This is a genomic window from Hungatella sp. SL.1.14 (assembly GCF_024460495.1).
Taxonomy (GTDB): Bacteria; Bacillota; Clostridia; order Lachnospirales; family Lachnospiraceae; genus Hungatella; species Hungatella hathewayi.
Genome location: NZ_JANFYJ010000001.1, coordinates 401,230 through 458,532 on the forward strand (window position 1 = coordinate 401,230; position 57,303 = coordinate 458,532).

Below are 57,303 nucleotides of genomic sequence, written 5' to 3' on the forward strand. Positions count from 1 at the left end.
GAGCTATTATTTATCGGGCAAAAAGCTTGTGAATGTGATTCCAGGTCTAGCCGTCCATATCCATACTATCACAGTTTGGGAGGCTTTTCTTGTATGATATGGTAGAAATTGATTCCGCAAAACGACCTGGTATTTTAATGGATTATTTAATCACAGATTCTTTTGTCTATCACTTAGGAGTTTTTCATTATACTTATTTAGAATCTCATAGATGAAGAAGTTCCTTAATATTATCACCTAAAGCCATATCAGCGATTTCCTTTGATGGGCTGACAAACTCAACCAATTCCCGGTAAAGATATGGATCTCCATATGGCGCATCGGAACTAAACAGGCATCTTTGAGGCAGTTCAATCAATGCCATTCTGGTAGCTATCGATGCAAATGCTGCAGATAAATCTAAGTACGCATTCTTATGTGCTTTTGCGAACTTTATAACCTCAATCCAATTTGTCCCGCCTAAATGTCCAAAGATAACAGGAACTTGAGGATATCGTTCGCACAAATCCATCAACAGTTTTATCCCTTCCAATGTGACAGGGGAGAATGTATGCACCCACACAGGACAGATTTCAGTGGCTTCAATGGCCTGAAATACGGTATCTAATTGTAAAATCTGCTGCTCATTTCCCGGTGTGAATTCTCCAATGCCCAGCAATGAATTGGAGATGATATAGTCCGTTATCCAGTCCTGTGTTTCATTGAAAGACATTCCTAACGGTACCGACCCGAATCCCCCAAAACGGTCCGGATGCTTTCTGATAATGGAAATAAGCTCGGATATATTTTTCTGTTGCCGAATGATATTTGCTTCTATACTGTTGGATCCGGATAAAACTTTATAAAGCTCATCCATTTCTGTTTCAAGCGCATTCAGTGAAGAGGCTTTTTCCGGATGCGGCGCCGTGCAGAATAGGATTGTTTTATCAATTCCGGCTGCGTCCATCATCTGTAGCTGCATTTCTGTGGGGAGCATCATATGCTCATGACTATCAATAATCATATCTCAATCATTCCTTTCCAGCAGATTTTCTGCTATAATCAGAGTATCATTCCCACTAAAAAAGCACAAGAACGCACTATTTTGATATGTAGTATCATTTTTGATACTTAAACCAGAGGAGGTCTTACAATGGCAAAAACAATGGAAGTTCCAGAACGATGTCCCATGGATGTGGGCTTAAATATATTAAGTGGAAAATGGACACTCCGGATCTTGTGGCACCTTTCCAAAGGGCCAGTCCGTTTCAATGAGCTGCAAAGATTATTAGGTACAATTACCACGAAAACATTAAGCCAGCAGCTCCGACAATTAGAAGAACAGCAAATCATCCTGCGTACTGTGTATCCGGAAACGCCTCCAAAGGTTGAATATTCATTAACGGACGTAGGAAAAACAATCCAGCCAGTCTTAAAGAAGCTATGTGAATGGGGAATAAGTTATCAAAAAGCGATTTCAGCTATACCATGATTGCCCTTCCACGTTTCTTATCCCACTGGTAAAAATCAAATTTTGTGTCTTCCATCTTTATGGAAATGTTTTCACGCTTATAAGCGGCGGAACAAGGAAAACCATTCTGTCTAACCTCTGCCATCGCCTAATTTGTTTTGTTACTATCGTTTTTTTCATGAAGCTTTCTTATCCTTTCAATGGTGGTTGTGATAAGTGTAGATGTATTTGTCTGGAATCACATCAAAAATCTAATTTTTATAAAACACAAGTCTATTTTCTAAATCTATCTGCTCTTTTTCTCAAAACGGAACGTATAACGCTCATAAATATAATCCAGGGCAGTAATATCACCGAACACAAAACAACGATAACGCCCACAACCCAGTTTGTTTCGGAAACAGACTCTTTAAAATTTTTAGAGGAAAACGAATACTCCGAAGGATCTTCCGGATGATAATAAACCGTTTTCGTGGTGCCAATCCATTCCTGGGATTCCTCTATATCCCTTTGATAGCTCTGATAGTCCTGAAATTCCCGGTGATTCCGGTCCGATGCATGGTAGGTGATACCATCTACCTCATAGGAATAATTGTAGATGATGTAATATTGGTCCTTATCATTCGGCCTGCCTTCCACGGAACGGTCAATCTGACTTCTCGTGATCTCATTTCCGACACTTTCACATGTTGCTGTCGTCTCTTTGTACTCTACTCTCCCAAAATCAAAAGCCTTTCCTCCTTTGAACAACAGGAATAAATAGAGCGCAATGATGATAAGCGCAATCGGCCAAATCAGGGAAAAAACAGATTTTCCTTTTTTCATACAGTTCATCTCCTCATCTACTTTATTTTCAAGAATGTCATTTCTGTAAAAACCCCATTTTCATCAGCATGGAAGCCATCAGGGGGGCATGTTCACGTATTCGCTGCCGTCTGAACCGCCGGGGCTGGCCTCTCCTGGTCATACTATCACATTTCGATGTACTTTTCTTGTATGATATGGTACAAATCAGTTTCTTAAGTTCCCCGATAAGCTGCCCGGCATGAATCGCACAAAGCCCATTCACTCCGCCCTTCACGAATCCGGTTTCAATTCCAGATGATAGACCGGACTTTTTATCCAATTGTCATCTGACCGCTATCTCCGCCATGCCATTGTTAAACCTTCATCCTTTTCGACCATTTTCGGACAGCAAACGGCATACATAAAACGCCAATCATCACAGGAACCGTAATCAGCAAATAGGGAGACCAGATGAGTTTGCCAAACACACAAAATGTATTGGTCCTGAAAATATCGGCGGAGCTTCCCACGAGTGGCAATAAATCGAGTGCTTTCTGCGCCCCAAACGGAAGGTAGCCTGCAATCATCATCGGGCCATAAACGGCCGCCAGACTTAGCAGCAGGGAAAGTACATTGCTTCTCACCGCAGCTGATAAAAACATCACAACCCCCGCGTACCCGATTGCTCCAAGAAGTGCAAATGCGTATTCATAAATTTCCGCCTGCAGCATATTGACAGGGGCAATGGCAATCAGCTTAATTGTTTGAATCGGCATATCCCATCCGGAAGTTCCCATGTAGAATATCTGTGTTACCAGATTCCCCGCTGCAAGAAGTGCAAACAGTTCCACGGTAAATGCGACGCCGGTAAAAACTTTGGCAAGAGCGAGCCTTTGCCAGCCATTTGGAGTTGTTAATACCAATGCGCTTGTGCGATCAGACCATTCTCCTGAAAACAGGGACGACAAAACAATTGCAAGAAACAGCGCCATCACCATCCCGATATCAGCAAGCATGCTTCCAAGAAGCACGGACCAGCCTTCCGTCCATTCATAACGCAGAGGTTTTCCCACTTCCTGTTCCATCTGTAAGAGATACTCTCTTTCTGTGCCTGTCTGACCGTTCACTTCCAGGAACTCGCTGATTGCACGCTGCCGCCTTTCATAAAAATCTGCCAGTTTATCAGGATTCACATAGCTCATCATGATTTTATAGCTGTTTGGATCCTTAAGCTCCGGATACAGCATCCCCAGCCAACTGTTGACAATGTGCCAGTCTGTATGTTCCAGTTCCTTCTCCATGCCGGCGGCTTCCATCCTCTGGTAATCCCGCACTAACTCCTGCAGTGTTTCATCGGTCAGTTCCCCTCCAAAGGAACGTGCATATTCCTGGCTGCCTTTTACCACCGCGTATCCATCAAAATTGTTGCCGAAAGCGCTTGTATGATCCCCAGAGCTTCCAAAGCTGAACCATTGGAAGGAAAGTATTCCGCCAAAAACCACGACATAAACAAAACACAGCAGTACGCTGATTTTCGTCAGTCTTTTCCGCCACAATTTCTTATGCTCCAACAAAAATAAATTCATATTACCGATCCCCCTCCTCCGTCTGAAAATAATACAGGTAAATATCTTCTAATGCTGCTTCGCATGGTACGGCATTGTCGCCAGGCCGATCGTCGGAAACAATACGCAGCACGATTCTGTTTTCTTCATGCCGTAAATTAGCCACGGTTGCTTTTTCCTGCCATCTCCTGGCCTCTTCCTGGGAAACAGAAAGTTCCCACACTTTACCGTCAGCTCTGCGGATCAGTTCCGGAACGGTTCCCTGCATTACAAATCTTCCTTTCTTTATCAGCAGCACTTCATCTGCAATTGCTTCGATGTCTGACACGATATGGGTCGAAAGGATTACGATTTTATCTTCTGCATAATCGGAAAGCAGATTGCGGAATCGGACGCGCTCCTTCGGGTCCAGCCCGGCCGTCGGCTCATCCAAAATCACAATTTTCGGGTTATTGAGTAATGCCTGTGCAATCCCAACCCGCTGCTTCATGCCGCCTGAAAAAGTTTTGATTTTCTTTCCTGCCTCCTGGCTCAAGCCGACCACCTCCAAAAGCTCCGCCGCACGCCTCTTAGCCATGCGCTTTGGTATCCCCTTGAGCGCCGCAATATACATCAAAAATTCCATCGCGGTGTAACCCGGATAATATCCGAAATCCTGCGGCAGATAACCTATGATATTCCGGTAATCAGCACCCATGGAAACCACTTCTGTTTCATTAAACAGCACCTCCCCGGAGGTCGGTTCTAAAACAGCGCACAGCATGCGGAGTAAGGTAGTCTTGCCTGCGCCGTTCGCTCCCAAAAGGCCATATACCCCAGGCTTTAACACTGTGCTGACACAATCAACCGCTATTTTCCTGCCATACTGTTTTGTTAAACGGTCAAGCGATAATTCCATACATCTTCCCTTCCTTTCTTATAGCTGCAATATAGCGGATTTCCTGGAGAAAGAATGCAGAAAAAACCACAAACATGATAAGCCACAAACCGGTTGCCGTCGCCTCGTATAACCATGGCAGTGCATTGGCCGACAAGCCCCAGAAAACACAGGAACCGAGCATGATAAATACACAAACCGGTAAGCCCTCTTTCTTTCGCATGCGGATGACGCGCAGCAGGCCAACCATACACACCAGATAGGGAACCAGGCAGTATAGAATCATTTGTCCGATTCCTTTGCAGGAATTCTGCTGATAAGTCTCCATAAATAAAAGTATCGTGATGCATACTAGGTTGGCTGCCCCGGACAGGATCAGCTTCGTCAGCATGATCTGAGCGCCGGATGCTCTCGTTACTGCTTCCATCTCACTCATTCCATAATATTGGCTTTTAAAGATTACCGGCATGATAGCCAAAACAAATAACGGGATAAAAAGGGGAATATATTTTGGAATATCCGACAGATTGGAAATTGCCAGGCATACAAGGAGTAACGTTATTGCCTGCAGTCCCAGTATCGGAATCCCCTCAAATCGAAATACGTCTGACAGATAGCCAAAAAACCCCGTCCTTGCTTCTGCCGTAAATTTCTGCTTACGCATAACCTCGATACAGGAATTGATTGTTTCTTCTAATCTTTCCGGCTGTACTTCCTGCCTTAAAGCATGCTGCAAATGAGCTTTCAAAACTTTATCTTCCATCTTGCTGCTCCTTTCTCATCGCTTTTAATGCGTTCCGAACCCGGCTTTGCGCGGTTCTCATATTACATCCCATAACCTTTGCAATTTCCTCAAAACTGAGCTGTTCTCCAAAACGCAGAATCACGGTTTCCCTTTGTTCCAACGATAACGCATTTAAAAGATATTTTATCTCTTCCCGATCCTCAACCCGGAGAATTTCCTCACATTCATTCAAGATTGTTTCATCGTCTTCTAAGGAATAGGCCTGGAGCTTTCGGCTCTCATCAATACACAAATGGTTCGCAATGGTATATAAGTAGGCCTTGAATTTTTTCTTTCCTTTATACCTATAAATGTTTTTAAACAGCTTAAGGAATGTTTCCTGTGTGAGATCTTCCGCCCTCTCCAGGTTGGAGCAATGCCACTTACAATAACGCAAAATAGATGTATAATAGCGTTTTATCAGTTCTTCCGCCGCATTTTCATCTCCATCCTGTATCTGTTCCACTAATTCGTCGTCGCTTAGCACGCTTCCAACTCCTTCCCCTGTCGGCCTATATATATAATAACGAACGATGTCCTTCCAATGATTAAAAACTTCTTGATTTTCTTTCATTTTACCCGATACTTCGTCAGGTTGGTACAAGCATATTTATGATAATTCGAAAATATTGTTATATCTAAAACTTTGTTCTTTGTGAACGTACATTTTGAAAGTGGAAATAAGATATTTCCTCTATAAAGCAAAACGCCAGCGAATCATTGCTGGCGTTTTTAATGTCTGGGATATTCCTGTTGTTCATAAAAAGCAGTTATTTTCCCCGCCGATTACAGCTTCTCTATAAACTGGAGAGCGTATGGTTACTGGGCTTCTTGTAGAATGAACCTATATGTAAAACGATAAAATGGTGACCGATTGGGGTCCAGATGACCAAAAAACTATAAAGTAACATAAAGTTATGACACGAAATGAACTGATTGAATTTAATGTCGATATAAGGGAGATACAAGAAGTCATCGAGAGAACGAGCGACGAGATATCCAACAAAATTGACTGGACAAATGTATGGAGTAAAAAATATCCAATACTTATCCAATATCAAAGCGAAGTTGAAGTATCTTATTATGCTTCAGAGCTGTGTAAATTACTAAGCGACTTGGAAAAGAATTACGGATATGACGATCTGGACTCTTTTCTTGTTCTCAAAGATATTCTGGCAGTTGTCTGGAAATACAGGAAGAAAAAGAAGCGTTGAATTTTCACTTTCGGATTGGTTTAGCTAGGCTTTATTCTATTAAGGTATCCTACGCTATAGTTGTTTTCAAAAGTGACAAGCAGTATTTCGCGGTACACCCGAAATACTGCTTGCTACTTTTTACCTCCGCAAAAACATCAAGAGCTGCTTGCACTGCCTTGTCAGGCACTCCACATGTGAAGCATTCATGCGCCTTTGCAGGCACTTATAGAAAAAATTAGCTATTGCTGCTAAATCTTATCTTTTTAGCAGTCTATCAGCGAAATCGGACTGAAGCAGCTGGAACTATTTCCCCATTCATTGCTTAAGACGCAGTCCAACTGTCGGAAAATTTTCGCCTTTTCGCCAAAAGGCGAAAAAAAGCAAAAAAACAAGGTTCCTCCAAAAATGAAGAACCTTGATTTTATGCCGCTTTCAGGGCCGTTTTGTGGTACTTACCGAGATTAGTCAACGCTGACGATTTCTCTCTTGTTATAAGAACCGCAAGCCTTGCAAACTCTGTGAGGCATCATAAGTTCGCCGCACTTGCTGCACTTAACTAAGTTCGGAGCACTCATCTTCCAGTTTGCTCTACGTTTATCTCTTCTAGCTTTAGAAGATTTGTTCTTTGGACAGATAGACATGGTTACACCTCCTTAAACTGTTTAAAAATATCCTGGATGACTGCCATTCTGGGGTCCATGGACCTTTTGTCGCAGTCGCAAGTCTCATGATTGAGATTTGTTCCACATCTATTACAAATCCCCTTACAGCTTTCACTGCAGAGAACCTTCATAGGCAGATTCAGTATGAGTTCATCACAAACCAACTGGTCTACATCCAGATTATAACCTTTTAAATACGGTTGTTCATCGAGCTCTTCTACACGCTCCTCCTCAGATTCATTCAAATCCAGGGTACGGACTATATCAAATTCCAACGGTACCTCCACCGGATCGAGGCAGCGGTCACACGGAATTCTCAGAGTAAGCATAGCCTTCCCTTCCGCTTCCAGTTTCCTGTTGCCCAGATTCATAATTCGCAGAACCACCGGTTCCTTGGAGACAATCTCATAATCGCCGCCAGGACCATGATAGATGTCCATTTCAATATCAGGTGTATAAGTTTTCTCTTTCCCTTCCAGGGTAAACAACTCTGACAAATTAATAAGCATATTAATCTCCATTAATACGCACCTATGCTATTATACACAGGCGCGCATCATTTGTCAACAAAATATTTCCAATATTACACAACCAGTTATTTCACAAGAGCTAAGGTTTCTCTGGCGATGGACAGCTCCTCGTTGGTCGGGATTACACATACTTTAACCTTGGATTCCGGAGTGGAAATGGTCACTCTCTTGCCTCTTGCCTTGTTGATCTCCGGATCAATCTCAATTCCGAGATATCCTAAATATTCGCATACAGCGCCTCTGATCGGTTTGTCATTCTCACCAACGCCGGCCGTGAAGACAATAGCGTCAACGCCGTTCATTGCGGCTACGTAAGCACCGATATATTTGGCCACACGGTAGATGAATGCCTGAATTGCAACATCCGCTTTGTGGTTGCCTTCCCCCTGAGCCTTCTGAACGTCTCTGAAATCGCTGGATACGCCGCCGGACATTCCGAGAATACCGGATTTCTTATTCAGGATATTCAGCACTTCGTTGACATCCTTGCCTTCTTTATTACAGATAAACTGTACTACCGCAGGATCGATATCACCGCTTCTGGTACCCATGATGAGACCTTCCAACGGTGTTAATCCCATGCTGGTGTCAACACACTTGCCGCCGATGGAAGCGGATACGCTGGCGCCGTTTCCCAGGTGGCAGACGATAACTTTTGCCTTCTCAGGATCTAACTCACAGTACTTGATCGCTTCTTTGGATACGTAGCTGTGGCTTGTCCCGTGGAAGCCGTAACGGCGGATGCTGTATTTCTCATAATACTCATAAGGAATCGCATATAAGCTTGCCTTCTCCGGCATCTTCATACCGAATGCAGTATCAAATACGGCTACGTTCGGTGTTCCCGGCATCGCTTCCTCACATGCTTCAATTCCCATTAAGTTTGCCGGATTGTGAAGCGGTCCTAAGTCGAAGCAGTCGCGGATTACTTTCTTTACGTCCTCATCAACGACGATGGAGTCACTGTAGACCGTTCCTGCGTGCAGAACGCGGTGTCCCACTGCTGAGATTTCGCTGGTATCCTTGATCACGCCGTATTCCGGATCTACCAGAGCATCCATGACCATCTTGATCGCTACCGTGTGATTCGGCATCTCTTTCTTAACTTCCAGTTCTTCTTTTCCTGCTGCCTTGTGGGATAAATTGGAACCCTCAATACCGATTCGTTCACACAATCCTTTTGCTAAAACCTCTTCGTTCTCCATATCAATTAACTGATATTTTAAGGAAGAACTTCCACAGTTGATAACTAAAATCTTCATTTTACAGTATTTCTCCTTTTATTATTTTACAATTTCGCCGTACTGTTCTCTGCCACAGGCAGCGGCATTGGATTCATCCGTGTCGATATGCATCGCCAGCGCATAGCTGTCGCTTACGCGAACCACTACATCGCCGAATACAAGGCTTCTTCCGTCTGTATCAACCTTAACGAAAACGATCTCACCGTTCTTTACGCCCAGCGCCTCCGCGTCTGCGCTGGTAGCATGGATATGACGCTTTGCAGCGATTACGCCCTCTGTGATCTCAATCTCTCCGCATGGTCCGACGATCTTACATGCTCCGCTTCCCGCCACGTCTCCGGATTCTCTGATCGGTGCAGCTACGCCAATCGCACGCGCATCTGTTAAGGAAAGCTCTACCTGAGTCGCTTTTCTGACCGGTCCCAGTATGGATACTCCTGCTAATTCCTTTTTGGAGCCTACAATGGTAACTCTCTCTTCACATGCATACTGTCCCGGCTGGGATAAATCTTTCTTTCTTGTGAGTTCATATCCCTTACCAAATAAAATCTCAAGATGCTCCTGAGTTAAATGCACATGACGCGCTGAAGTTTCTACCAAGAATTTCATACCTGTATTCTCTCCTGTTCTTTTTAATAATATGAATGAATATTACAATTCTGATTCTATTCTATGTGCTTTGATTAAAATTTTCAAGTGCTGTCTCGAAATAATTTGCATTTTTTATGAAACAATAGCATAATAGAGTGGAAAACTGCAAAAAAAGGACGTTATTTATGACCAAAAATGAAAATGCTTACATTGTCGGCATCATAGCAGAATACAATCCGCTCCACAAAGGACATGCCTGGCATATAAAAAAAGCAAAAGAACTGGCCGGCGCCGATTACTGTATTGCCGTCATGAGCGGCGATTTTGTCCAGAGGGGCGCCCCGGCGATCTATGACAAATACACAAGAACAGCCATGGCCTTAGAGGCCGGCGCCGATTTAGTCCTGGAGATGCCGGCCATCTTCGCCACCAGCAGCGCGGAAGACTTCGCGGCCTGTGGGATCGCACTTCTGGACCGCCTGGGCGTTGTCGGTTCCGTCTGTTTCGGAAGTGAATGCGGTGATATGGAAGAAATTTCCCGTGCTGCTTCTATTCTGGCCTCAGAACCGGAACTTTATACGGCTGCGCTGAAGGAACATCTGAAAATGGGCTTCACCTGGCCCCAGGCACGGGCTCATGCGCTCTCCTTAACCGGTGATTTTGATGAAGCACTTCTCAATTCGCCCAACAATATACTGGGAATCGAATACGCCAAGGCTGTCGTAAGACGAAAAAGCCCCATCCGTCCCATCACCGTCCGGCGTCAGGGAAGCGGATACCACGATACCGGATTTACCGGCGGCTTCTGTTCCGCCTCTGCGATACGCAAAGCGATGGAGGCATGGGAATCAAACGGCTGCCATGGATTTCCGGATTCTGTTCTCCAGGGAATGCCGTCCTTTGCCGGGGATTTTCTGGAAACGGCTTTCCCGGTCTTTTCCAACGATTTCTCAACGTTATTAAATGCCGGGTTGTTACGTATGACGGCGGCATCGGTTCCCTTTGACCAGTATCTCGATGTCTCATCAGATCTGGCCGCCAGAATCAGGAAGGACCTTCTCTCCTTCACTACTTTTGAAGACAGGATAAGCGCGTTAAAGACGCGGCAGTACACCTATACGAGAATCAGCCGTGCCCTTCTTCATCTTCTGCTGGGCATCACGGATCAGGAGATCATGGCCGCCCGCGCCGCAGATTATGCGCCTTACGCCCGTGTGCTTGGCTTTAACCGCAGGGCATCGGCTGTCCTTTCAGATATCAAAAAAAGAGGGACGATCCCTCTCATCACAAAAACGGCCGACGCCGGCAGTCTCCTGGAAGGAACGGCGTGGGAGATGTTTCAGAAGGATCTGTTCTGTTCTCACCTCTACCAGGCCGTCGTTTCCGGAAAATATCATACTCGTCTGAAAAATGAATATACACATTCGGTCGTCATGAAGTCATGACGGCCGGATAAAACTCTCTATCTTATCTTTATAGAGCAGAAATCTGGATTTCGGAACCACGATTCCCTGACGCCACATCTTCATCAGCTCATCAAACACGACAAACTTCGCATCCACCACTTCCTCCGCCTGAAGCTTTAAATCTTCCAGGTTCACCTTCTGACGGGTAATGTACGTATCCACAAACCGCTCCTTTAAACAAATGGAGTGGATCAGGTGAAGCTCTTCTTTTGACGCGTGGATTCCAACCTCCTCTGAGAGCTCACGGAGCGCCCCTTCCACGCTGTTTTCCCCCGTCAGCACAGATCCTCCGGTGCACTCCCACAAAAGGCCGTACGGCTTATCCGGGTGCCTTCTGGTGAGCAGGATCTCCGATCTCTGGTTCACGGTCCAGACATCGGCTATGATATGGTACTCCCCTGGTCCCAGCGGCACGCCCCGCTCATGTTTCTTACCGGTCAGTTTCCTGTTTTCGTCGTAAACATCCCACAATTCCATAGGTTTTTCCTCCATGTCTGACTCATGTCAGTGGGAATATGCCCACTTTCCTGATAATACTAGAAATTAGCGCCGTTCCAGCCCCAGTGTTCCACTTCCTCGTATTTGATATAAATCTTATCCTGAGGAATCCCCAGCACCTCCTCATAGATCTGACACAGTCTGGCCGTAAGCTTATCGTAAGCTTCATCCGTAGTACCGCCGAAAATCTTCACCTCCACATAAGCCAGTTTCGTATCGTTCTTCCCCTTAAAATAAAGAGAATAATTGTCCTCAAAGCCAACCATCAGCCAGCTTTCTGATTTCCCCGGAATCAGGGATATTGCCTGTCCCAGCTTACCCTTCAGCGTTTCCTTTTCGCCGTCCGTAAGCGGCACATTTACCCTGGAATTAATAAATGGCATAATTTTACTCCTTCCTGTAATTTTCTCTATCATACCACAGTCAAAGAGAAAATGCCATTCAGATTTCCGTAATTCCAGCCCTGTTTTTGTTCAAATGCCCTAATCTTAAATGCCCTGATCTTCCAGCAGCAGCCTGGCCAGCGTCTGCTCTGTCCCCAGGAACTGCAGGATATCCTCGATCTCCTTCCGGTTATCTTTGGGGCCTCCCTGTTTCACTGCACGGATCAGTATATTCTTCGGAGTGTGCTCCATATCGATAAACTCCAGGATCTGAGTCCGATACCCCCTGTTTTCCAGGATCTCCGCCCGGAGGGCATCGGTGTATAAGGCCGCCATACGTTCCTTGATCAGTCCGTACTGGAACACCGGACGCAGCAGTTCGTTATCCATCTGCTTATTGAGTTCATGCTGACAGCAGGGGACGGAGAGAATCACGGAAGCATCCCATTTGACCGCTTTTTCCAGGGCGTAATCCGTAGCTGTGTCACAGGCATGGAGCGTCACGACCATGTCCACATGATCCACGCCGTCGTAGGAGGCAATATCGCCGTGATAAAACTTCAGCTTGTCAAAGCCGTACGCCTCGCTGAGACGGTTGCAGCGATCAATCACGTCCTGCTTTAAATCCAGACCGATAATGCGCACCTCATAGCCCCTCAGCTCATGAAGATAATAATACATGGCAAAGGTCAGATAAGATTTTCCGCATCCGAAATCAATAATAACATTTTCCCTGCTCTTATCCAGTCTCGGAAGAATGTCTTCGATGAATTCCAGGAACCGGTTGATCTGCCGGAATTTATCGTAGCGGGAACGGATTACCTTCCCATCCGCGGTCATGACGCCTAAATCCTCCAGGAACGCAACCGGTTTTCCTTCCTCCAGGATGTAGCGTTTCTGCCTGTTATGGGATGCCACATTGGGAGCAGCCACTATTTTCTGCTGATTTTTCTTAACTTTGACCGTGACGGTCCCTTTCTTTCCCACCATCACACGGGCCTGTCCTTTGACAGATTCCGCCTCCGCCTGCTTAAAACCGCCCTCAAGCAGTCCGAGTAAGTAAGGCACCCCTTCCTCTTTCGTCAGATTTCTGTGAAACGCCTGCTTTTCCGTCAGTTCTTCCGCCTGAAAAACCATTCCGCCCTTCAGCATAACCGGGCGCACCCGGACCTTCAGCACTTTGCCCGGTCCTGCTCCCTCCTTAAGGACCGGATTGCTCAAAATTATCCTGATCAGCCCTTCATCCAGAAAGTCCTCAAAAAGTATTTTAATTTCTTCTCTTTTTTCCCGATCCATACCGCTCTGCTCCATTCAAATTCCCCTGTCCTTTAGTTCTCCGCAGATACCCAGCTGCTCCTTAAAAGCTCCGGATACGGCTCCAAATGTGCGTAATCGTTAAACCGTTCTACTGTAAAGCATTGATTGTCCGGCTGATATACCACCTCTGTGATGCTGCAGTTTTCCAGTGTCTTACCCAGGATCCTGTATCTGGCCGGCTCCATTCCTAAAAATGCGGAGAGCATGCTTCTGATTACGCCTCCGTGGGTGACCACTGCGATCTTCTGGTAACCGCTCTCAGCCATCTCAAGGAATACCGGCATCGCCCGCCGGATGACATCTCCCGCGCACTCTCCTCCAGGATACGGCAAATCGGTCTCCATCGTTTCCTGCTCCTTCTTAAATGCGGCGAATTTCACGGCGATGTCCTCGTCGCACATTCCTTCCATCTCTCCAAAGGATATCTCGCGCAGTTCCTCCTTAATGATATGTTCCGCATTCCAGAAGCGGTTCGCCGTCTCCGCAGTCTGAACCGCTCTAAGTAAATGGCTGGAATAAACAGCCTCAATCTTCTCTCCCGCCAGGCGCTTCCCCAGAAGCTCTGCCTGCCGGAAGCCTTCCTCGGCCAAATCTACATTTACATTGCACAGCTGGCTGCACTGGCGCCCATGGCGAATCAGATACAGTTTCATCCGGTCTTCCTCCCGTTCATTCTCTTCTCTGTCAAATACGGCCCAGATGGTAACTCGTTCATCTGGGCCTGCGTTCATTCTCTTTGTTGTTCTGATCTTAATTTTTAAAGCTGTGGATCGGAGCCGGGATTCTTCCGCCGCGGGTCACAAACTTCTCACAGGAATAAGGATTGACCGGCATAACAGGAGCATAGCCCAGCAGTCCGCCGAATTCCACCGTGTCTCCAATCGTCTTTCCGATAACCGGAATGAGTCTGACGGCAGTCGTCTTCTGGTTAATCATGCCGATAGCCGCCTCATCCGCGATAATGCCTGCAATCGTCGTCGCTGGCGTATCACCGGGGATCGCAATCATGTCCAGTCCCACAGAGCAGACACAGGTCATCGCCTCCAGTTTTTCCAGAGTCAGGGCTCCCATGGACACTGCATCTATCATTCCCTGATCCTCGCTTACCGGAATAAACGCGCCGCTTAAGCCGCCTACATAGGAGGAAGCCATAACTCCGCCCTTCTTCACCTGATCGTTGAGCATGGCAAGAGCCGCTGTCGTTCCCGGCGCGCCTACGCGCTCTAAGCCGATCTCTTCCAGGATCTCAGCAACGCTGTCGCCGATAGCCGGAGTCGGGGCCAGAGACAGGTCGATGATGCCAAACGGAATATTCAGGCGTTTGGAAGCTTCCTGGGCAACCAGCTGTCCGACTCTCGTGATCTTAAACGCCGTTTTCTTGATCGTCTCACAGAGGACCTCAAAATCCTTTCCTCTCGCCGTTTCGATGGCGGTCTTTACAACGCCTGGTCCGCTGACGCCTACGTTGATGATTGACTCCGCCTCCGTCACTCCGTGGAATGCGCCCGCCATAAAAGGATTGTCGTCAGGTGCGTTGCAGAATACAACCAGCTTGGCGCAGCCCAGGGAATCGGACTCCTTCGTGGCCTCAGCCGTCGCCAGCACGATCTCCCCCATCAGCTTTACGGCATCCATGTTGATGCCTGTCTTTGTGGATCCCACGTTGACAGAACTGCATACGCGTTCTGTAACGGCAAGCGCCTGCGGAATGGAACGGATCAGTCTTTCATCCGCGTCGGTCATACCCTTGCTCACCAGCGCGGAATACCCCCCGATAAAGTTTACGCCAACCTCGTGAGCGGCCCGGTCGAGCGTCTGTGCAATCGTCACGTAATCCTCCGGGCTCTTGCAGGCGGCCGCGCCTACCATCGCAATCGGGGTAACGGAAATTCGCTTATTCACAATCGGAATGCCGAAATCGCGCTCGATCTCTCTGCCGACTGCGACGAGATTCTTAGCCGTGTTGGTGATCTTGTTATAGATTTTCTCATTGACCGCGTCTAAATTGCTGTCGCTGCAGTCTAAAAGGCTGATGCCAAGGGTAATCGTTCTGACATCCAGCTTCTCCTGCTCAATCATTTTATTCGTTTCATTTACTTCAAACATATTCAACATATCGGGGAACCATCCTTTTTCTTATGCTTATCTTGTCATCTGGTTAAATACGGTGCATTTTTGTAAAAATATCCTCGCGCTGGCATTTTACCTTAACACCGATCTCGTCTCCGATCTGTTCCAGTTCATCGGCAAGCTCTCCAAAAGGCTTTGTTGCGTCGTTTGTGTCGACAATCATCATCATATTAAAGAAATCCTGCACGATGGTCTGTGAAATATCCAGGATGTTTACCCGGTTGTTCGCCAGATAAGTGCAAATCTTTGCAATGATCCCTACGGTGTCTTTTCCAACTACTGTGATAATGGTTTTCTTCATGCTGCTTTTTCTCCTCGTCTTATATAGTGATAATTTCCGACATCCTGTCTCTTCCCGCAACTGCGATCGAAAAATCGGACGCCTTAAATGGATTATCTCCGTCTGTAATCTCCAGCTTTACGGTCTCATAAGCCAGTTCTTCATAATTATTTTCCTTGCTCAGATGGCCAAGCAGAATCCGTTTTAAATTATCGTGCAGGATGCAGCACAAAAGCCGTCCGGCATTCTCATTGGACAGATGGCCGTGATCCCCTAAAATACGCCGTTTTAAATAGTAGGGGTAAGGCCCTGCCTGAAGCATATTGACATCATGGTTTGATTCCAGCAAAAGCGCATCAAGCCCCTGGAGATGATCGATTATGTACTGGTCATAATGTCCCATATCCGTCGCCACCGCCACAGACTTGTGGTCATGCTGAATCCGGTATGCCACCGGGTTCGCCGCATCGTGATCAATGGAAAATGGCTTTACCTCCAGATCTCCTATAAAAAAGTCTACATCCGGACTGATCGGATGGTACAGCTCTCTGGGATATTCTCCCAGGTACTTCTGTTTTGACACCTCGTCAAGCGTCTCCTTTGTCCCGTAGAGAGGAACGCCATACTTTCTCGCCAGAACGCCCAGTCCCTTTGTATGATCAGAATGCTCGTGTGTGATGACGATTCCGTCGAGTTCACTGCCCTTTAACCCGATTTCATTTAATCCCTGCTCAATCCTCTTATTGCTGATACCGGCATCCACCAGAATATGGGAATGATCCGAACCAACATAGATGCAGTTTCCACTGCTTCCGCTCGCTATACTTACCAGTCTCATGTTTCCCGTCCTTTATCTTTCAATATGGCTTCCAGCCCGGCTTTCACATCTTCCACGGTACCGTTGTTATCGATCACCCGGTCCGCCAGCTCCCGGAATTCTTCATCCGAAAGCTGATTCTTCATGATGCTTAAGGAACGCTCTCTGCTGTAACCCCTGTTTTCATTCAGGCGTCTGATGCGATTCTCTTCCGATGTATAAACATACCACATTTCATCGTAGATGTCATCCTGTTCCCTGCCCATAATTGCAGATTCTACCACAATTAAGTCCGCTTGTGAAGAAGAAATTTTATCTTTGATCGTTTTCCATACCATCGGATGAATGATTCCGTTCATCGTCTCCAGTGCGTTCCGGTCATGAAAAATGAGCGCGGATAACAGCGGCCGGTCAATGGTTCCATCCGGATTTAAAAAGCTGGTGCCCAGGGCGCGGACTACCTCCCGGTAGCCCCCCTGCCCTGGTTCCATCAGCTCATGCGCCACCTGATCTGCAACGATGATTTCTGCCCCGTACTCAGTTTTCAGAATATCGAGAATCCGGCTCTTCCCGGCGCCGACTCCGCCTGTCAGTCCTATTACTCTCACGTTTCGTCCCCTTCTCTGTCTCGTGCTGTCTTTCAATTATTTGGCATCAAACCAGGAATCCCCGACATTGGCTTCCACTTCCAGGGACACGGATAAATCCGCGGCATGCTTCATCTCATCCACCAGAAGCGCCTTTACTGCCTCCACCTCATCCTTTCGCGTCTCGATCAGAAGTTCATCATGAACCTGCAAAACAATGCGTGACTTAAGGCCTTTCGCCTTCAGCGCCCGGTCTACGCGTATCATTGCAATCTTCATGATGTCGGCCGCTGTTCCCTGGATCGGGGAGTTCATGGCCACGCGCTCGCCGAAGGAACGCTGCATGAAATTGGCTGATTTCAGTTCCGGCACAGGACGTCTTCTGCCAAACATGCTCACCGCATAACCGGTCTCCTTGGCATCCGCCACAAGTCTGTCCAGAAATTCCTTCACACCCGGATACGTCTCAAAATATTTATTGATATATTCCGTCGCCTCTTTTCTGGAGATGCTTAAGCCCTCGCTCAAGCCAAAGGAACTGATTCCGTACACGATTCCGAAGTTAACCGCCTTGGCGTTTCTTCGCTGCAGCGGCGTCACCTCGTCAAGCGGTGTATGGAAGACCTCGGAAGCCGTGATGGCATGAATATCTTCCGCGTGGCGGTAAGCTCCGATCAGGCGCTCATCTCCTGACATATGCGCCAGGACGCGAAGCTCGATCTGGGAATAGTCGGCATCGATGAAGACGTACCCATCCTCCGGAACGAAAATCTTGCGAATCTCACGTCCCAGTTCCATACGAACCGGTATATTCTGAAGATTCGGCTCCGTACTGCTGATTCTTCCCGTAGCCGTGATGGTCTGGTTAAAAGTCCCGTGTATTCTCTCATCCGGCCCGATATAGACGGCCAGGCCTTCTGCATAGGTGGAATTCAGCTTGGTGAGCTGACGGTAATCCAGAATCATCTGCACTACCGGATAATCGGGAGCCAGTTTGTCCAGCACGTCGGCCGCCGTAGAATACCCGGACTTCGTCTTTTTCCCGTTGGGAAGTTTCATATGGTCAAACAGGACTTCGCCCAGCTGTTTGGGAGAATTGATATTAAACGTTTCCCCCGTCTCCTCATAAATCTTCTGTTCCAGTACGGCAATCTGTACCTTCAGGCGGTCTCCGTACTCTTTCAGCCTCACTCGCTCCGCCTTGATTCCCACCTGCTCCATGTGGAAAAGGCTGTAGATCAGCGGCATCTCAATATCGGTAAAGAGGCTGTACATCTCAGTCCTCTTCAGTTCCTCCGTCAGACGGTCCGCACTCATAAATGCGATATACCCCATATAGCAGACGCACGTAAATGCCTTCTTCTCATCGGTCTCCAGAGCCATTTTTACCGACTGCTTACCGATTAAGCCGGCTCTGGACGGTACTGTCAGTCCGAGATAATCGCGGGCCAGATCATCGTAATCGTACGTATCCTTAAGCGGATTTAAGAGATAGCCTGCCACACCCGCGTCAAACAGCGGGCTGTCTGATTCTGCTTTTAAAAATGGAAGCAGAGGCTTCAGTTTCAGCACCGATACCCGTTCGCACGTTCTGCACAAATCTCTCGCCTTTTCCACCAGATATTCCGCGCGCATAAATCCCTGGGGGACGAAACAGTACGTGGCTTCCTCCCCTGTACAGAGCGCCATGGCGGTAAGCTCGTGATCCTCGATCACCAGCTCCAGTCCGATCTTAGCCCCTTTCCTGCAGGAGGCAAAGACGGCTTCCGCTTCCCCAAAATCAGTTACCATCCGAAAATGCGCCTCAGCCGACGGACTTTCCACTGGCGTATCCGAAAAACGGGAAAGGAGCGATTTGAATTCCAGACGCTTCATATACTGGTAGGCAGCCGGTGTATATAAGCTGTCCGTTTTTGCATCATCATAAGAAAACTCAATTCCACAGTTTGTATTAATCGCTGCCAGTTCCTTACTCAACTGCGCGAGGCTGTAATTCTCTTCCAGAGACTTCTTCGCCCTCGGCGGTTTAATCTCCTCAATATGGGCGTAAGCATTCTCAATACTGCCGTACGCCTCTATAATGGCAGCGGCCGTCTTCTCGCCAATAGACGGCACTCCCGGAATGTTATCGGAAGAATCTCCCATCAGTGCCTTCATATCGATAAATTCCTTCGGAGTTACATGGTACTCATTCTTCACATCCTCCGGATAGTAGTCCTTAATCTCCGTTCCGCCCCTGCTGGTTTTAGGAATCCGTATCTTAATGTGCTCATCAGCCAGCTGCAGAAGATCCCGGTCGCCCGATACCACGACGACCTCCACGCCCTTTGCCTGGCTCTCCTTCGCCACGGTGCCCAGAATATCATCGGCCTCGAAGCCGGCCATCGTAAGGATCGGAACCTCCATGGCTCCGAGAACTTCTTTCATCAAATCTACCTGCTCATGAAGTTCCTCCGGCATGGGCTTTCGCGTTCCCTTATACTGTTCAAACATCTGATGGCGGAACGTCGGTTCCTTTAAATCAAATGCCACCGCCACGTGGTCTGCCTGCTCTTCTTCCAGTATCTTAAACATGATGTTTAAAAAACCGTATACGGCGTTCGTATGAAGTCCCTCTGAATTAGTCAGCTCCGGCACTCCGTAGAATGCCCGGCTCATGATGCTGTGTCCGTCTATTAATACTAATTTCTCTTTGTCCATGTTCTCTCCTGTCAGATCAGTCCCGCCTGCAGCCAGATTCTGCACTGCAGAAGAACCGTAATAATTAATGCCATAACACTGAGTGTGGATACCGCATAGCGCATGATCTTTACCATACGAACCGCTTCCAGTCTTTCCCTGGACTGTTCGATCGCTGTCTCGAGCGCTCCCTTGATATTATAATTGCCCGTCTCGGAGTCTAACTGCCGGATTCCCACATCCACGGTAAAATATATCTCCAGTTCTTCCCTGCATTCCGGGCAATGTTCAATATGCTCCAGGAATTCAAAGAGTTCTTCATCAGTCAGTTCATTCTTAATATAAGGCATTACAAGGCTTTCCGCTTCTTTGCATGTCACCTCCGGACACCTCCTTCCACAAATCTCTATCTATCATACAATATATTTCCTCTCTTTTCAATTTAATAATCATAAAAAACACTTGCCAAATGGAAAATCCTGTGATAAAATAATCAACGCTGTGATTGTTACGCCGGCTTGTCGGAATGGCAGACGAGGTGGACTCAAAATCCATTGGTGGCAACACCGTGCGGGTTCAAGTCCCGCAGCCGGCATTACACCCTTGGCAGGGAACTGGGCTGGAAACCTGATATCGAATCGGGTTTTCAGTCCTTTTCTTTTTTTTAAAATTGAATCAGCGCTATAACTGAATCCAATAGCGCTGCTCAATATGGCCGTCTTCTTCAATCTCATTTTCTAATACTCCTCCATTTTTAATGATTGATTTCGCCGAACCAATGTTATTTTTATCGCAGCACATCAATACTCTGGTGATGCCAAGCTTTTTACACTCTTCTAATGCCAAAGCAATCATTGCCGTCGCATAACCTTTTCTTCTTTCACCGGGTCTGATTCCATCGCCTATGTGACCACCCGTTTTAAGTAGTTTATCATTTAAATAGTGGCGAATACTGACAGCGCCAACAAAAATGTTTCTGTCTCTGTCAAGACAAAATAAAGTTGTATCAGGAACCCAATCGTTGTTAAGCTCTTCTGTTGCGTTAATACTTTTCACATAATCATCAAAATCATGAAAATCATTTGCCCATATTCTCCATGGGGATATATTGGTGTGATTTTCTATAATATCGTTCTTCCATTCTTCAAGCATGTCAAATAGCTGATCCTTATATTCATGAGTTAATTTAACAAGTTCAATATTCATTTTTCTCTCCCCATTTTAATTCTATTATTCCGTTATAGTTGAATAACAAATGAAAACACCTGCGCTCCATACTTTTTAATGTTTTTCGCGACAACTGTATTATACCACTGAGTTATGATTTTTTCTTTCTTTTCTTTACTTTTGCGGAAGGACATAGCGAATGATCATAAAAATATCAGATCATATTTTTCCTGAAACAGCTGTTGGAATGCAGCAAAAGGGCTTTTTATTTTGAAAGGGGTGTTTGCTCCGATGATACATGGAATATTATCCTGATATTCTGAGGAGGGGCAGCCTGGACAGGGATAACATACAGATCATGACAGCTCAGAATTTAGTGGAGGATTGGAACATGGGTAAGGACAGATTTGAGAAAGTATATACACAGGGAACGCTCAATGTAACGGAAATTTGGGTAGATAAAGAGACCGGTGTGAATTATGTGTTTCACTGCGGCGGCAATGCAGGGGGATTAACCCCTCTGCTCGACCGGGAGGGAAACATCGTGATATCTCCAATCGTCAGTCACTGACATAAGCAGCCAAAAGCACGTTCAAAAAGCCAGTCAGGATTCTATTGCTGACGTCATGAAAAAGGAATCTATCCATACGGCAGATTCCTTTTTCATTTTACTGCGGTACAGTTCCATCACTCTTTCCTGAAGCTTAAGCCTAACGGCTTAGCCACACGATCCTTTATACGCTCTACCTTTCCCAGAATTAACCATTGCTTCGTACAGTCTGAGCTTGCCCGTTCGCCGTCATCTGGCCACAGAGCACGCCATTTTGCAAAACATTTTGTTTCCAGCCTGCTGAAAACAAGATAGATCATCTGCAATTCTTCTTCGGTAAATTCTAAATTATAAATATGCTTCTTCATCACGGTATACTTTCCCCTCCATTGTCCTTTATCTTCTCCCGTCCTGCTTCTTGTATAAAAAGTATACAGCTTTTATGGATTCAGGTCAACTATACGAATATTTAATCAACCATATAAACATACCATATGTAGTAAACTACTGAAAAAGGAGAATTGATATGGTTGACTTTGGAAACACCTTAAAAACTCTACGTTTACAGGAAAATATGACCCAAGCCCAATTGTCCCAGAAATTAGGACTCACTAAATCAGTGATCAGTGCCTACGAAACAGGGCTGCGTCTTCCCTCCTATGATGTATTAATTCACATTGCACAAATTTTCAAAGTATCCACGGATTATCTCTTGGGTGTGGAACACAAAGACAGTCTCGATTTATCCGGACTGACTCAACCCGAAAAATCTGCACTCTTATTGCTGATCAAAGCAATGAAAAATAAATAAGAGCAGGAACGATATATAGACCAGTGACAGACTGCCGGTAATAAACAGGCTGCATGTTTCCGGATCGGGAATATAAAGCCTGTCTGACTGCCGTGAAATTCAAGGCACTAATTTTCTCAGGAATCTATCTACACAAAATCGTAAGCAATTCTGCAATACATTTTTCCTCCATTATGGTATACTATCTCTATCGAATTCAAATGATAAAGGAGGCTTTTTATGAAGCGATATACTGTTATTCTCACTCTTTCACTCCTCTGTGCCCTTTCCCTTGCCGGCTGCGGAAAAAAGAATCAGGACAAGACCGATTTGACAAGCACCCACACGACCGCGGCGACGGAAACCATGTCTCCCACTACGACAGCCGCCGAGACTAAAGAGACGGAAGGCTCAGACAAAGAGACGGCAAAGGCGGCGGATGGCGAATCCGAAAAGGATGCTTCTAAGAAGGCGGACAATTCTGCCAGTGTCTCTACGTCCATTCATACCTACACCACCGGTAATATTTCCATCGAATATCCGGTTGTCTCCAATTTGAGCAAGGCCGCTGTGCAGGAAACAGTCAACAAACTGTTAAATGAACATGCTTTGGAATTTATCAAGGCATATGGCGTGGACGAAAGCAAGGATTCTCTCACCGTAAAATGCCGGGTCGTATCTGCGGACCGGAGACGCCTGACTGCTGTTTACACAGGCTCCTACATGCCGGACGGCGGTGCCCATCCAGTCAGTCTCTTCTATACGAATACCATCGACACCGCGCTCGGAGAAGACATGGGACTCACGGACTATGCGGATCCTTACACACTGGCCGGATATGTGCTGTCTGCTGACTGCCAGTTTGCTGACGCGGATGCCACACTGGAAAAAGAACTGATGAAGATTAAGAACGACACGGATATCGAGACGTATACCGAAATGTTCCGCCGTGCGGATTTCCCATGGAAAGAGCCGAAAACCACCTCCAAGGGCTCCAACGAAGCCGTAAAATTCCCGGAAGTTTTCAGCTACGAGGATCAGGGTACCATCTATGTTTCCATACCAGTACCTCATGTTCTCGGTGATTTTGCGCTGATAAAGTACACACCTGACACAAAATAGTGAAAATAGTTGCTATTTAACCCCATATTTGATAAAATAGTACGGAAAAATACAAAGATATGAAATGGGGTAGCAAAATGAGTGAAAAAACGCAACTGACAACACGAGACTATCTGCTCAGCATCCAACACCTGTTTGCCATGTTTGGCGCAACGGTTCTGGTTCCTTTGCTGACCGGTCTTAATCCATCGCTCGCACTGTTTTCCGCAGGTGTGGGTACCTTAATATTCCACTGCTGTACTAAGTTTAAGGTTCCTGTTTTTCTCGGTTCTTCCTTCGCATTTCTGGCTGCGTTAAGCGCCATCATTCGACCGGAAGGTGCCGTGGTTGCAGAAAACATTCCTTTAGCACAGGGTGGAATTATTTTTGCCGGTCTGATCTATCTGCTGTTTGCGCTGATTGCTTTTTTAATCGGGGCGGACAAGATCAAAAAGGTATTTCCTCCGGTTGTTACAGGACCCGTAATTGTGGTCATCGGTATTAACCTGGCCAGTACCGCGATCGGTGATGCGACCGGCGGATTAAACCTGGCGGACGGCCTTACCTCCGAGATCGCTTTAAACCTGGGCATCGCCCTGTTTACGCTCTTTGTGGTAATTCTCTGTTCCATTTTCGCACACGGTTTTTTCAAACTGGTCCCGATCTTAATCGGAATCGCCGCAGGATACATTCTGTGTATTATTCTGGGCGCAGTCGGAGTCTTCCATATGGATTATTCCGCCATTACGTCCGCAGCATGGATTAATATCCCGTTTGTGACAAAGGATATGAATGGAGTTCCCTTTATGTCTCTTCCGAAATTCGAGCTGGGCGCTATTCTCTCCATTGCACCGATCGCCTGCGTCACCTTTATGGAACACATCGGCGATGTCACTACGAACGGTACGGTAGTCGGAAAAGATTTCTTAAAAGATCCGGGTCTCCACAGAACCCTGATGGGCGACGGACTCGCAACCTTATTTGCCGGATTCGTCGGCGGACCTGCCAACACCACCTATTCTGAGAATACCGGTGTTTTAGCTACGACGAAAAATTACAATCCCCGTCTCCTGCGTGTGACCGCCATCTTCGCGATCATACTCGGCCTTTTCGGAAAGGTTGGCGCAATTCTTCAGACCATTCCCGGCCCGGTTAAAGGCGGTGTGGAAGTTATGCTGTTCGGTATGATCGCCGCAGTCGGAATCCGTTCTCTGGCGGAATCAGATCTTGATTTCACTCACAGCCGCAACTTAACCATCGTCGGACTGATTCTCGTCTTTGGCCTCGGTTTTGCGCAGCTGGGCGGACTCAATATCCACGCAGGCTCCATTACACTTAACATCTCCGGCCTTTTCATCGCCGTAGTCATCGGAGTCCTTATGAATATCATACTGCCGCAGACAGCTGATACTGTAAAAAACTAAAGAAAGGATTACTATACCATGGAATTTCCAATTGAAAATGTAACTGTCTTCAGCCACCCGTTAATCCAGCACAAAATTTCTATCCTGAGGGATAAGAGAACCGGAACCAATGAGTTCCGCGCACTGATCGAAGAGATCGCCATGCTTATGGGCTATGAAGCCTTAAGAGATCTCCCTTTAAAGGAGGTCGAGGTCGAAACTCCGATTGAAACATGCATGACTCCCATGATTGCAGGAAAGAAGCTCGCCGTTGTTCCGATCCTTCGTGCCGGACTCGGTATGGTCAATGGAATCCTTGCACTTGTTCCGTCTGCCAAGGTCGGACATATCGGTCTCTATCGTGACGAAGTCACCCATGAGCCTCATGAGTATTACTGCAAGCTTCCGAACCCCATCGAACAGAGAACCATTGTAGTAACAGATCCCATGCTGGCTACCGGCGGTTCCGCTGTTGCGGCCGTGGATTTCATCAAAGAGCACGGCGGAAAGAACATTAAGTTTATGGCGATTATCGCTGCTCCGGAAGGTCTGGAACGGCTTCATAAGGCACATCCGGACATTCAGATCTATGTCGGCCATCTCGATCGTCAGTTAAATGAGAACGCCTACATCTGCCCGGGTCTTGGCGATGCCGGAGACAGAATTTTCGGTACGAAATAAACCGGTGCTGATATAGCAAAAAGATGTGCTCTGCGGATCGTGAAATCTGCGGAGCACATCTTTTTTATTGTAATCTTTTTTGTCAGCTTTATGCGATCAGCCAATTCCTTTGTATACAATACTCATAATAAACACCAGAACGGCAAGCCCCACATAAACATATTTCGCCGCAAAGCAAAACACCTTTCCAACCGGCTTTTTCCGGCCGGTATTCAGTTCCTCTCCAATCCTGTTTATCCCCAGGACCCAGTAGATCATGATCGCGCAGAGCACCGCTCCAAACGGCACAACATAAATCGTTATCATATCCATCCAGGAGCCCATATACGGCTCATATTCTATGAAAAGTCCAACCAGGAACACGAGACTTCCCACCATAAAGACTGCTTTCTTCCGGCTGAAATGCAGATGAGTCTGAACTGCCTCCGCGCACACCTCGAACATGTTGACAAGGGAGGTGATTCCGGCAAACAAAACAGAAAGAAAGAACAGCACAGCCACCCATCTCCCCGCCGGTATCTGTGCGAAAACCTTCGGAAGTGTGATAAACATGAGAGGCGGACCGCTGGCCGGATCCATCTGAAATGCAAACACTGCGGGAATGATGGCAAAGCCCGCAAGCAGAGCCGCCACCGTATCAAGGAGTGCGGTCGTCATGGCTGCCTTCGGAATGTCTTCCTTTTTGTCTAAATAGCTGCCGTAAATAATCATACCCGAGCCTGTAATCGACAGGGAAAAGAATGCCTGTCCCATAGCCATCACCCACGTCTCCGGCTTTAACAGCAGCTCCCAGCGCGGGATCAGCAGATACTCATAACCGGCAAAGGCGCCGTCCAGAAAGAAGACCCTCACCGCAATGATGATAAACAGGATAAAAAATGCAGGCATCATAATACGGTTGACCTTTTCTATGCCCTTCAGGACACCGCCCACTAACACCGCCATGGTGATGGCAACAACCATAAAATGCCAGGGAACACTGCCAAAATGGCCGGTCGCCTGTGAAAAATAGACCTCTGCCTCCATCCCCATCATGACTCCCGACAGAGAGCCGAATAAGTATCGAAGCACCCAGCCAACGATAATGGCATAGCCGATCGCAATCCCCAGTGATCCGATCAGGGGGATGGCTCCGAGTAGTGCTCCGCCTTTTTTGCCCCGGGTTTTTAATGCATAGCCATAGGAACCGATCGGCCCGGTTCCTGTCAGTCTTCCAAATGCAAATTCACCCGACAGCCCTACCAGACCAAATAAAAGGATAAAACCAAAATAAACAATTAAAAAAGCTGCGCCTCCGTACTGCCCTACGCGATAGGGGAACATCCAGATGTTCCCCATACCGACTGCAGAGCCTACGGAGGCCAGTATAAATCCAAGCCGCGAGCCGAACTTTCCGTTCTTCCCCGCAGTATGTGTTTTTTCTGACATGTCGTTTTGTACCCCTGTACTCTTACTCTGCTTCGCGCTTTTCTACAACTTCACCCTGCTTCTTGTAGATGCAGCCGCCGTCAACACAGCCTCTTACGCTGGAAAGCGGATAGATATTGGATTTCGGTCCGATTACGGTTCCCGGATTTAAAACGGAGCCGCAGCCGACTTCTACAAAATCACCCAGGATTGCCCCGAATTTCTTTAATCCGGTCTCGATATCTCCATCCTCTGCGTGAACCTTAACCAGAGTCTTATCGGACTTCACATTGGAGGTGATGGAACCGGCTCCCATATGCGCCTTATATCCCAGGATAGAATCACCGACGTAATTGTAATGCGGCACCTGAACGCCGTCAAACAGGATTACATTCTTTAACTCACAGGAGTTTCCAACTACAGCGCCTTCGCCAACAATAACGTTTCCGCGGATAAATGCGCAGTGGCGGATCGATGCGCCCTTGCAGATGATGACATTGTCAGCCAGACATGCAGTCGGCGGCATCTTGACGGATTTGTGAATCCAGATGGATTTGCCCATGCGGTTGTATTCGTCTTCCGGAAGCAGTTCTCCAAGGGAGGTGATATACTCGCCGATCTTCGGAAGGATTTCCCACGGATACGTGTTTCTTTCAAATAACAGTTTTGCAATGGTGTGGCTGGTATCAAATAAATCCCTGATTATCATGTCTTCTTTTTTCATGTTCTTAATTCTCCTATTTTGTTTTTTTATAATTAGCCGCCGCCGCATCAAAGGCGCCCCGAAGGCCGTATTGATTGTTCAGCCGCAATACATTGGCTGTTCGTCCGGCGACAAAATTCTCGAGTTTCTGCATGTATTCGTCGGAGGTGATACTTCCCTCCGCCACATAAGTCAGCCCCTTTTCCCAACTGGCCGTCAGTTCCGGATTGAGAAGCTGGCGGATTGAGGCGTTTACCACGTCGAAGATCATCTCTCCCAGAAGCGTGGGGGTGATCACCTGGGTTTTCTGGTTCAGGGCCAGGTATTTTATATTGAACAGCTTCTTTAGAATCTCGGCACGGGTAGCACTGGTTCCGATGCCGCTGCCCTTAATCTGAGCCCGCAGCTCGTCGTCCTCGATCAGCTGGCCTGCATTCTCCATGGCCAGAATCATGGAACCCGAAGTGTAACGTTTGGGCGGTGATGTCTCACCTTCCTTGATCGCCAGGCTCTTAAGCGGGATTACGGCTCCCTTCTTCAGAGTCCCCAGCATGGCGATGAATTCCGGGTTATCCATGTTCTTCTGTGCAGAATCCGTGTTTCCCTCATCGGAATCCCCGGAGGCGTTCTCCGCCTGTCCGTCTTTCCCTTTGGTATCCGGCTTTTTTCTGCTTCCCGGAACGTCTGCCACCTTTAAGTACCCCGCTTCCAGCATAACACGGAAATTAGTGAAAAAATGTTCCTTGTCAATCACCAGTTCCAGCGCATATTTCTGATAGATGGCCGGAGGATAAAAGATACTTAAAAATCTTCTGGCAATTACCTCGTAAACCTTTGCGGACAGCGGCGATAAGCTCCTCAAAGCCCCCATGCCCTGTCCGGTCGGTATGACAGCATAATGGTCCGTAATCTGTTTATCATTCACGTACCGCGTCTTTGCAATCCCTTTAAAGGAACCGGACTCCAGCGCTTCTGCTGCAAATCCGGCCAGAGGCTCGAAATTTTTCAACCCTCCGATATTTTTGTAGATCTCCTTCGCCACCGCGGTGGAAAGGACTCTGGCATCCGTTCTCGGATACGTCACAAGCTTCTTTTCATACAGTTCCTGAACTACCTTTAAGGTCTCATCCGGACTGATCTTAAACATCTTGGAACAGTCATTCTGAAGTTCCGCCAGATTATAAAGAAGCGGAGGATTCTTCGTCTCTTTCTTCTTCTCAATAGCCTGCAGCACCGCATTCATGGGCTGAACCGCGGATAGCGACTCGATGAGGGCTTCCGCCGTCTTTCTCTCTTTAAATCCATTCTCCTTATAGAGATACGGGGATTCAAAATATTTAGACCCGGGAGCGCTTCTCCACTCTCCGTCAAAATCCATGTCCTGAGGAGAAAAAGTACCGATCACCCGGTAAAAAGGGGTCTTCACAAAGTCTCTGATCTCCCGCTCCCGCCGTACTGCCATGCCCATGACACAGGTCATCACCCGCCCCACAGAAATCACCGTATTCTTCCCGGTTCTTAAATAGTTCGAAATATTCTGCCCATACTTTAGTGTAAGCAGACGGGAGAAATTAATTCCCATCAGATAATCTTCTTTTGCCCTTAAATAGGCGGAAGCGGAAAGATTATCGTATTCCTTCTCATCTTTTGCCTCCCTGATTCCTCTTAGAATCTCTTCCTCTGTCTGGGAGTCGATCCACACCCGCTTCTGGGCTTTATCCTTCACATCCGCCATCTGGGCCACCAGACGGTATATATACTCTCCCTCGCGCCCCGAGTCGGTGCAGACATATATGGTATCCACATCCGGCCGGTTCAGCAGACCGCTCACGATTTTAAACTGTTTTTCCACGCTGGGAATCACTTCATATTTAAATTCTTTTGGTAAAAAAGGCAGAGTCTCGAGACTCCATCTCTTGTATTTTGGATCGTAGCATTCCGGATAGCTCATGGTAACTAAATGGCCGACGCACCATGTGACAATTGCCTGTTCCGATTCAATATAACCATCGCTGCGCCTTCCGTTTATCTTAAGCGCATTGGCAAATTCCTGTGCTACACTTGGTTTTTCTGCAATGTATAAAGATTTTGACATGTATATCCCCACTGATTTCTATTCATAACCCGTCTATTATACCATTGAAAAACCGGAATATCAATGATACAATTATAAACAATTCTATTTCTATTTTATTACGTTAAAGTGAAGGAGTCTAATTATGTCTATTGCAAAAGTAAAAGAATATTTAAGGGATTATGGCAGAGACTGTGACGTGCAGGAGTTTCCGGTGTCCAGTGCCACAGTAGAATTAGCGGCCAAAGCGCTGTCCGTAGAACCTGCGCGCATCGCCAAAACCCTTTCTTTTCATGGAGATGAAACGAACGGCTGTATCCTGATTGTCACAGCCGGGGACATGAAGATCGATAATGCCAAGTTTAAGAAGCAGTTCGGTTTTAAGGCCCGTATGCTGGGGGCCGAGGAAGTAGCCATGCTGACAGGCCACGAGGTGGGCGGTGTCTGCCCGTTTGCCAATCCGGAACACGTCACCACTTATCTGGATATTTCCATGCAGCGGTTCCCCTCCGTGTTTCCGGCGGCAGGAAGCGCCAGCTCTGCGATTGAACTTACCTGTGAGGAGCTCTTCAAATATTCACAGGCAAGGGAATGGATCGATGTCTGTAAGACAAAGGAAGTACAGGCTGTATAAAGAATGTCCTGGTTATCCGGGCTGAACTTATGATAAAATTGCTTGTTTCTTTATATAAACAATGATATACTAGCCTTGGCTGAAGATGGTATCGTGATACAGGTAATCCATATCAGGAGGTAATCATATGTTAGAACACAGTGATTTGCAGGCAATCAGGGACATTATGAAAGAAGAAATTGGACGGTCGGAGAATCTTCTCAAGGATAATATAAAGACTGAGATCGGCAGGTCTGAGAATCTTCTCAGGGATACTATAAAGGCCGAGATCGGCAAGTCTGAAAATCTTCTCAGAGATAATATAAAGACTGAAATCGAAAGGTCTGAAAATCTTCTCAGGGATACTATAAAGGCCGAGATCGGCAGGTCTGAAAATCTTGTATTAAGTGAGGTTGACAGAGTACAGGAGAACCTTGAAACGAAGATGGAACAACTCAAAAGAAATATGGATGAGTTGACACAGTATTATCGGACGGTAAAACTGGATCATGAAAACAACGCTCTTTTCCTGCAGATGATTCAGGAACTCAAAAAAGAGATGGAGCAGCTCAAAATCAAAATCGCATAAAAACTTTATATGAAAGCATTACATTCCTGGCAAAAGTAAGTAAAAGAAAAGGCAGTGAAAAAAGAGTTAGATCAACACCTTTTTCATTGCCTCTTCCGCTTCTATAAAGCAGTTTGTCATTTTAAGCACTTCTTTTTTATCCTGTATACTGGCTTGCCTGCATCTGAAACATCTCCGCGTACTTTCCGTTTAAGCGTATCAGCTCCTCATGATTTCCGTCTTCCAGAAAGATAATCCGCCTGCAGAATTTGCAGCTGGAAAGACGGTGTGATATGTAAATAGTGGTACAGCGCTCTGGCAATCGCCAGCTTCTGCAGTTCCCCACTCACTTGATTTATGTAAATTTCACTTAGCACACATCAAATTCTCTCTCTTGTCAATGTATCGTCCAAAATTCTGACAGTTTATTATCAAAAAAACGCAGGGCTCCTGTTTCCAATGGTTTCTCCATCAGTAACAGGGGCTCTGCGGCCTTTATAGAAAACGGATATCACCTTTTTTTCTTGGCGCCGTCCTCTGGTATTTTACAGCGGGGTACCCAAGAAGCATACAGCAGGCCAGGGGCCGTCCGTCCAGCCCCAGCCATTCCATCAGCTTCGGACTCACGCTGATCGTTCTCTGGAGATAACCGCTGTACAATACGCCGGCGCCTTCCGCTACGGCCATATTTTCCATGTTGGCAGCTGCCAGGCCTCCGTCCAGCGGGTTATCTGCCGCCGTAATCAGCAGGCACGGCGCGTTGAAGAAAAAGGTATCAGCCTTCGGATCCTTCTTCCATTTCTCATAAAACCTCGTAAAGGCACGCACGTATTCCGGCTTCGTTTCCTTCAGGGCCTCCAGAATGTACGGAAATTCTGACCAGAACAGTTCCTTAAACTCCTGGAAACGCGTCTGCACTGCGACAAAGGTACAGGCCTGCGCATTCTTTGCCGTGGCGGTATAACGGCCCGCCTCCATGATCCGTTCCAGCACGTCCCGGCTGACAGGCATATCCTTGTAGCTGCGGATGCTTCTGCGGAATTTCACTGCATGAAGAAAATTTCCGGGAGCTACGGTAAAGGAATCCTCCTGATATGCTTCCACTCCGGCCATGTCATAATCCGGTATGGAAACCGCCCCGGAGGGACAGACTGCCACACAGTGGCCGCAGGTGATACAGGGCCTTTCTGCAGCGGCCTTATGATCCCTTAATACGATGGCGTTTCCCGGACAGTCCTGTACACAGAGTCCGCATCCGATACAACGTTCTTCATTGATTACAATTGCGCTGTTCATTACTCACATCTCCTTTTCCTGGTTTTATTGATGGCGTCGTTTTTTTCCTGTATTCAGAGAGAATCACCGCTGCAAACATCAATGCGCAGCCGGCCATGAGCCGGATCGTCAGCGGATCGCCCAGGAAGATCACGGAAAAGATAAGACCGAATACCGATTCAAATGACAAGAGAATCGATGAGGTGTTCGGCGTTAAGTATTTCTGTCCCACATTCTGGAGAAGAAATCCGATCATCGTGCTGAAAATTCCCAGATACAAAAGACTGATTATCATGGAGTTATCAATCACCCTGCCGTCAAACGGCCCCTCCAGAACCGGCGCGATAATCCAGCTTAAAACCGCAGCCACGACCATTTGCAGAACCGTCATTTTGACCGGATCATGGTCTTCCGTATAGCGGTCGATAAATACAATATGTACCGCATAGAAGAAACCGCAGATCAGTGTCAGCAGGTCTCCGATGTTGATGGATAAATCCCCCTCCAGAGACAAAAGAGCCAGGCCCACGACCGCGATGCAGGCAGCGATTATATTATTTCTCTTCGGCTTTTTATGGTTAAAGAGCCAGTGGAGAAAGGGAACGAGGATCACATACAATGTTGTGATAAACGCGTTTTTGCTGGCTGTCGTATATTTTAATCCATACGTCTGAAAGAAATAGCTGACAAAGAGAAACACACCCAGCAGTCCGCCGCAGAGTAAATCTGATTTGTTGATCTTCATCACCTTTCTCCAGAATACCAGGATCAGCGCGATAGCCGCGATCGTAAAACGAAGTGCCAGCAAGTAGGTGGGGGATATGATGTCCACCGAATTTTTCATGACAACGAATGCGCTTCCCCAGATGATGGTCGTGATAATCAGCCCGATGGCTGCCAGTAGTTTAATTCCTTTTCCGTCTTTCGTACTCATAGGTCTCCCTAATGTCCTTTCACATACGTATGGGCTGCAACGCCAATACAATTGCTGGTGTTACTCTTACTTCTGCTGTGTAAACCGATACACCGTAGTCGTCCGGTATTCCTCTCCTGCTTTCAATATCGGAGATGGGAATTCCGGCATATTGACTGCGTTTGGATAGTACTGCGTCTCAAAACAGTATCCGTATCTCGGAGCATAGATCATACCATTCTTGCCTGCAGGACCTGTGCCCAGGAAGTTGCCGGTGTAAAACTGCATTCCCGGAAGATCGGTGCAGACCTCCATGCGGATTCCAGTTTTGCCGGATTCGGCTGCCGCCGAAAGCGCAGTTTCGCCGGGCGCATGATTTAAGATCCAGTTGTGGTCATAGCCCATGCCGAGAATCAGGGCCTCATACGCTGCGTCTATGTCACGCCCAATCTCCTTCATGACGGTGAAATCCATCGGAGTTCCCGCGACCGGGACGATCTCTCCAGTCGGGATGGATCCCGCATCAGCGGCCGTATAGGCGTCGGCGTCGATCCATACACTCTGGCCCATGGCATTTCCGCCGTCCTGGCCGTCCAGATTAAAGTAAGTGTGATTCGTAAAATTGGCGACCGTATCGCTGTCAGATACCATGTGGTAAGCGATAATCAGACTGTCATCCGGTGTCAGCGTGTAGCTCACCGTAATGTCGGCATTTCCCGGATATCCCTGATCGCCATCGGGACTGAACAGAGAAAAGCGGACAGTGGTTCCGAGATCCCCTTCCTCTGTCTCCGCCTCCCAGAGGCGGCTGTGATAGAGATCCGGCGCGCTGTGTAAATTGTTCGTTCCGTCGTTCGCAGCCAGCCGGTACTCTTTCCCATTCAGCGTAAACCTTGCCCCCGCAATGCGGTTGGCGTTGCGGCCGATCGGTGCCCCAAAGTGGGGCGGATTCTCCAGATACGCTTCCACACTGTCATATCCCAGAACCACATCGACCAGTTTCCCAGCCCTGTCGGGCACATACATGGTCACCCATGTGCCGCCCAGATCGGTAAATGATGCCGACACGCCGTTGTCATTAGAAAGCGTATAGAGACTGACCGGTTCTCCGGAAGGCATCACTCCCCACGGTTCTTTCCTGTAAGCCATTTCTGCTACCTCCGCGTTTATCTTATTTGTCTTATTTGTTTTACGATTTTGCCTGAATATATCCCTGGGCTGTCAAGAGCTCTGCACAGAGTACTGCGCCGCCGGCCGCGCCGCGAACCGTGTTGTGAGACAGTCCGACGAACTTATAATCGTATACGGTGTCCTCACGAAGGCGTCCGATGGAAACACCCATGCCATGTTCAAAATCCACGTCCATGGTAACCTGCGGACGGTTATCTTCATTGAGATACTGGATAAACTGCTTTGGAGCACTTGGAAGTTCCAGTTCCTGAGGAAGCCCCTTGAAGCTTACGAGACGCTCGATCAATTCTTCCTTCGTCGGTTTTTTGCGGAATTTTACGAAAACGGCGGCTGTATGGCCGTTTAATACCGGAACACGGATACACTGGCAGGTGATAACAGGCTCGTTCGCTTTGACGATCTCTCCGTTTTCCACCTTACCCCAGAGTCTTAACGGCTCCTGCTCGCTCTTTTCTTCCTCGCCTCCTATGTAAGGGATGATGTTGCCTTCCATCTCAGGCCAGTCCTTAAAAGTCTTGCCTGCACCGGAGATCGCCTGATACGTCGTAGCCACAACCTCGTACGGCTCAAACTCTTTCCAGGCGGTTAATACGGGAGCATAACTCTGGATGGAGCAGTTGGGTTTTACAGCGATGAATCCGCGTTCTGTGCCGAGACGTTTTCTCTGATCCTTAATCACTTCAAAATGCTCCGGATTGATCTCCGGCACTACCATGGGCACATCCGGTGTCCATCTGTGCGCGCTGTTGTTGGAAACGACCGGTGTCTCCGTCTTCGCATACGCTTCCTCAATCGCCTTGATCTCTTCCTTCGTCATATCGACGGCGCTGAATACGAAATCCACACTGGCGGCCACCTTCTCCACCTCGTTTACATTCATCACTGTCAGCTTTTTGACTGCCTCCGGCATGGGAGTCGTCATTTTCCAGCGGTCTCCTACGGCCTCCTCATACGTCTTACCGGCAGAACGGGGGCTGGCGGCCACGGTCACCACCTCATACCAGGGATGATTTTCAAGCAGAGAGATAAATCTCTGACCTACCATACCTGTTGCACCTAACACACCAACCTTTAACTTCTTTTCCATAGTTTTCTCCTCATTTCATTTCTTTTTTCAGACTATCCTATAACAAAGTTAAAAAAAAATCAAGGTTTATTCGTCACAAAAATACATTTGTACGTACACGAGAGACATTTCTCTGGAATGTACGTCCTGGAAAAGAATCTTCCAGTCAAAAACCCTGCCGCAAGCAACGGAGCATCAAATTTGCAACGCCTCGAGCGGCGGGGTATTTGACCCTCGCGGCAGTCGCCAAATGGACACGCTGACGCGTCCATTTGGCTCATTTCCCGCGGGAATAAATCGCACAACTTCAGCTTATGATTTTACAGCAAAGATAATTCCCAGCGTATTGGGACCGCAGTGGCTGGACACGGTACATCCGGCCTCTGTCACCAGAATCTCTGAAAAGATGCCCCGGCTTCTTATCAGATCTGCGGCTTCTTCCAACACCGCTTCCGAACAGGCTGCGTGAGTGAGAAAGATGATATCCGGTACACAGCGGTCCTTCACCGCGTCAAGCCGCTCCTCGATATACCTTCTCACACACTGCCGAAATGCCCCGCGGTATTTTTTCTCCACCGCCAGCGTTCCGTTTTTCATACAGATACTGGGTTTGATGTTCAGTAAATTGGCGCCGAATGCGGTAACCGCCGAACAGCGTCCGCCCTTCTTAAGATAATCCAGCTTATCGATGACAAAGCTCACATCCATATGCGCCTTCAGCTCCTCCAGCTTTGCCGTAATCTCTTCCAATTCCATGCCGGCAGCCGCCATCTTTGCGGCAGCGACAGCCAGATAGCCGATTCCGGTGGTAAGATTCATGGAGTCCACCACTGTGACGCCAGGAACCTCATTTGCAGCCAGAACCGCGTTCTGATAGCAGCTGGACAGCCCTGAACCGATGGTAAAATGGATCAGCGCGCCGCATTCTTTCCTGAGTTCCGAAAAAACTCCGCAGTATTCCGCCGTGTTAATCGCGGTTGTACTGCAGATCTCTCCTCCTTCTGATACATGACGAAAGATATCGGCCGGTTTCAGTTCGATTCCATCCCGGTACGTCTTTCCATCCATGATAATGGCCTGAGGTATGACTGCAATCCCATACTGTTCTGCCAGTTCTGCCGACAAATCGCAGGAACTGTCAGCAGATATCCCTATTCTTTTCACCGTGTTTTCCTTTCCTGCGGCGGACAGTGGCTCCCACTTACGACAGGCGGACCTTACTGCCCTTTCCGTCACGCTTCCCGATCTTTAAACGGTTTAAATGTACTTCCTTTTTCTTGTATTCAACCACAGGATCTTCTCCCAGCAGATAAACGGTCTCCAGTTCCTCTCCCTGTGCCAGTTTAATGCCGCGTACGCCTCTGGAATTCTTCTTCATCTCAGGAATCTCTTCCAGTGCAAAACGGAGGAATACACCGTTTGAGGTCTGCAGCACCACCTCAGTCTCCGCCCGGAGAACTAAAATCGATACCACTCCGTCGCCGTCCTGCAGTTTGGTAGCTGCCACGGTTCTGTTATTCGTCTCAAATTCCTCGCCCGGTACCCTCTTCACAAGCGCCTGTCTCGTGGCAAAGAGGAATCGGCTGCCCTTCATGGATTCTGCGCTGCACAGATAGATAATCTCCTCTTTTGTGCCGTCATACTTGCTTAAGTTGTCGATCGGCGTGCCTTTATCCCTCAGCTTGCCATAGGGAATATCGGCTGCCTTCACCTGGTGCAGATTGCCGGTGTTGGTGAACATGCAGATTTTATCCGTATTGAAGCACGACACCACGTGGACATTCTCCGTCTCAATGGTCTCTCTGTTGCGGTCATAGGTGGACTTATCCAACAGCTTGCAGTAACCGAACCGGTCCATGACAAATACCACCTCTGATACCGCCACCGCAGCCTCATCATAAACAGCCTCTTTTCCATCCTCGATGAGTGTGCGTCGCGGTGTGGCAAACTCCTCCTTGATGGCCGCCAAGTCCTTCTTGATCACGACATCCATATTGGACCGGCTCTCCAGAATATGGCGGTACTCGGCGATCTTCGCCATCGTCTCCTTGTACTCCTTCTCCAGAGCCAGAATCTCCAGACCGATCAGCTTATATAACCGCATCTCCAGGATGGCACTGGCCTGTTTCTCTGTAAAATGCAGTTTTTTTGCATCCTCTGCAAATCCGGATACCCGGAATTTGATGTTGGAGGTATCTCCCGTCATCAGGCAGGCCTTGGCATCCTTTAAGTTTTTTGAACCTCTTAACACGGCGATGATCAGATCGATGATATCGCAGGCCTTGATCAAACCTTCCCTGATCTCCTTTTTTTCCAGTTCCTTCTCCAAAAGCGCCTGGTATTTACGCGTCGCGTTATGGTACTGGAAGTCCAGATAATTTTTAAGGATTCCCTTTAAATTCAGGGTTTCCGGCCGTCCTCCGGCGATGGCCAGCATATTCACGCCGTACGTATCTTCCAGCTTCGTCTTCTTATAGAGGATGTTGCGGATCTTTTCCACATCCGCGTCCTTTTTCAGTTCCAGCACGATGCGGATGCCGTCCTTGTTGGACTGGTTGGAGATATCCACCACATCGGTCAGTTTCTTCGATTCCACCAGTTCCGCCACATCAACCAGGAATTTGTTGATTCCTGCGCCGATCATCGTGTACGGAATCTCCGTGATAACCATCTTGTCCTTGTCGGCCTTGCGCTTTCCCAGCTCAATATCGATCTTTCCGCGAAGCTTGATCTTTCCGCTTCCCGTCTCATAGATCTCCGCCAGGCCGCTCTTGTTGGCGATGATTCCGCCGGTCGGGAAATCCGGCCCCGGCATATATTCCATCAGTTCTCTGGTCGATATGTCAGGATTGTCAATGTAAGCCATGACCGCGTCAATGACTTCCCCCAGGTTATGAGGCGGAATACTGGTGCTCATACCGACCGCAATTCCCTCCGCACCGTTAATCAGCAGATTCGGCACCCGGACAGGGAGCACTTCCGGCTCTTTTTCCGTCTCATCATAGTTAGGAATAAACGCAACCGTCTTATCTAAATCCTTTAAGTAGACTTCCTCTGCAAACTTCTCCAGCCTGGCCTCCGTATATCGCATGGCAGCCGCACCGTCGCCTTCGATGGAGCCGAAGTTGCCGTGGCCGTTTACAAGGGGCATCCCTTTCTTGAACACCTGTGACATCACCACCAGAGTTTCATAGATGGAGCTGTCCCCGTGGGGGTGATACTTACCCATGGTATCACCCACGATACGCGCCGACTTTCTGTGAGGCTTATCGTGGTTTAAGCGAAGTTCGCTCATATCATATAGTACACGCCGCTGTACCGGCTTTAATCCGTCTCTCGCATCCGGGATTGCCCTGGCAGTGATGACGCTCATGGAATAGTTCATGTAGCTCTTCTGCATTTCCTCGGAATATTCTGTTTTTACAATCTTTTCAGCCATGCTCCCTCTCCTTATGCATCAATCTCTGCTTCATCCGCGTGCTCGTAAATAAACTGGCGGCGCGGCGGGACGTCGCTTCCCATAAGCATCTCCGTGATTTCGGAGGCCATACGTGCATCCTCGATCTCCACCTGCTTGAGTACCCGGTGTTCCGGGTCCAGCGTGGTCTCCCAGAGCTGCTGCGCATCCATCTCACCAAGACCTTTGTAGCGCTGCAGCGTAAAATCACCCGTGTGCGTCTTCCGGTAACGCTCCAGCTCCTTCTCATCGTACAGGTACTGTTCCTCGCCGCGCTTCGGAATCACCTTAAAGAGAGGCGGCATGGCAATAAACACATGACCGTCATAGATCAGTTCGGGCATAAACCGGTACAGAAAGGTCAGAAGCAGGGTGTCGATATGACTTCCATCCACATCGGCATCCGTCATCAGTATGATCTTATGGTAGCGAAGCTTTGTGATATCGAAATCGTTGCCGTACCCCTCCGAGAAACCGCATCCGAAAGCGTTGATCATCGTCTTGATTTCAGCATTGGCCAAAACCTTGTCCATGGAAGCCTTCTCCACATTCAAAATCTTGCCGCGGATGGGCAGAATGGCCTGGTACATCCTGTTTCGCGCTGTTTTGGCGGAACCGCCGGCGGAATCTCCCTCGACGATGAAAATCTCGCACTTCTCCGCATCGCGGCTTTCACAGTTGGCCAGCTTACCGTTGCTGTCAAAGGAGAATTTAGACTTGGACAGCATGTTCGTCTTTGCCTTTTCCTCTGCTTTTCTGATCTTTGCGGATTTTTCCGCACAGGAAATAACCGCCTTCAGAATTTCCAGATTACGGTCAAAATAGCGCTGCAGTTCATCGCCCGTCACCGTAAAGACCGCCTTTGTGGCATCTGCGCTGGCCAGCTTTGTCTTCGTCTGGCCCTCAAAAATGGGATCCGGGTGTTTGACCGCAACGACTGCCGTCATGCCGTTTCTCGTATCCGCGCCTGTAAAGTTGGCATCCTTCTCTTTTAAGATTCCAAGTTCCCTGGCATAGCTGTTAATCATCTGCGTAAAGCGGGTCTTAAAGCCGGCCAGATGGGTACCGCCCTCCTGAGTAAAAATGTTATTACAGAAGCCCAGAATATTCTCCTCAAAGGTATCTACGAACTGGAAGGCCACCTCCACTTCCACCTTGTCGATGGTACCCTTGTAGTAGATTGGATCATGAACCGGAGCCTTTCCGGAATTCAGTTCCTTCACGTATGAGATAATACCTTCCGGTTCATGGAACAGTATGGTCTCCTCCTCGCCTCCCCGCTTATTCTGATAGGTAATCTGAAGGTTGGGATTTAAGTAGGCAGTCTCGTGAAGGCGGCTTTTCAGCCATTCCGCCTTAAAACGTGTTTTTTCAAAGATCTCCCCATCCGGCAGAAAATTGATCTCTGTTCCCGTCTCTTTTGTCTTACCCCGAGTGGGAAGAAGACCATCCACCAGTTCTACCGTCGGAATGCCCCTCTCATATGCGTCGTAATGAATCAGACCGTTCTTATATACCTTTACGCTCATCCGCTCGGAAAGGGCGTTTACAACAGAAGAGCCGACTCCGTGAAGTCCGCCGCTTGTCTTGTACGCATCATTATCAAATTTGCCGCCTGCATGAAGGGTGGACAGTACGATTCGCTCCGCGGACATGCCCTTCTTATGCATCTCCACCGGGATTCCGCGTCCCGCATCTCTTACGGTACAGGAACCATCCGCTTCCAGTGTAACCCAGATCTGATTACAGAAGCCTGCCAGATGCTCGTCCACTGCGTTATCCACGATCTCATAAATCAGGTGGTTAAGTCCCTTTGTGCCGACGCTGCCTATATACATACCCGGACGTTTCCGAACTGCTTCCAGACCTTCCAGTACGGTAATACTGTCCGCATTATACTGTGTTTTCGCCATGATACTCCTCCACATCTTGTATTGTCTTTCCTTATTATACAATGGATTTCCCACATTTGGCAAGTTTTTAACAGTTTTTTTCAAAAAAGTATTGAAATTTCTACCAGAGTCGTGCTATAATATATAGCGTGTCAGTTAAATGACTAAGCAGATATAGTTCATTGGTAGAACATCAGCTTCCCAAGCTGAGGAGGCGGGTTCGATTCCCGTTATCTGCTTTTTTTATTGCCTGAATATGAATTTCATCCGCTTCTGACAGCAAAAGACACGGGAGACCCGTGTCTTTTATCATCCATTTCCATGATACTTTCATTCATTACTCTTTGCTGTTCCAGTCCACATCATATTCCTTTTCCACAGAAAACTTATTCATCATACTGTCTGTTGTGCTAAAGGACATGAAGTATTCATAATCGTCTCCCGATTGGAACCACATATACTCATCTCCCTTAAAATCCGGAAACATCTCTCCTGCCTTTTCCCTGGATATCTCACTGACAGGTACGCCGTTAAAGGTAATCTTTTCCAGCTCGTTCTTTTCACCGCTGGTCAAACTGAATTCCAACCGGGCAATCACTGCGTCTCCCATACGGACGGCATTTTCGTCCGTGACCAGGGAAATATGGGCAAATATGGAATCCGTGACCCAGATTGATCCGCCGGTATAATAAGAATTCGGCTCCAGCGTCGCATCGGGATCAATCTCATACTTATTAATCTGCTTGTCTTCCGTCATCTCGGATACCGTAACATTCATCCCTTCATCCAGAAGCGTCTGCACTGTGGTCTGGCCAACCAGGATTTCTTTTCCGTCTATCGTAACCGGATACAATGCCTGCTCCGGTTCTGCTTCTGTCTCCGTTTTGCTGCTCTTACCGGAACAGCCTGCCAACAGCATTGCTGCCATGAACAGAATTACACCTGTTTTCAAAAACTTTTTCCTCATATAAATTCCCTCCATCATTTGTTCTGTCTGACATTTACCTCCCAGTCTGTTTAAAAAAGAAAAAATCCCTGATAAAATCAGGGATTAGTCAGCTCCCGGCCGGACTTGAACCGGCGACCCACGCATTACGAATGCGTTGCGCTACCAACTGCGCTACGGAAGCATCTTGTTTGTCAGACTTAACTGTCGGACCTTAGATAGTATATCAGCAAAGGCAAAAAAAATCAACCCTTTTTTGAAAAAAATGTAAATTACGAGAATTGATGTATTAGTTGCAAAAACAAGGGGGAAAAGTTATAATCATTAACAGGATCAGTCGTCTCTAATAACAGGATAAAGGTGATCAGATGGAAGAAAGAGAAATGATCAGAAAGCACATTTTCGTAAGCGGCCGTGTCCAGGGCGTGGGCTTTCGTTACAGGACATACTATCTCGCCCAGAGTCTGGGACTGACCGGCTGGGTCACGAATCTGGACGACGGCCGTGTGGAAATGGAGCTGCAGGGTAAAGAAGAGGATATGAATCAGCTTTTCCGCAGACTGGAGCAAAACAGCTTCATTGACATCACAGACTGTACCGTAAAACGGATTCCGCTGAAAAAGGAAAACAGCTTCCATGTGCGCGGCTGACGCAGATGAATACCTGCGCGTTTATCCGTTCACAGCAGCTCCCCCTATAATTCCATATTTTTCCAGTTCCAATCCCCTCATAAAGTCGTATAGTTACCTTATGGGGGTGAATGATGATGCGTAAAAAAGGAGAAAAAGAACTGGCAGACTTATTCGACCGGGCCGCGGAAAGCGACGAGCCCGTTCCACCTGCGCCGGAGCATGAGTTTCAGGCGATTCTGGCTGAAATGAAACGCCGGGGAATTGAGCCCCGCATCCGACGGGAACTGAAGGAAAAGGAAAAGAAATAGGCGGTCCTCACAGACCGCCTGTTCCTTTTCCTTTATTCAAATTCCGTCCTGCGTTTCCGCGTATCCCGCCACTTCTTTGTCCCAGGTCATAATGTGGTTCCAAAGCCACTCCTCCACGTTCTTTCTCACCGCGTCCACAAACGCTTCGCTGGGCCCCTCTTCCTCCTCCAGCATAACCCGCAGATCTTCCACGGCTTTCTTAAATTTCTCATGTTCCAGATGGTGTGCTGAAAGCTTCGGGTATCCGCTCTTCTTCTGAAGTGCTTCCTCCTCGGTAAAATGGTAATCCGTATAATCCAGCAAAAAGTCGAGGGTTCCCACCGCGGTTCTCTTTTCAGTTCCCGGAACACATTCCTCCGCCAGTCTGTTCACACGGCCGATCAGTTCTCTGTGCTGCGTATCGATCATTTCATTTCCTGTCACCAGGCTCCTGTCAAAAGTAATGCTCATTCTGTATGCCTCCTTGTTGTTCATCAATCGTTTGTGTTTCAGACGCGTCTTTTGAATCTTCCGTTTACTCCGGAAGCACCATCACCCATCTTCCCTCTTCCGGATAAAAAATCAGCTTAAACTCCTGGGTCAGCCCGCCGATCACAGCCCGGCAGGCGTATTCCATGGACGGGATTCCGGAATAACACTTTTATTCCCCGAACCGGACCGTCACATGATTTACCGTCTGCATCATCCCATCATCCCCTTCGAATTTGAAGGACAGGGGCTTAATCACTCCGGAGCTGGTAAACCACGCCTTGCAGGCGATCTTTATCTGTCTGCCGGTCAGAGTGCCGCTGTCCGCTTTTTCCGTATTTGTCCCTATTCCGAACGCCGACATGTCACTACTCCTTTAAAGAACTTCCTGTCTGCTGTAATCCACCGTGCGCTTCTCCCTCGCAATTCCTCCGCCCATGTGATCATGTACGGCTGTCTTTCCCGGATGCTCCGGGAGAAAGGCTGCGCGTTTTACAGCATCGTTGCCGAAGCGCCTCCGGATTTCATCGACTGCCTTATCCATTCTCTCCAGCTTTTCGTAATCCATGCGGTCAAAAAGCCCGAGCTGTCTGGATTTCTCCAATGAAACACGGCTCGTATGAATGCCCAGATGACGGATCGGCGTCTTATCCCACGCCTCGTCAAAGGCCCGGCAGGCCGCTTCATACAATTCTCTTGTAATACTGGTGGACGTCTCCAGAGAGATCTGGTGGGAATGGTATTCAAACAGATAGTCCCGGATTCCTACCGCCACCACGCCGACTTTTACACCATCCTTCCTGAGTCTGGCTCCCAGTGTCTCCGCCAGAGACAGGAGAACGAGTTTTGCCGTTTCCGCATCACAGACGTCGAAGGCCACTGTGGTGGAATTACCGTATCCTTTGTTGGGCGGAGCCTCGGCTTCCACCGCCGACAAATCAATGCCGTTGGCAAAGCCCCAGATCACTTCTCCCTGTTTTCCCAGATGACGCCTTAAAATATCCGGATCACTCCGTGCGAGTTCACCGATGGTGGTAATTCCGATTCCCTTAAGCTTCCGGTAAGTCGCCCGGCCGATGAAAAAAAGTTCCGACACGGGAAGCGGCCACATCTTCATCGGAATCTCCTCCTTCCACAGCGTGTGGACCCGATTCGGCTTCTTAAAATCGGAAGCCATCTTCGCCAGAAGTTTATTATTCGCCACACCGATGTTGACCGTAAATCCCAGTTCGCACAGAATCCTCTCCCTTATCTTTTCTGCGGCCTCCTTCGGCGGCCCAAACAGAGCTCTGCTCTCCGTCATATCCATATACGCCTCATCGATGCTGTACTGTTCTACTAACGGTGTATACTCCTTTAAGAGCCGGATCAACGCATCGCTGGATCTCTGATAGAGATTGTAGTTGGGCGGTACCAATACCAGTTCCGGACACTTTTTCAAAGCCGAACACACCGTCTCCCCCGTCTTGATCCCGTATGTCCTGGCCGGAATGGACTTTGCCAGAATAATTCCGTGCCGCCTTGTCACATCGCCTCCCACTGCGGCGGAAACCGTTCTCAAATCCAGGCGGCCGCCTAAATGCTTCAGCCGGTAAACCGCTTCCCAGGAAAGAAACGCCGAATTCACATCCACATGAAATATGGTGCGCTCCATCAATCATCACCTCGATACTATTGTATCGAATATATGTTCGATTGTAAATGGAAAGTAAAGGAAGCCTTCACAGCTCCCTTTACTTTCTCACTCTATTCTTTTAAAGCACCTTTTTCATCAGTCTTCAAGCATAAAGTCCCCTCGAACATGGCACCGTCTTCCCTGACCCGGTAAAGCTCTCCCTTCCAGATAATCCACTGATCTTTGGCCATGGCGCCGTCTGACTTTAAATAATACCATTTCCCGTCAGATCCGGTCTTCCAGGTGTCGTGCACCATCATGCCCGCGCCGTCAAACCAGTACCACTGATCACCGTCTTCATACCAGTCATTGGCCACATAGTCTCCCGAATCACCGAGATAGAACCGCCAGCCGCCGTCCTCCTCCAGCCATCCGGATTTCTTTTCCTGTACAGTAATTCCATAATACAGTGCGATGGCATCGGCTTCCGCCTTTGCCAGACGTTCCAGATTCGAGTCCTTTAAAAGCCATGCGGCGATCTGCGCGTTCGTATGAAAGGAATGCTCCAGAATCAACCCCGGAGTCCCCACAGAGGCCGCTCCGCGGAGCACTCCGTAATAATCCCCGTTCTGTCCTCTTCTGTGCTCAATCCTGGCTGGCTGCTTCGTCTTCATCACCTTTTCCACACACTGCGCCAGGGCCATTCCGATCCCATCTGCGCTTCCATTGATCTCACAGTAGGCGGCCGGATAATCCACCTGATTATTCACTCCGGTCCCAACCGCGTTGGAATGGTCGGACAGGAACAGATCACAGCCTTTCGACTCGGCACCTCTGGCAAAAAGGCCCTTTTCTTCATCCTGCCGCCGTCTTGTGGTAATCACTTCAATTCCATACTCTTCCAGATACTTCTTCTGCAGAAGATGCAGTTTCCATACCATGACAGACTCGTAATACCGATGATCTGCCGGGCTCTGGTTATACCGGCCCTGATGGCCTGCGTCCAAACATATTTTCATATCACTGCTGACTCCTTTTTTACACTTATACTACAGGATATGAAACTTTGGGACAGGTGTTGCATCAGGCTCCTATGACCTGCGTTCTCTGGCACTGCGGTATAACTCCGCGACCCGCTCCGGCTGCTCCAGACAGTTGTATACTTCCTCTCCTGCCCGCACACTCTTCGCCGGAATCAGAAGCGGGTTCCGCTTTCTGAGTTCCTCAACGATGCGTGCGGTACCATCCTTATCGTACTGCCAGTTATATACGTCATGTATGGTGCCATCCTTTAACACAAAGAAAATGCTCTTTCCGTACTGAATCTTCTTATATGTAATTCCATTCATATAAAACGCAGCCGCCATATCTTCAATCCTGATCGGGATATGATCCATCTGCTTGAACCAGTGTTCTGTCAAAACCCAGCTGAAGGCAGCAGAGTTTTTCGCCAGTTTCCTGGAAACAGTATCGTAGCAGCTGTCCGATTCCAGCACTTCCCGGTCAAATTCTTTTAACTGGTCCGGTGTGTAACCGCTCTTTTTTGAAAAATACTCCAGATATGTACGGATACGCCTCCGCCTCATAAAGATTCCGATTATGGCCAAAAGCGCGCTTCCCGCCGCAACCGCAGCAAACAGAGTCAGGCCTTCCGCAGTCACCACGTCCTTTGTGGCCGCAATCAGAAGCACACAGATGCCGGCAATCAAAAATCCTGCCGCAGTCAGCGCCGCACTGCCGCCTCCGATGGAGCGGATCTTCTTTAAGTAACTGCCATCCTTTGTAACACAATACTTTTTAAAATTCTCATCAACCGGTTTTAGCATCCTCTTCCCCCTGAAACTTGTATTGTTTTTCATGATATCATGAAAGACTCCCGCAAGCAGGATTCTCCGCCTGCGGCGGGTCGCTTTAGCGGCATGATTTCGTACCGCCGCAGGGCGATCCTACCGGAGGGCTTTTTTGTATCACAGGAATACTTTCCTGTGATACAAAAAAGCTTCCGGATTTTGTCTTTCCGAAAGCTTTTTATGACCTATCCGAGAATCGAACTCGGGTTTCCGCCGTGAGAGGGCGGCGTCTTGACCGCTTGACCAATAGGCCACGTATCGAATGTTAACCAAAAATCGTCGAGGCGACAAGATTCGAACTTGCGACCTCTGCGTCCCGAACGCAGCGCTCTACCAAACTGAGCCACGCCTCGATACCTTTGGTAGTATAATATAAAAATGATGGATTGTCAACTATATTTTGGAATTTTTTTAATTTTTTAAAATATAGGAAAAATTCTACTGCTGTTCCACTGCCGTAAAGCCCAGATCGTCGAGGATTTCCACTGCTTTGTCGCAATCCTTCTCTTCCTCGATCATCACAGTCTTAGTCTCCAAATCCACTTTGTGACCGATTCCCTCGTGATCCAGTCCTTTGTTGATTCTTGACACACACCCGTTACACATCATTTCATCACAGCGATAAGTCTTCATAGTTTTATCTCCTTTTCTTTTTTATTGCAGTATGCAAATCACTTCATAACCTTCTGTATCGTCATGCACAGCTCATCGACCGCCTCTAAATTGCCCTCCTGAATCTGCTCCACGACACAGCTCTTGATATGGTTCGACAGCAGCACCTTATTAAAACTGTTTAGTGCCGCCTGAACCGCAGATACCTGTGTTAAGATATCCACACAGTACCGCTCGTCTTCCACCATGCTTTTGATACCGCGGATCTGCCCTTCGATCCGGTTTAAGCGGTTCAATAAGTCTTTTTCCTCCGCAGCCTGGCGGTGCTTGTGCTTCACCGCACAGTCACACGTGCGTTCCTCCATACCATACCTCCATTTCGTTTTCCCTTATAGCTTTACCGTCTTTAAACGAAGCGCATTGCTCACCACGCAGACCGAACTGAGAGACATGGCAAACCCTGCAAACATCGGATTTAACAGCGGGCCTCCAAATAAGTATAGCACACCTGCGGCCACAGGGATACCCAGACTGTTATAGAAAAATGCCCAGAACAGGTTCTGTTTGATATTCCGTATCGTAAGCCGGCTTAATTTCACCGCCTTATAGACGTCACGCAAATCGGATTTCATGAGTACAATATCTCCGGATTCCAGGGCGATGTCGCTTCCGGAGCCGATGGCCGTCCCCACATCCGCGGATACCAGCGCCGGTGCGTCGTTGATTCCGTCTCCTACCATCATAACAGTTTTTCCCTGCTTCTGCAGAGACTCCACCACATTGGCCTTGTCTTCCGGCAGAACCTCTGCGATTACGGTATCAATATGGGCCTGTTTACCGATATAATCGGCCGTCTTCTGATTATCTCCAGTCAGCATGCAGACTGTAATTCCCAGGCGCTTTAACTGGTCCACTGCCTCCACGCTGGTCTCCTTAATGGTATCGGCTACGCAGATGATGCCCTTCAGCTTCCCGTCTGCGATCAGATACATCGGTGTCTTTCCCTGATTCGCCATCTGGTGAGCCTGCTCCTTTACAGGATCTCCCATGGACACCTTCATCTGTTCCACAAGCCGTTCATTGCCTACGGCCACCTGACTCGTTCCAAGGGAAGCGATGATTCCCGCCCCCGTCACGCTCTCGAACTTCTCCGGCATGGCAAGCTCCAGCCCCTGTTCTCTGGCCTTCAAGACGATAGCCTGCCCCAGCGGATGCTCCGACATCTGCTCACACCCGGCCGCCAGTTTCAGAAGTCCGTCCGAAGTCTCTGCCTGATCCAGAACTACGATATCCGTAACCTTCGGTTTCCCCTCTGTAATCGTACCAGTCTTATCGAATACAACCGTGTCTACCTTATGGGCAGTCTCCAGCGCCTCACCGCTCTTGATTAAGATTCCATGGCCGGCTCCCAGTCCGGTTCCGACCATAATAGCCGTCGGCGTCGCCAGTCCCAGCGCACACGGGCAGGCAATAACCAGAACTGCCACAAAGATCGTTAAGACAAAGGACAGCTCCTTGCCGCCCAACAGCCACCAGAGAAGGGCCGCAGCCACTGCGATGCCCATAACCGTCGGAACGAAGTATCCGGCAACCTTGTCGGCCAGCTTGGAGATCGGCGCCTTTTTTCCCTGCGCGTCCTCGATCATCTTAATGATCTTGGAAAGCGTGGTGTCTCCGCCTGTATGAGTAACCTCCATCTCCATCGCTCCGTTATAATTCATACTTCCGCCGATCAGAGCATCTCCCGCCTGCTTTTCCACAGGGATACTCTCTCCGGTCAGCATGGATTCATCCACACTGCTGCTGCCGCCTGCCACAATACCGTCCAGGGGTATCCTGCTGCCCGGTTTAATCAGGAGATGCTGGCCCACTCTCACGCTGGCCGTCTCCACTTCCCGTTCCGTGCCATCCTCATAGAGAATCGCTGTATCCGGGGCCAGTTCCATCAGCTTTCTGATCGCCTCGGAGGTCTTTCCCTTACTTCTGCTCTCCATGTATTTGCCCAGCATGACGAGTGTGACGACGACTGCCGCCGACTCGTAATAGAGATGATGGGCATTCATTGGATTTGATGGAATTGTAACCGTCATGCAGAGGCTGTAGATAAACGCACTTCCGGTGCCGATCGCCACCAGAGAATCCATGTTCGGATTGCCCTTGAACAGCGACCGCAGTCCTACCAGATAAAACTTTCTTCCAGCAATCAGTACCGGAACCGTAAGGATCAGCTGCGCCAGCGCATAGTTCAGAGGATTGCTGTCCATATGGAGGAAGTGCGGAAGCGGCAGTTCAAAGGGGAGCATGTGTCCCATGGATATATACAGAAGAGGAACCGCAAAGCAAATGGCCACAATCAGCCGTCTCTTCATCGTATCGCGCTGCTGCTCCTGCTTCCCCCAGTTTTCTTCCTCCTGAGCCTTACTGTCCTTCTCCTCCGCCAGAGGGCAGGCGCCGAATCCGGCTTTCTCCACCTTCCCCATAATCATCTCCGGAGTAACTTTCGTCTCATCATAGGTGATGGTCATCTTATTTGTCGTTAAATTCACGTCACTCGACTCCACCCCTTCCAGTTTTCTCGTGACCCGTTCCACCGCACTGCTGCAGGCTGCACAGGACATGCCTTCAATATCGTAAACTTCCGTTTTCATAAGATCATCCTTTCTTATATACCCCTATAGGGTATATTTATTATAGTATGATTTCTTATTTCTGTCAATGGGATCCGTAATTATTATTTCTCAATAAGCAGCTGACATTAGCTGTAAACAGTAACAAGATTCCCGCAAAACGCTGAATTTATGCTTGCAATGCCATTAGAAATCGCTTGTATAATGTTTAGACCGGGAGCAGCTGTTAAAAGAATTCGGTATTTAGAGATTTCACTTCATTTCGAATGCCAGACTGCAAATAAACGGAGCTGTTCTAAAAACATTATTTAGAACAGCTCCGTTTTATTTCGTCCTGCACTCTTATGGCCTCTCTCTGACCAGCCCGCGCATTTCTTCAGGTAAAAAATCAAACTGTTAAAAATCAAACAGCGACAGCTGATTCGACTCCGGCAGTTCCCCTAAAAGTCCCAGATCTGCCATCAGATCGCACACCGTTTTACTGACCTTCGTCCTGTTCCTAAAGTCTTCCTTTGACAGGAACTTTCCGTCCTTCACAGCATCAACCACGGCATCGGCCGCTTTCTCACCGAGACCGTCGATACTGCTCAGAGAAGGCATCAGCTTCCCGCCGATAATCTGAAAATGACGGGCCTTTGCCTGATAGATATCGATCGGTGTAAAATCGTAGCCTCTCGCATACATTTCCTGAACAATTCTCATATCGCGGAGTGTATCCTGTTCCTTCTTTGACAGCGTATCCATCCGCTTCTTATAGTCCGCCAGATAGTACTCCAGCTTATCACGTCCCTGGCACATCAGTTCATAAGAAAAGCCGTTCGCCCGGATACTGAAGAACGCCGCATAGTACGCCAGCGGATAAAACACCTTGCAGTAGGCGATACGCCACGCCATCATAACATAGGCGGCCGCATGGGCTTTCGGGAACATGTATTTAATCTTCTTACAGGACCAGATGTACCAGTCCGGCACACCGTGGCTGATCATCTCCTCCTCCCATTCCGGTTTTAAGCCTTTTCCCTTTCGAACGCTCTCCATGATCGTAAAGGAAAGACCTTCCTCCAGTCCCATGGAAATGAGATAGATCATGATATCGTCTCGGGTACAGATCGCCGTCTGAATCGTCGCCTTCCCCTCCTGAATTAAGGTCTGGGCGTTTCCCAGCCACACATCGGTACCGTGAGCCAGACCGGCGATACGCACAAGGTCGGAAAAATACTTGGGCTGGGTATCAATAAGCATCTGCATGGCGAAATCCGTACCGAACTCCGGCACGCCCAGCGCTCCCAGCTTACATCCGCCGATATCCTCCGGCGTGATCCCCAGAGCCGATGTATCCTGAAACAGGGACATGACCTCCCTGCTGTCCAGCGGAATATCCTTAACCGGATCGAAGCCGATTAAGTCCTGAAGCATTCGGATCATGGTCGGATCATCGTGCCCGAGTATATCGAGTTTCAGCAGGTTATGATCGATGGAGTGATAATCAAAATGGGTAGTGACCGTCATGGTCGTCATATCGTTAGCCGGCCTCTGCACGGGAGTGAAGGAATAAATCTCCTCCCCGTGGGGAAGCACGATGATACCGCCGGGATGCTGTCCCGTGGTTCTTCTCACCCCGACACAGCCCTGGACGATACGGTTAATCTCACAGTTCCGTTTATGTACGCCGTGTTCCTCATAGTAATTCTTCACATAGCCATATGCCGTCTTATCGGCCAGCGTACCGATGGTTCCGGCCCGGAAGGTCTGGCCTTTGCCGAAGATAACCTCCGTATAGTCGTGGGCCTTACTCTGGTACTCACCGGAGAAGTTTAAGTCGATATCCGGCTCTTTGTCTCCTTTAAATCCCAGGAACGTTTCAAAAGGAATGTCGAAACCGTCTTTCGTCAGCGGATGGCCGCAGACTGGACAGGTTTTATCCGGCATGTCACATCCGGCCATACCGGTATACTTTTTCACTTCCTCCGAATCGAAATCATAGTAATGACAGCTGGCACAGTAATAATGCGGGCTTAAGGAATTAACCTCCGTAATACCGGACATATAGGCAACAAAAGAAGAGCCGACCGAACCACGGGAACCAACCAGATATCCGTCCTCGTTAGATTTCCACACCAGCTTCTGCGCGATGATATACATAACCGCGAATCCATTGGAAATGATGGAGTTCAATTCACGTTCCAGACGCTCCGTAACGATCGTCGGCAGATTGTCACCGTAGATCGCATGAGCCTTATCATAACAGATCTGCCGCAAATCCCCGTCAGAGTTTTCAATGACGGGCGGACATTTATCAGGGCGCACCGGAGAGATTTTCTCACACATATCGGCGATCTTCCTTGTGTTCCTGATCACTACCTCTTCCGCCTTGTTGGGGCCGAGATACTCGAATTCCTTCAGCATTTCCTCCGTCGTGCGCAGGTAAAGGGGCGCCTGTTCATCACTGTCCTTAAATCCCTGTCCCGCCATAATAATCCGGCGGTACACCTCATCCTCCGGGTCCAGAAAATGAACGTCGCAGGTAGCACAGACCGGTTTTCCGAACTGGTCTCCCAGTTCCACGATCTTCTTGTTAATGTCGATCAAATCCTGCTCCGAATTCACGGTGCTCTTTTCATCCCGGAGCATAAAGCTGTTGTTGCCCAGAGGCTGAATTTCCAGGTAGTCATAGAACCGGACCAGTCTGGCGATCTCCGCATTGGAGCCGCCCCGAAGCAGTGCCTGATACAGTTCCCCCGCCTCACAGGCAGATCCCACGATTAAGCCCTCCCGGTTCTGATTTAACAGGCTCTTGGGAATCCTGGGTCTTCTGGCGTAATAATCGATATGGGACCACGAGATCAGCTTATAGAGATTCACACGTCCCACATCATTGGTCGCAATGATAATCACGTGGTAAGTCGGAAGCTTCTTGATCATCTCCGGAGTCATTGTCTTTAAGCTGTTTAACTCGGTCAGCGTCTCCACTCCCCGCTCCCGCAGCATCTGAACAAACTTCACGAATATCTCCGCCGTACAGCCCGCGTCATCCACCGCGCGGTGATGGTTGGCCAGCGAGATATTCAGCGCCTTGGCGACGGTATCCAGCTTGAATCTGTTCAAATTCGGCAGAAGGAACCGGGCCAGCGTCACCGTATCCAGCACTGTAGGTTCAAAAGGCAGCCCCAGAATCTCCGCATTTCGGTTGATAAAGCTCACATCGAAGGAGGCGTTGTGCGCCACCAGGACAGAATCCTGGCAGAACTCCAGAAACTGCGGCAGAATCACGTCAATCTTCGGATAGGAAAGCACCATGTTGTCATTGATGCTGGTCAGCTGTTCGATCTCAAAGGGAATCGGTACGTCCGGATTGACAAAGGTACTGAATCTGTCCGTAATCACTCCGTTTACCACTTTGACGGCGCCGATCTCGATGATCCGGTTCTTTTCCGGGCTGAAGCCCGTGGTCTCGATATCGAAAACCACGTAAGTATCTGCAAAGGTCTGGTCTTTGGGATTATCCACCAGCAGCTTTAGATCGTCAACGAGATACCCCTCCACCCCATACAGGATCTTAAAGGTATCGCCTTTGTCCAGGGCGTGGTTGGCATCCGGGAAGGACTGGACGCACCCGTGGTCTGTGACGGCAATGGCCGGCATTCCCCACTTTTTCGCACGCTTTACGATATCCTTGACCTCTGATACGCCATCCATATCGCTCATCTTCGTATGGCAGTGGAGCTCCACCCGTTTCTCCAGGCTTCCATCCATCCGCTTGCCCGTGAAGTCCTCCGACTTCTTAATACCCACCACAGAGCCCAGGGTCAGTTCGCCGTCAAACTTGTCAATAGTCGTCACACCCTTGATCTTAATAAACGTCCCCGCCTGGACGGCCGCCTTTAAGTCATCTAACTGCTCTTCTCTTGCAAACATCTTTACTGTAATCGTATCCGTAAAGTCGGAGATATCGAAGATCATAATCGTCTTTCCGCTCCGCAGTTCCCGGCTGTCCACCATAAGAATCTTTCCACGGATGGTTACCTCGCCGATCTCTCCGTCGATCTTCTCAATCTCAATCGTCTCTCCCTCAAAATCACGGCCATAGAGCACGTCCGGATTGTCCGAACGTTTTCCGCCGTAGCCGCCATAGCCGCCGTTTTTCTTATAGTCCTTATAGTCTTTCTTCTGTTCTTTCTTTCCGTTATCTCCGTTTTTATCCCGTTTGTTCTCATCCTTTTTGCCGCCCATACGCAGAACCGGAGCCCCTGCTCCGCCATTTTCCGCCAAACGGCGAGGAGGAATCTCCCCGTTATCCGCAGCCCCCTGCCGGGCCGGCCCCTCATCGAAGGGCACTTCCGCCGAATATCCGGCAGCCAGCGCCTCTAAAGAAGCTGCATCCGCCATGGAGGGGCCGCCATAGCCGTCCTCCGTTCCTGTTTTCGGCAGCGCCTGCTCCTCGTTTAAGACGGCAGCCAGGGAGGTCCTGCTGACGATCTCTTCCACCTCACGCTGCATCTGAAGCTCCTTCTGCTTCGCCAGCGCATTCTCCTTCGGCTCCACGTACTCGTAGCGCACCTCAATCGGAAGACCGCAGCGCTCGAAAAAGATCTTCTCCAGGACGCGCTTTAGCTCGGCTTCCTTTTCATGGGTAACAATGGTGTCTTCCACCGTCATTTTCAGCAGATCCGGCTCAGGAAACTCATACTCCGTCTTCCGGAAAATATTATACTCAATGATGCTGTAATTCTTAAGCTCCATCAGGATGCTGTCCCGGTACACGGCTAACAGCTTCTCCGGCGTGTACTGACCGGACAGGCGGAATTTCTCGATAATTTTAATCGATACCTGTTTGGAGGGAAAGAGCTGGTCCTTAATGCCCTTCTCCAGTCCGTAGATATTCTGTTTGTGGATCAGTCTGGGGCTCACGATATAAACGCGAATAGAGCTTCTATCCCTGGTGGAAGTGACCTTCTCAACTTCCACCAGATTTAAAAGCTCCCGCAGTTCATCCGTGATATTCAGATTTGGAAATACATCCAAAAATGCTTTTGTCATTCAATCACCTGTTGCTTTCTGCCAAACGTTCTGCTTTCATCCCAGCTTTATCAGCTCTTCTCTCAAAGCGTCGAGTAAGCTCTCTTCAGGGACTTTCCGGATAATCTCCCCCTTACGGAAGAGAAGGCCTTCACCGATTCCTCCGGCAACGCCGAGATCCGCTTCCTTCGCCTCCCCCGGACCATTGACCACGCAGCCCATAACGGCTACCTTGACGTCGAGATGGTCGAACTCCGTCACCATGGCTTCCACCCGGTTCGCAAGGGATATAAGATCAATTCTGGTCCGGCCGCAGGTCGGACAGGAGACCACCTCCACTCCGCCCTTTCGTAGACCCAGCGTCTTTAGAATCTGCTTTGCAGTCATCACCTCTTCCACCGGATCTCCGGTCAGGGAAACCCGGATCGTATCACCGATTCCCTGATGCAGGATAATTCCCAGCCCGACAGAAGATTTAATCGTTCCCGAGCGCACAGTTCCCGCCTCGGTGATCCCCACATGAAGTGGATAAGCAGTCTGTTCCGCAATCAGTTCATGGGCCTTGATGCACATCAGCACATCGGAGGACTTAATGCTGATCACCAGATTGTCGTATCCCATCGCCTCGATCATGCGCACCTTCATAAGAGCGCTCTCTACAATGCCTTCCGCCGTCACCCCATGATACTTTTCCAGCAGTTCCTTCTCAAGGGAACCGCTGTTTACGCCGACCCGGATGGGAATCCCATATTCCTTTGCCTTATCCACAACGGCCCTGACCCGCTCTTCGCTCCCAATATTTCCAGGATTAATCCGGATCTTATCCGCACCGTTCTCAATCGCAGCCAACGCCAACCGGTAGTCGAAATGGATATCCGCCACCAGCGGAATATGAATCTGCCTTTTGATCTCTTTCAGCGCCCCGGCCGCTTCCATGGTCGGTACGGCCACGCGGATAATATCGCAGCCCGCCTCCTCCAGCGCCAGAATCTGGGCCACCGTGGCTTCGGCATCCTCCGTCTTTGTATTGCACATGGACTGGATCAGAATGGGATTTCCTCCCCCAATCTTCCGGTTTCCGATCGAAACCGTCTTCGTCTGTTTTCTGTCCGTCATCGCTCTTTCCTCCATCGGTATACTGTTTTTTTCGTTTTCCTTTTCCATGCCGCTGTTACGTAAAGCGGCTGATATCATTAAATACAACGAACACCATCAGAGCCATAAGCGCCATCATGCCGATTAAATTCACCATGCCTTCTTTTTCCGGATCCATTCGTTTACCGCGAACCGCTTCTATCACTAAAAATACAAGTCTTCCTCCGTCAAGCGCCGGAATCGGAAGAAGGTTCATAATCCCCAGATTCGCACTCAGAAGAATGCACATGCTGAGCACATTCATGATGGCTGCCATCACGCTTACCGTCAGCCCTGCCTTTACGGAATCATCGATCATAACCACGATTCCCACCGGACCGCTTAAGTCATTGACACTGGCTTTTCCGGACAACAGCATACCGAGACTCTTGATGGTCACAGTGATATCGTATTTCACTTCATAGGCCCCGTATTTCACCAGTTCCAGGAACGAAGACGTCCGGACATTGACCGGCGACACAGAGATCCCTATCATATACTGGTTGTATTCTTCATTAAACTCCGGTGTCACAAGAACCGTGCCCCGCTCTTTTCTGCCAGTCTGCGCGTCCGTCCGCTCATAGGACACCCGGCTCATCTTCTCATCCGGTTTTAACATGCGGTAAAGGATATAATCTCCGTAAACCGTCATCTTCTCCTCATTCACTCCGGTAATCACATCCCCCGGCTTAAGTCCCGCTTCGTAAGCCGGCGAGCCTTCCGTGACCTCCTTAATCTGAGTGACATTGTATCCGCCCATCCCAACCAGAATCAGTGCCAGGAAAAAAGCGAGTATAAAGTTAAAGACCGGACCGGCCGCGATAACCGCCATTCTGCCCGGAATGCTTGCATTCTGAAAAGCGCCCTCCGCCGGATTCTCCTCGTCCTCACCGAGCATCATACAGGAGCCCCCGATCGGCAGCAGCTTTAAGGAGTACGTCGTCTCCCCTTTTTTGACATGGAACAGCCTCGGTCCCATACCAATGGAAAATTCCACAACGGAAATGCCGTTAAGTTTTGCAAATAAAAAGTGCCCTAATTCGTGAATCAGCACAATCAGTCCAAATACAAGAACCGCTACGATAATGCTGGACAATCTACCACCTGCTTTCTATATAGTCATAAGCCGAAGCCTCTGCTTCCAGAATCTCATCTACTGATGGATTCTCTTTCACAGTATGCCCTTTCATAGCCCCCTCTATCATATCCGTGATGGTAAGATAAGAAATTTCTCTGTTTAAAAATTTTGCAACGGCCCGTTCATTGGCCGCATTGAATACCGTCGGCATGGTTCCGCCGATCCTTCCTGCCTCATAAGCCAGGGCAAGCCCCGGAAAATTTTCCATGTCCGGCTTTTCAAATGTAATCTGTCCGATACTCCAGAAATCCAGCCGCTCTCCCG

At 48.5% G+C, this 57,303-nt stretch carries 58 protein-coding genes and 5 tRNA genes (1 of these 63 only partly in view); 14 read left to right on the forward strand and 49 right to left on the reverse strand.

Translation table 11 applies throughout. The annotated features are described in order from the left end of the window. Positions 1-205: 205 nt before the first annotated feature. Positions 206-1,003, reverse strand: coding sequence for an amidohydrolase family protein (locus NE473_RS01930; RefSeq protein ID WP_055648992.1), 798 nt, complete (start codon positions 1,001-1,003; stop codon positions 206-208). A gap of 129 nt (positions 1,004-1,132) precedes the next feature. On the opposite strand from NE473_RS01930, the gene NE473_RS01935 reads away from it, so the two are divergent. Beyond that, complete coding sequence (locus NE473_RS01935) at positions 1,133-1,471, forward strand: winged helix-turn-helix transcriptional regulator (protein ID WP_055648993.1); 339 nt, start codon at positions 1,133-1,135, stop codon at positions 1,469-1,471. Between the two features lie 252 nt (positions 1,472-1,723). On the opposite strand, the gene NE473_RS01940 is transcribed toward NE473_RS01935, so the two are convergent. The 5 genes from NE473_RS01940 to NE473_RS01960 all read right to left on the reverse strand — a co-directional run bounded on the left by NE473_RS01940 (position 1,724) and on the right by NE473_RS01960 (position 5,949). Continuing rightward, entirely contained in the window at positions 1,724-2,275 is a 552-nt protein-coding gene (locus NE473_RS01940; RefSeq protein WP_055648994.1) for a DUF3592 domain-containing protein, read from the reverse strand. A gap of 335 nt (positions 2,276-2,610) precedes the next feature. Next, positions 2,611-3,822 (reverse strand): ABC transporter permease subunit, encoded by a 1,212-nt coding sequence (locus NE473_RS01945; RefSeq protein ID WP_055648995.1) that lies wholly within the window; start codon positions 3,820-3,822, stop codon positions 2,611-2,613. A 1-nt stretch (position 3,823) separates the two neighbouring features. Further along, positions 3,824-4,699, reverse strand: coding sequence for an ABC transporter ATP-binding protein (locus NE473_RS01950; protein WP_055648996.1), 876 nt, complete (start codon positions 4,697-4,699; stop codon positions 3,824-3,826). Continuing rightward, positions 4,683-5,441, reverse strand: a complete 759-nt coding sequence (locus tag NE473_RS01955) for a hypothetical protein (protein WP_055648997.1) — start codon at positions 5,439-5,441, stop codon at positions 4,683-4,685. Before NE473_RS01955 ends, NE473_RS01950 begins: the two co-directional genes overlap by 17 nt. Beyond that, positions 5,431-5,949 (reverse strand): RNA polymerase sigma factor, encoded by a 519-nt coding sequence (locus NE473_RS01960; RefSeq protein ID WP_022030656.1) that lies wholly within the window; start codon positions 5,947-5,949, stop codon positions 5,431-5,433. The genes NE473_RS01955 and NE473_RS01960 overlap by 11 nt, the downstream gene beginning before the upstream one ends. 430 nt (positions 5,950-6,379) lie before the next feature. On the opposite strand from NE473_RS01960, the gene NE473_RS01965 reads away from it, so the two are divergent. After that, a complete protein-coding gene (locus NE473_RS01965; protein WP_155560682.1) occupies positions 6,380-6,676 on the forward strand; it encodes a hypothetical protein in 297 nt (98 codons plus the stop codon). 443 nt (positions 6,677-7,119) lie between these two features. Here the strand turns inward: NE473_RS01965 and rpmF are convergent, their stop codons facing one another. The 4 genes from rpmF to pduL form a co-directional block, all read right to left on the reverse strand. Further along, a complete protein-coding gene (rpmF, locus tag NE473_RS01970) occupies positions 7,120-7,299 on the reverse strand; it encodes a 50S ribosomal protein L32 (protein ID WP_015528925.1) in 180 nt (59 codons plus the stop codon). 2 nt (positions 7,300-7,301) lie between these two features. Further along, positions 7,302-7,829, reverse strand: a complete 528-nt coding sequence (locus NE473_RS01975; protein WP_055652176.1) for a YceD family protein — start codon at positions 7,827-7,829, stop codon at positions 7,302-7,304. Between the two features lie 86 nt (positions 7,830-7,915). Continuing rightward, a complete protein-coding gene (locus tag NE473_RS01980) occupies positions 7,916-9,112 on the reverse strand; it encodes an acetate/propionate family kinase (protein WP_055652175.1) in 1,197 nt (398 codons plus the stop codon). A 21-nt stretch (positions 9,113-9,133) separates the two neighbouring features. Next, entirely contained in the window at positions 9,134-9,703 is a 570-nt protein-coding gene (gene pduL, locus NE473_RS01985) for a phosphate propanoyltransferase (protein WP_055652174.1), read from the reverse strand. 167 nt (positions 9,704-9,870) lie between these two features. On the opposite strand from pduL, the gene NE473_RS01990 reads away from it, so the two are divergent. Then, a complete protein-coding gene (locus NE473_RS01990; protein WP_055652173.1) occupies positions 9,871-11,130 on the forward strand; it encodes a nucleotidyltransferase in 1,260 nt (419 codons plus the stop codon). On the opposite strand, the gene NE473_RS01995 is transcribed toward NE473_RS01990, so the two are convergent. The 10 genes from NE473_RS01995 to NE473_RS02040 all read right to left on the reverse strand — a co-directional run bounded on the left by NE473_RS01995 (position 11,125) and on the right by NE473_RS02040 (position 20,222). After that, on the reverse strand, positions 11,125-11,628 hold the full coding sequence (locus NE473_RS01995; RefSeq protein WP_055652172.1) for an NUDIX hydrolase: 504 nt from the start codon (positions 11,626-11,628) through the stop codon (positions 11,125-11,127). The two genes, NE473_RS01990 and NE473_RS01995, sit on opposite strands and share 6 nt — an antisense overlap. 59 nt (positions 11,629-11,687) lie before the next feature. Continuing rightward, positions 11,688-12,032 carry a phenylpyruvate tautomerase MIF-related protein gene (locus NE473_RS02000; protein WP_022032152.1) on the reverse strand — a complete coding sequence of 115 codons (345 nt, stop codon included), beginning with the start codon at positions 12,030-12,032 and terminating at the stop codon, positions 11,688-11,690. A 105-nt stretch (positions 12,033-12,137) separates the two neighbouring features. After that, entirely contained in the window at positions 12,138-13,328 is a 1,191-nt protein-coding gene (locus tag NE473_RS02005) for a class I SAM-dependent methyltransferase (protein ID WP_022032151.1), read from the reverse strand. Between the two features lie 32 nt (positions 13,329-13,360). Further along, on the reverse strand, positions 13,361-14,002 hold the full coding sequence (locus NE473_RS02010) for a histidine phosphatase family protein (protein WP_055652179.1): 642 nt from the start codon (positions 14,000-14,002) through the stop codon (positions 13,361-13,363). 97 nt (positions 14,003-14,099) lie between these two features. Continuing rightward, positions 14,100-15,464: a PFL family protein gene (locus NE473_RS02015; RefSeq protein ID WP_055652171.1), complete on the reverse strand. Its 1,365-nt coding sequence runs from the start codon at positions 15,462-15,464 to the stop codon at positions 14,100-14,102. A 43-nt stretch (positions 15,465-15,507) separates the two neighbouring features. Continuing rightward, complete coding sequence (locus NE473_RS02020) at positions 15,508-15,780, reverse strand: ACT domain-containing protein (RefSeq protein WP_002604259.1); 273 nt, start codon at positions 15,778-15,780, stop codon at positions 15,508-15,510. 19 nt (positions 15,781-15,799) lie between these two features. After that, positions 15,800-16,597 (reverse strand): MBL fold metallo-hydrolase, encoded by a 798-nt coding sequence (locus NE473_RS02025; protein WP_006775989.1) that lies wholly within the window; start codon positions 16,595-16,597, stop codon positions 15,800-15,802. Further along, positions 16,594-17,184, reverse strand: a complete 591-nt coding sequence (coaE, locus tag NE473_RS02030) for a dephospho-CoA kinase (protein ID WP_039892826.1) — start codon at positions 17,182-17,184, stop codon at positions 16,594-16,596. Before coaE ends, NE473_RS02025 begins: the two co-directional genes overlap by 4 nt. A 36-nt stretch (positions 17,185-17,220) precedes the next feature. Next, positions 17,221-19,863 carry a DNA polymerase I gene (gene polA / locus NE473_RS02035; protein WP_055652170.1) on the reverse strand — a complete coding sequence of 881 codons (2,643 nt, stop codon included), beginning with the start codon at positions 19,861-19,863 and terminating at the stop codon, positions 17,221-17,223. Between the two features lie 11 nt (positions 19,864-19,874). Continuing rightward, positions 19,875-20,222 (reverse strand): anti-sigma factor family protein, encoded by a 348-nt coding sequence (locus NE473_RS02040; protein ID WP_022032147.1) that lies wholly within the window; start codon positions 20,220-20,222, stop codon positions 19,875-19,877. Positions 20,223-20,354: 132 nt separating this feature from the next. Here NE473_RS02040 and NE473_RS02045 point away from each other — a divergent pair. Then, positions 20,355-20,437 (forward strand) — tRNA-Leu (locus NE473_RS02045). A gap of 86 nt (positions 20,438-20,523) precedes the next feature. On the opposite strand, the gene NE473_RS02050 is transcribed toward NE473_RS02045, so the two are convergent. Beyond that, a complete protein-coding gene (locus NE473_RS02050) occupies positions 20,524-21,048 on the reverse strand; it encodes a GNAT family N-acetyltransferase (protein WP_055652169.1) in 525 nt (174 codons plus the stop codon). Positions 21,049-21,400: 352 nt separating this feature from the next. On the opposite strand from NE473_RS02050, the gene NE473_RS02055 reads away from it, so the two are divergent. Continuing rightward, positions 21,401-21,580 (forward strand): DUF6440 family protein, encoded by a 180-nt coding sequence (locus tag NE473_RS02055; RefSeq protein ID WP_055652178.1) that lies wholly within the window; start codon positions 21,401-21,403, stop codon positions 21,578-21,580. Positions 21,581-21,696: 116 nt separating this feature from the next. Here the strand turns inward: NE473_RS02055 and NE473_RS02060 are convergent, their stop codons facing one another. Further along, positions 21,697-21,927 (reverse strand): hypothetical protein, encoded by a 231-nt coding sequence (locus tag NE473_RS02060; protein WP_006775982.1) that lies wholly within the window; start codon positions 21,925-21,927, stop codon positions 21,697-21,699. A gap of 158 nt (positions 21,928-22,085) precedes the next feature. Between NE473_RS02060 and NE473_RS02065 the strand changes: the two genes are divergently transcribed. The 4 genes from NE473_RS02065 (at position 22,086) to upp (ending at position 25,534) form a co-directional block, all read left to right on the forward strand. Further along, positions 22,086-22,370: a helix-turn-helix domain-containing protein gene (locus tag NE473_RS02065; protein WP_055652168.1), complete on the forward strand. Its 285-nt coding sequence runs from the start codon at positions 22,086-22,088 to the stop codon at positions 22,368-22,370. Positions 22,371-22,589: 219 nt separating this feature from the next. Further along, positions 22,590-23,471, forward strand: coding sequence for a polysaccharide deacetylase family protein (locus NE473_RS02070; protein ID WP_055652167.1), 882 nt, complete (start codon positions 22,590-22,592; stop codon positions 23,469-23,471). A gap of 77 nt (positions 23,472-23,548) precedes the next feature. Further along, complete coding sequence (locus tag NE473_RS02075; RefSeq protein ID WP_432762485.1) at positions 23,549-24,874, forward strand: uracil-xanthine permease family protein; 1,326 nt, start codon at positions 23,549-23,551, stop codon at positions 24,872-24,874. A 30-nt stretch (positions 24,875-24,904) separates the two neighbouring features. Continuing rightward, on the forward strand, positions 24,905-25,534 hold the full coding sequence (gene upp, locus NE473_RS02080) for a uracil phosphoribosyltransferase (protein WP_039892828.1): 630 nt from the start codon (positions 24,905-24,907) through the stop codon (positions 25,532-25,534). Between the two features lie 96 nt (positions 25,535-25,630). On the opposite strand, the gene NE473_RS02085 is transcribed toward upp, so the two are convergent. Genes NE473_RS02085 through NE473_RS02095 form a run of 3 tightly spaced genes read right to left on the reverse strand, consistent with a single transcriptional unit; the run spans position 25,631 to position 29,739 of the window. Further along, the gene (locus NE473_RS02085) at positions 25,631-26,962 is read right to left on the reverse strand and encodes a sodium-dependent transporter (protein WP_055652165.1); all 1,332 of its coding nucleotides are present in this window, start codon (positions 26,960-26,962) and stop codon (positions 25,631-25,633) included. Positions 26,963-26,984: 22 nt separating this feature from the next. Continuing rightward, positions 26,985-27,665, reverse strand: coding sequence for an LbetaH domain-containing protein (locus tag NE473_RS02090; RefSeq protein ID WP_022032139.1), 681 nt, complete (start codon positions 27,663-27,665; stop codon positions 26,985-26,987). Between the two features lie 13 nt (positions 27,666-27,678). After that, positions 27,679-29,739, reverse strand: a complete 2,061-nt coding sequence (locus tag NE473_RS02095; RefSeq protein WP_006775974.1) for a DNA topoisomerase — start codon at positions 29,737-29,739, stop codon at positions 27,679-27,681. A 124-nt stretch (positions 29,740-29,863) separates the two neighbouring features. Between NE473_RS02095 and NE473_RS02100 the strand changes: the two genes are divergently transcribed. Both NE473_RS02100 and NE473_RS02105 read left to right on the forward strand, forming a co-directional pair. Next, positions 29,864-30,352 (forward strand): YbaK/EbsC family protein, encoded by a 489-nt coding sequence (locus tag NE473_RS02100; protein ID WP_055652164.1) that lies wholly within the window; start codon positions 29,864-29,866, stop codon positions 30,350-30,352. Between the two features lie 127 nt (positions 30,353-30,479). Further along, a complete protein-coding gene (locus tag NE473_RS02105; protein WP_055652163.1) occupies positions 30,480-30,920 on the forward strand; it encodes a hypothetical protein in 441 nt (146 codons plus the stop codon). A gap of 136 nt (positions 30,921-31,056) precedes the next feature. Here the strand turns inward: NE473_RS02105 and NE473_RS02110 are convergent, their stop codons facing one another. The 8 genes from NE473_RS02110 to NE473_RS02145 all read right to left on the reverse strand — a co-directional run bounded on the left by NE473_RS02110 (position 31,057) and on the right by NE473_RS02145 (position 40,714). Next, the gene (locus tag NE473_RS02110; RefSeq protein ID WP_118041719.1) at positions 31,057-31,221 is read right to left on the reverse strand and encodes an ABC transporter ATP-binding protein/permease; all 165 of its coding nucleotides are present in this window, start codon (positions 31,219-31,221) and stop codon (positions 31,057-31,059) included. Between the two features lie 173 nt (positions 31,222-31,394). Then, complete coding sequence (locus NE473_RS02115) at positions 31,395-32,195, reverse strand: nitroreductase family protein (RefSeq protein ID WP_055652162.1); 801 nt, start codon at positions 32,193-32,195, stop codon at positions 31,395-31,397. Next, positions 32,170-33,108 carry a DMT family transporter gene (locus NE473_RS02120; RefSeq protein WP_022032134.1) on the reverse strand — a complete coding sequence of 313 codons (939 nt, stop codon included), beginning with the start codon at positions 33,106-33,108 and terminating at the stop codon, positions 32,170-32,172. The genes NE473_RS02115 and NE473_RS02120 overlap by 26 nt, the downstream gene beginning before the upstream one ends. Before the next feature lie 66 nt (positions 33,109-33,174). Beyond that, entirely contained in the window at positions 33,175-34,236 is a 1,062-nt protein-coding gene (locus NE473_RS02125) for an aldose epimerase family protein (protein WP_055652161.1), read from the reverse strand. Between the two features lie 40 nt (positions 34,237-34,276). Continuing rightward, complete coding sequence (gene asd, locus NE473_RS02130) at positions 34,277-35,365, reverse strand: aspartate-semialdehyde dehydrogenase (RefSeq protein WP_022032132.1); 1,089 nt, start codon at positions 35,363-35,365, stop codon at positions 34,277-34,279. 291 nt (positions 35,366-35,656) lie between these two features. Then, entirely contained in the window at positions 35,657-36,508 is an 852-nt protein-coding gene (locus tag NE473_RS02135) for a DegV family protein (RefSeq protein WP_022032131.1), read from the reverse strand. A 37-nt stretch (positions 36,509-36,545) separates the two neighbouring features. Next, entirely contained in the window at positions 36,546-38,783 is a 2,238-nt protein-coding gene (locus NE473_RS02140) for a DNA gyrase/topoisomerase IV subunit A (protein WP_155560684.1), read from the reverse strand. A gap of 11 nt (positions 38,784-38,794) precedes the next feature. Next, positions 38,795-40,714 (reverse strand): DNA gyrase/topoisomerase IV subunit B, encoded by a 1,920-nt coding sequence (locus NE473_RS02145; protein ID WP_022032129.1) that lies wholly within the window; start codon positions 40,712-40,714, stop codon positions 38,795-38,797. Positions 40,715-40,861: 147 nt separating this feature from the next. On the opposite strand from NE473_RS02145, the gene NE473_RS02150 reads away from it, so the two are divergent. Continuing rightward, a tRNA-Gly gene (locus NE473_RS02150) sits at positions 40,862-40,932 on the forward strand. Between the two features lie 98 nt (positions 40,933-41,030). On the opposite strand, the gene NE473_RS02155 is transcribed toward NE473_RS02150, so the two are convergent. After that, the gene (locus NE473_RS02155; RefSeq protein WP_155521637.1) at positions 41,031-41,660 is read right to left on the reverse strand and encodes a hypothetical protein; all 630 of its coding nucleotides are present in this window, start codon (positions 41,658-41,660) and stop codon (positions 41,031-41,033) included. A 90-nt stretch (positions 41,661-41,750) separates the two neighbouring features. Further along, a tRNA-Thr gene (locus NE473_RS02160) sits at positions 41,751-41,823 on the reverse strand. Positions 41,824-42,007: 184 nt separating this feature from the next. Here NE473_RS02160 and NE473_RS02165 point away from each other — a divergent pair. Together NE473_RS02165 and NE473_RS02170 are read left to right on the forward strand one after the other, a co-directional pair. After that, positions 42,008-42,289, forward strand: coding sequence for an acylphosphatase (locus NE473_RS02165; RefSeq protein WP_055649475.1), 282 nt, complete (start codon positions 42,008-42,010; stop codon positions 42,287-42,289). Between the two features lie 110 nt (positions 42,290-42,399). Beyond that, positions 42,400-42,579 (forward strand): hypothetical protein, encoded by a 180-nt coding sequence (locus NE473_RS02170; protein ID WP_006776108.1) that lies wholly within the window; start codon positions 42,400-42,402, stop codon positions 42,577-42,579. A 36-nt stretch (positions 42,580-42,615) separates the two neighbouring features. Here NE473_RS02170 and NE473_RS02175 read toward each other — a convergent pair whose 3' ends face one another. The 14 genes from NE473_RS02175 to NE473_RS02240 form a co-directional block, all read right to left on the reverse strand. Then, positions 42,616-43,029: a bacteriohemerythrin gene (locus NE473_RS02175; RefSeq protein WP_055649476.1), complete on the reverse strand. Its 414-nt coding sequence runs from the start codon at positions 43,027-43,029 to the stop codon at positions 42,616-42,618. A 190-nt stretch (positions 43,030-43,219) separates the two neighbouring features. Further along, on the reverse strand, positions 43,220-43,411 hold the full coding sequence (locus NE473_RS02180) for a hypothetical protein (protein WP_242866083.1): 192 nt from the start codon (positions 43,409-43,411) through the stop codon (positions 43,220-43,222). 12 nt (positions 43,412-43,423) lie between these two features. Next, positions 43,424-44,701 carry a Y-family DNA polymerase gene (locus tag NE473_RS02185; protein ID WP_055649477.1) on the reverse strand — a complete coding sequence of 426 codons (1,278 nt, stop codon included), beginning with the start codon at positions 44,699-44,701 and terminating at the stop codon, positions 43,424-43,426. Positions 44,702-44,793: 92 nt separating this feature from the next. Further along, positions 44,794-45,681 carry an N-acetylmuramoyl-L-alanine amidase gene (locus NE473_RS02190; RefSeq protein ID WP_055649478.1) on the reverse strand — a complete coding sequence of 296 codons (888 nt, stop codon included), beginning with the start codon at positions 45,679-45,681 and terminating at the stop codon, positions 44,794-44,796. 72 nt (positions 45,682-45,753) lie between these two features. Next, positions 45,754-46,488, reverse strand: a complete 735-nt coding sequence (locus NE473_RS02195; protein ID WP_055649479.1) for a hypothetical protein — start codon at positions 46,486-46,488, stop codon at positions 45,754-45,756. A 205-nt stretch (positions 46,489-46,693) separates the two neighbouring features. Then, positions 46,694-46,765 (reverse strand) — tRNA-Glu (locus NE473_RS02200). Positions 46,766-46,791: 26 nt separating this feature from the next. Further along, positions 46,792-46,865, reverse strand: a tRNA-Pro gene (locus NE473_RS02205). Between the two features lie 85 nt (positions 46,866-46,950). Next, entirely contained in the window at positions 46,951-47,145 is a 195-nt protein-coding gene (locus NE473_RS02210) for a heavy-metal-associated domain-containing protein (RefSeq protein WP_055649480.1), read from the reverse strand. A gap of 38 nt (positions 47,146-47,183) precedes the next feature. Then, positions 47,184-47,489, reverse strand: coding sequence for a metal-sensing transcriptional repressor (locus NE473_RS02215; RefSeq protein WP_055649481.1), 306 nt, complete (start codon positions 47,487-47,489; stop codon positions 47,184-47,186). A gap of 24 nt (positions 47,490-47,513) precedes the next feature. Continuing rightward, complete coding sequence (locus tag NE473_RS02220; protein ID WP_055649482.1) at positions 47,514-49,772, reverse strand: heavy metal translocating P-type ATPase; 2,259 nt, start codon at positions 49,770-49,772, stop codon at positions 47,514-47,516. A 375-nt stretch (positions 49,773-50,147) separates the two neighbouring features. Then, entirely contained in the window at positions 50,148-54,788 is a 4,641-nt protein-coding gene (locus NE473_RS02225) for a PolC-type DNA polymerase III (protein WP_055649483.1), read from the reverse strand. 36 nt (positions 54,789-54,824) lie between these two features. Then, the gene (ispG, locus tag NE473_RS02230) at positions 54,825-55,898 is read right to left on the reverse strand and encodes a flavodoxin-dependent (E)-4-hydroxy-3-methylbut-2-enyl-diphosphate synthase (RefSeq protein ID WP_256155007.1); all 1,074 of its coding nucleotides are present in this window, start codon (positions 55,896-55,898) and stop codon (positions 54,825-54,827) included. A gap of 40 nt (positions 55,899-55,938) precedes the next feature. Further along, positions 55,939-56,997, reverse strand: a complete 1,059-nt coding sequence (gene rseP / locus NE473_RS02235; protein WP_022032116.1) for an RIP metalloprotease RseP — start codon at positions 56,995-56,997, stop codon at positions 55,939-55,941. Between the two features lies 1 nt (position 56,998). After that, positions 56,999-57,303, reverse strand: the 3' portion of a protein-coding gene (locus tag NE473_RS02240) for a 1-deoxy-D-xylulose-5-phosphate reductoisomerase (protein ID WP_006774696.1). 838 nt of this gene lie beyond the right edge of the window; 305 of the gene's 1,143 nt are visible here — the last part of the coding sequence; its start codon lies beyond the right edge, outside the window — the gene reads right to left on this strand; it ends in the stop codon at positions 56,999-57,001.

Coding starts and splice junctions, on each gene's coding strand:
- NE473_RS01935 (WP_055648993.1), top strand. CDS start 1,133: ATGGCAAAAACAATGGAAGTTCCAGAACGATGTCCCATGGATGTGGGC.
- NE473_RS02005 (WP_022032151.1), bottom strand. CDS start 13,328: ATGGATCGGGAAAAAAGAGAAGAAATTAAAATACTTTTTGAGGACTTT.
- NE473_RS02075 (WP_432762485.1), top strand. CDS start 23,549: ATGAGTGAAAAAACGCAACTGACAACACGAGACTATCTGCTCAGCATC.
- NE473_RS02220 (WP_055649482.1), bottom strand. CDS start 49,772: ATGAAAACGGAAGTTTACGATATTGAAGGCATGTCCTGTGCAGCCTGC.
- NE473_RS02140 (WP_155560684.1), bottom strand. CDS start 38,783: ATGGCTGAAAAGATTGTAAAAACAGAATATTCCGAGGAAATGCAGAAG.
- NE473_RS02195 (WP_055649479.1), bottom strand. CDS start 46,488: ATGCTAAAACCGGTTGATGAGAATTTTAAAAAGTATTGTGTTACAAAG.
- NE473_RS02125 (WP_055652161.1), bottom strand. CDS start 34,236: ATGGCTTACAGGAAAGAACCGTGGGGAGTGATGCCTTCCGGAGAACCG.
- rpmF (WP_015528925.1), bottom strand. CDS start 7,299: ATGTCTATCTGTCCAAAGAACAAATCTTCTAAAGCTAGAAGAGATAAA.
- ispG (WP_256155007.1), bottom strand. CDS start 55,898: ATGGAGGAAAGAGCGATGACGGACAGAAAACAGACGAAGACGGTTTCG.
- NE473_RS02010 (WP_055652179.1), bottom strand. CDS start 14,002: ATGAAACTGTATCTGATTCGCCATGGGCGCCAGTGCAGCCAGCTGTGC.
- NE473_RS02190 (WP_055649478.1), bottom strand. CDS start 45,681: ATGAAAATATGTTTGGACGCAGGCCATCAGGGCCGGTATAACCAGAGC.
- NE473_RS02165 (WP_055649475.1), top strand. CDS start 42,008: ATGGAAGAAAGAGAAATGATCAGAAAGCACATTTTCGTAAGCGGCCGT.
- NE473_RS01950 (WP_055648996.1), bottom strand. CDS start 4,699: ATGGAATTATCGCTTGACCGTTTAACAAAACAGTATGGCAGGAAAATA.
- NE473_RS02210 (WP_055649480.1), bottom strand. CDS start 47,145: ATGAAGACTTATCGCTGTGATGAAATGATGTGTAACGGGTGTGTGTCA.
- NE473_RS02115 (WP_055652162.1), bottom strand. CDS start 32,195: ATGAACAGCGCAATTGTAATCAATGAAGAACGTTGTATCGGATGCGGA.
- NE473_RS02085 (WP_055652165.1), bottom strand. CDS start 26,962: ATGTCAGAAAAAACACATACTGCGGGGAAGAACGGAAAGTTCGGCTCG.
- NE473_RS02060 (WP_006775982.1), bottom strand. CDS start 21,927: ATGAAGAAGCATATTTATAATTTAGAATTTACCGAAGAAGAATTGCAG.
- NE473_RS02100 (WP_055652164.1), top strand. CDS start 29,864: ATGTCTATTGCAAAAGTAAAAGAATATTTAAGGGATTATGGCAGAGAC.
- NE473_RS01930 (WP_055648992.1), bottom strand. CDS start 1,003: ATGATTATTGATAGTCATGAGCATATGATGCTCCCCACAGAAATGCAG.
- NE473_RS01975 (WP_055652176.1), bottom strand. CDS start 7,829: ATGCTTATTAATTTGTCAGAGTTGTTTACCCTGGAAGGGAAAGAGAAA.
- asd (WP_022032132.1), bottom strand. CDS start 35,365: ATGGAAAAGAAGTTAAAGGTTGGTGTGTTAGGTGCAACAGGTATGGTA.
- NE473_RS02155 (WP_155521637.1), bottom strand. CDS start 41,660: ATGAGGAAAAAGTTTTTGAAAACAGGTGTAATTCTGTTCATGGCAGCA.
- NE473_RS02175 (WP_055649476.1), bottom strand. CDS start 43,029: ATGAGCATTACTTTTGACAGGAGCCTGGTGACAGGAAATGAAATGATC.
- NE473_RS02170 (WP_006776108.1), top strand. CDS start 42,400: ATGATGATGCGTAAAAAAGGAGAAAAAGAACTGGCAGACTTATTCGAC.
- NE473_RS02025 (WP_006775989.1), bottom strand. CDS start 16,597: ATGAGACTGGTAAGTATAGCGAGCGGAAGCAGTGGAAACTGCATCTAT.
- NE473_RS02185 (WP_055649477.1), bottom strand. CDS start 44,701: ATGGAGCGCACCATATTTCATGTGGATGTGAATTCGGCGTTTCTTTCC.
- NE473_RS02095 (WP_006775974.1), bottom strand. CDS start 29,739: ATGTCAAAATCTTTATACATTGCAGAAAAACCAAGTGTAGCACAGGAA.
- NE473_RS01955 (WP_055648997.1), bottom strand. CDS start 5,441: ATGGAAGATAAAGTTTTGAAAGCTCATTTGCAGCATGCTTTAAGGCAG.
- NE473_RS02090 (WP_022032139.1), bottom strand. CDS start 27,665: ATGAAAAAAGAAGACATGATAATCAGGGATTTATTTGATACCAGCCAC.
- NE473_RS02105 (WP_055652163.1), top strand. CDS start 30,480: ATGTTAGAACACAGTGATTTGCAGGCAATCAGGGACATTATGAAAGAA.
- NE473_RS01995 (WP_055652172.1), bottom strand. CDS start 11,628: ATGGAATTGTGGGATGTTTACGACGAAAACAGGAAACTGACCGGTAAG.
- NE473_RS02215 (WP_055649481.1), bottom strand. CDS start 47,489: ATGGAGGAACGCACGTGTGACTGTGCGGTGAAGCACAAGCACCGCCAG.
- NE473_RS01945 (WP_055648995.1), bottom strand. CDS start 3,822: ATGAATTTATTTTTGTTGGAGCATAAGAAATTGTGGCGGAAAAGACTG.
- NE473_RS01940 (WP_055648994.1), bottom strand. CDS start 2,275: ATGAAAAAAGGAAAATCTGTTTTTTCCCTGATTTGGCCGATTGCGCTT.
- NE473_RS02020 (WP_002604259.1), bottom strand. CDS start 15,780: ATGAAGAAAACCATTATCACAGTAGTTGGAAAAGACACCGTAGGGATC.
- NE473_RS02070 (WP_055652167.1), top strand. CDS start 22,590: ATGAAGCGATATACTGTTATTCTCACTCTTTCACTCCTCTGTGCCCTT.
- NE473_RS02120 (WP_022032134.1), bottom strand. CDS start 33,108: ATGAGTACGAAAGACGGAAAAGGAATTAAACTACTGGCAGCCATCGGG.
- NE473_RS01990 (WP_055652173.1), top strand. CDS start 9,871: ATGACCAAAAATGAAAATGCTTACATTGTCGGCATCATAGCAGAATAC.
- NE473_RS02225 (WP_055649483.1), bottom strand. CDS start 54,788: ATGACAAAAGCATTTTTGGATGTATTTCCAAATCTGAATATCACGGAT.
- polA (WP_055652170.1), bottom strand. CDS start 19,863: ATGGACAAAGAGAAATTAGTATTAATAGACGGACACAGCATCATGAGC.
- NE473_RS01965 (WP_155560682.1), top strand. CDS start 6,380: ATGACACGAAATGAACTGATTGAATTTAATGTCGATATAAGGGAGATA.
- NE473_RS01980 (WP_055652175.1), bottom strand. CDS start 9,112: ATGAAGATTTTAGTTATCAACTGTGGAAGTTCTTCCTTAAAATATCAG.
- NE473_RS02055 (WP_055652178.1), top strand. CDS start 21,401: ATGGGTAAGGACAGATTTGAGAAAGTATATACACAGGGAACGCTCAAT.
- NE473_RS02145 (WP_022032129.1), bottom strand. CDS start 40,714: ATGGCGAAAACACAGTATAATGCGGACAGTATTACCGTACTGGAAGGT.
- NE473_RS02180 (WP_242866083.1), bottom strand. CDS start 43,411: ATGTCGGCGTTCGGAATAGGGACAAATACGGAAAAAGCGGACAGCGGC.
- NE473_RS02050 (WP_055652169.1), bottom strand. CDS start 21,048: ATGAATATTGAACTTGTTAAATTAACTCATGAATATAAGGATCAGCTA.
- NE473_RS02015 (WP_055652171.1), bottom strand. CDS start 15,464: ATGTTGAATATGTTTGAAGTAAATGAAACGAATAAAATGATTGAGCAG.
- pduL (WP_055652174.1), bottom strand. CDS start 9,703: ATGAAATTCTTGGTAGAAACTTCAGCGCGTCATGTGCATTTAACTCAG.
- NE473_RS02065 (WP_055652168.1), top strand. CDS start 22,086: ATGGTTGACTTTGGAAACACCTTAAAAACTCTACGTTTACAGGAAAAT.
- NE473_RS02000 (WP_022032152.1), bottom strand. CDS start 12,032: ATGCCATTTATTAATTCCAGGGTAAATGTGCCGCTTACGGACGGCGAA.